The organism is Embleya sp. NBC_00896 (assembly GCF_045207785.1).
Taxonomy (GTDB): Bacteria; Actinomycetota; Actinomycetes; order Streptomycetales; family Streptomycetaceae; genus Embleya.
The window spans coordinates 4464178-4521848 of the sequence record NZ_CP108776.1; the positions used below are offsets into that span (position 1 = coordinate 4464178).

Annotated in this window: 46 protein-coding genes and 1 pseudogene (2 of these 47 only partly in view); 29 read left to right on the forward strand and 18 right to left on the reverse strand. The window is 70.8% G+C overall.

Annotation, left to right across the window (positions count from 1 at the left end; genetic code table 11):
• From mca to OG928_RS20410, 3 genes are all read left to right on the forward strand, one after another.
• Positions 1-779, forward strand: the 3' portion of a protein-coding gene (gene mca, locus OG928_RS20400; protein WP_406291096.1) for a mycothiol conjugate amidase Mca. The gene continues 76 nt to the left of window position 1, outside the view; only the last 779 of its 855 coding nucleotides appear in the window; its start codon lies off the left edge, out of view; its stop codon occupies positions 777-779.
• Positions 780-923: 144 nt separating this feature from the next.
• Positions 924-1157 (forward strand): hypothetical protein, encoded by a 234-nt coding sequence (locus tag OG928_RS20405; RefSeq protein ID WP_406285801.1) that lies wholly within the window; start codon positions 924-926, stop codon positions 1155-1157.
• Positions 1158-1194: 37 nt separating this feature from the next.
• Positions 1195-3258 (forward strand): thioredoxin domain-containing protein, encoded by a 2064-nt coding sequence (locus tag OG928_RS20410; protein ID WP_406285803.1) that lies wholly within the window; start codon positions 1195-1197, stop codon positions 3256-3258.
• Positions 3259-3265: 7 nt separating this feature from the next.
• Here OG928_RS20410 and OG928_RS20415 read toward each other — a convergent pair whose 3' ends face one another.
• From OG928_RS20415 to OG928_RS20425, 3 genes are all read right to left on the reverse strand, one after another.
• Positions 3266-3898, reverse strand: a complete 633-nt coding sequence (locus OG928_RS20415) for a TetR family transcriptional regulator (RefSeq protein WP_406285806.1) — start codon at positions 3896-3898, stop codon at positions 3266-3268.
• On the reverse strand, positions 3867-5480 hold the full coding sequence (locus OG928_RS20420; RefSeq protein ID WP_406285808.1) for an MFS transporter: 1614 nt from the start codon (positions 5478-5480) through the stop codon (positions 3867-3869). The genes OG928_RS20415 and OG928_RS20420 overlap by 32 nt, the downstream gene beginning before the upstream one ends.
• Positions 5481-5655: 175 nt before the next feature.
• The gene (locus OG928_RS20425; RefSeq protein ID WP_406285811.1) at positions 5656-6321 is read right to left on the reverse strand and encodes a hemolysin III family protein; all 666 of its coding nucleotides are present in this window, start codon (positions 6319-6321) and stop codon (positions 5656-5658) included.
• Between the two features lie 245 nt (positions 6322-6566).
• On the opposite strand from OG928_RS20425, the gene OG928_RS20430 reads away from it, so the two are divergent.
• The 4 genes from OG928_RS20430 to OG928_RS20445 all read left to right on the forward strand — a co-directional run bounded on the left by OG928_RS20430 (position 6567) and on the right by OG928_RS20445 (position 12114).
• Positions 6567-8369: a phosphoenolpyruvate carboxykinase (GTP) gene (locus OG928_RS20430; RefSeq protein ID WP_406285812.1), complete on the forward strand. Its 1803-nt coding sequence runs from the start codon at positions 6567-6569 to the stop codon at positions 8367-8369.
• Positions 8370-8604: 235 nt separating this feature from the next.
• Positions 8605-9366: an isoprenyl transferase gene (locus OG928_RS20435; protein ID WP_406285814.1), complete on the forward strand. Its 762-nt coding sequence runs from the start codon at positions 8605-8607 to the stop codon at positions 9364-9366.
• A 291-nt stretch (positions 9367-9657) separates the two neighbouring features.
• Positions 9658-10974 carry a PhoH family protein gene (locus OG928_RS20440; protein ID WP_406285816.1) on the forward strand — a complete coding sequence of 439 codons (1317 nt, stop codon included), beginning with the start codon at positions 9658-9660 and terminating at the stop codon, positions 10972-10974.
• Positions 10975-11391: 417 nt separating this feature from the next.
• Positions 11392-12114: a transglycosylase SLT domain-containing protein gene (locus tag OG928_RS20445; protein ID WP_406285818.1), complete on the forward strand. Its 723-nt coding sequence runs from the start codon at positions 11392-11394 to the stop codon at positions 12112-12114.
• Positions 12115-12256: 142 nt separating this feature from the next.
• Here OG928_RS20445 and OG928_RS20450 read toward each other — a convergent pair whose 3' ends face one another.
• Positions 12257-13417: a steroid 3-ketoacyl-CoA thiolase gene (locus tag OG928_RS20450; protein ID WP_406285820.1), complete on the reverse strand. Its 1161-nt coding sequence runs from the start codon at positions 13415-13417 to the stop codon at positions 12257-12259.
• A gap of 196 nt (positions 13418-13613) precedes the next feature.
• On the opposite strand from OG928_RS20450, the gene OG928_RS20455 reads away from it, so the two are divergent.
• Positions 13614-14924 (forward strand): TetR/AcrR family transcriptional regulator, encoded by a 1311-nt coding sequence (locus OG928_RS20455; protein ID WP_406285823.1) that lies wholly within the window; start codon positions 13614-13616, stop codon positions 14922-14924.
• Between the two features lie 174 nt (positions 14925-15098).
• On the opposite strand, the gene OG928_RS20460 is transcribed toward OG928_RS20455, so the two are convergent.
• The 3 genes from OG928_RS20460 to OG928_RS20470 all read right to left on the reverse strand — a co-directional run bounded on the left by OG928_RS20460 (position 15099) and on the right by OG928_RS20470 (position 17163).
• Entirely contained in the window at positions 15099-15620 is a 522-nt protein-coding gene (locus OG928_RS20460; protein WP_406285825.1) for a carboxymuconolactone decarboxylase family protein, read from the reverse strand.
• Between the two features lie 3 nt (positions 15621-15623).
• Entirely contained in the window at positions 15624-16175 is a 552-nt protein-coding gene (locus OG928_RS20465; protein WP_406285828.1) for a peroxiredoxin, read from the reverse strand.
• 541 nt (positions 16176-16716) lie between these two features.
• Positions 16717-17163 carry an ATP-binding protein gene (locus OG928_RS20470; RefSeq protein ID WP_406285831.1) on the reverse strand — a complete coding sequence of 149 codons (447 nt, stop codon included), beginning with the start codon at positions 17161-17163 and terminating at the stop codon, positions 16717-16719.
• A gap of 228 nt (positions 17164-17391) precedes the next feature.
• Between OG928_RS20470 and OG928_RS20475 the strand changes: the two genes are divergently transcribed.
• The 5 genes from OG928_RS20475 (at position 17392) to tgmC (ending at position 22488) form a co-directional block, all read left to right on the forward strand.
• Positions 17392-18234 carry a helix-turn-helix domain-containing protein gene (locus OG928_RS20475; RefSeq protein ID WP_406285833.1) on the forward strand — a complete coding sequence of 281 codons (843 nt, stop codon included), beginning with the start codon at positions 17392-17394 and terminating at the stop codon, positions 18232-18234.
• Positions 18204-18422, forward strand: coding sequence for a DUF397 domain-containing protein (locus OG928_RS20480; RefSeq protein WP_406285835.1), 219 nt, complete (start codon positions 18204-18206; stop codon positions 18420-18422). Before OG928_RS20475 ends, OG928_RS20480 begins: the two co-directional genes overlap by 31 nt.
• Positions 18423-18738: 316 nt before the next feature.
• Positions 18739-19932: a protein-L-isoaspartate O-methyltransferase family protein gene (locus OG928_RS20485; protein ID WP_406285839.1), complete on the forward strand. Its 1194-nt coding sequence runs from the start codon at positions 18739-18741 to the stop codon at positions 19930-19932.
• A gap of 91 nt (positions 19933-20023) precedes the next feature.
• Positions 20024-21166, forward strand: coding sequence for a protein-L-isoaspartate(D-aspartate) O-methyltransferase (locus tag OG928_RS20490; RefSeq protein WP_406285840.1), 1143 nt, complete (start codon positions 20024-20026; stop codon positions 21164-21166).
• A gap of 182 nt (positions 21167-21348) precedes the next feature.
• Positions 21349-22488 carry an ATP-grasp peptide maturase system methyltransferase gene (tgmC, locus tag OG928_RS20495; RefSeq protein ID WP_406285842.1) on the forward strand — a complete coding sequence of 380 codons (1140 nt, stop codon included), beginning with the start codon at positions 21349-21351 and terminating at the stop codon, positions 22486-22488.
• 30 nt (positions 22489-22518) lie between these two features.
• On the opposite strand, the pseudogene OG928_RS20500 reads toward tgmC, so the two are convergent.
• Positions 22519-22707, reverse strand: a pseudogene (locus tag OG928_RS20500) (ARMT1-like domain-containing protein); the annotation flags it as partial.
• Positions 22708-22945: 238 nt separating this feature from the next.
• On the reverse strand, positions 22946-24070 hold the full coding sequence (locus tag OG928_RS20505) for an FAD-dependent oxidoreductase (protein WP_406285845.1): 1125 nt from the start codon (positions 24068-24070) through the stop codon (positions 22946-22948).
• 27 nt (positions 24071-24097) lie between these two features.
• On the opposite strand from OG928_RS20505, the gene OG928_RS20510 reads away from it, so the two are divergent.
• Entirely contained in the window at positions 24098-24823 is a 726-nt protein-coding gene (locus OG928_RS20510) for a TetR/AcrR family transcriptional regulator (protein WP_406285847.1), read from the forward strand.
• 229 nt (positions 24824-25052) lie between these two features.
• Here OG928_RS20510 and OG928_RS20515 read toward each other — a convergent pair whose 3' ends face one another.
• The 3 genes from OG928_RS20515 to OG928_RS20525 are packed head-to-tail and all read right to left on the reverse strand — an operon-like array spanning position 25053 to position 29889.
• Positions 25053-26219 carry a damage-control phosphatase ARMT1 family protein gene (locus OG928_RS20515; protein ID WP_406285850.1) on the reverse strand — a complete coding sequence of 389 codons (1167 nt, stop codon included), beginning with the start codon at positions 26217-26219 and terminating at the stop codon, positions 25053-25055.
• Positions 26216-27112, reverse strand: a complete 897-nt coding sequence (locus OG928_RS20520) for an ABC transporter permease (protein WP_406285852.1) — start codon at positions 27110-27112, stop codon at positions 26216-26218. Before OG928_RS20520 ends, OG928_RS20515 begins: the two co-directional genes overlap by 4 nt.
• A complete protein-coding gene (locus OG928_RS20525; protein ID WP_406285854.1) occupies positions 27112-29889 on the reverse strand; it encodes an alpha/beta fold hydrolase in 2778 nt (925 codons plus the stop codon). The genes OG928_RS20520 and OG928_RS20525 overlap by 1 nt, the downstream gene beginning before the upstream one ends.
• Positions 29890-30028: 139 nt before the next feature.
• Between OG928_RS20525 and OG928_RS20530 the strand changes: the two genes are divergently transcribed.
• The 7 genes from OG928_RS20530 to OG928_RS20560 all read left to right on the forward strand — a co-directional run bounded on the left by OG928_RS20530 (position 30029) and on the right by OG928_RS20560 (position 36923).
• On the forward strand, positions 30029-30844 hold the full coding sequence (locus OG928_RS20530) for a (Fe-S)-binding protein (RefSeq protein ID WP_406285856.1): 816 nt from the start codon (positions 30029-30031) through the stop codon (positions 30842-30844).
• Positions 30841-32337, forward strand: a complete 1497-nt coding sequence (locus OG928_RS20535; protein WP_406285859.1) for a lactate utilization protein B — start codon at positions 30841-30843, stop codon at positions 32335-32337. Before OG928_RS20530 ends, OG928_RS20535 begins: the two co-directional genes overlap by 4 nt.
• Positions 32334-32990, forward strand: a complete 657-nt coding sequence (locus OG928_RS20540; protein WP_406285861.1) for a lactate utilization protein C — start codon at positions 32334-32336, stop codon at positions 32988-32990. Before OG928_RS20535 ends, OG928_RS20540 begins: the two co-directional genes overlap by 4 nt.
• Before the next feature lie 98 nt (positions 32991-33088).
• Positions 33089-34504, forward strand: a complete 1416-nt coding sequence (locus tag OG928_RS20545) for a class II fumarate hydratase (protein ID WP_406285863.1) — start codon at positions 33089-33091, stop codon at positions 34502-34504.
• Positions 34505-34591: 87 nt separating this feature from the next.
• Positions 34592-35278, forward strand: coding sequence for a DUF402 domain-containing protein (locus OG928_RS20550; RefSeq protein ID WP_406285865.1), 687 nt, complete (start codon positions 34592-34594; stop codon positions 35276-35278).
• Positions 35279-35444: 166 nt separating this feature from the next.
• The gene (locus OG928_RS20555) at positions 35445-35948 is read left to right on the forward strand and encodes a SigE family RNA polymerase sigma factor (protein WP_406285867.1); all 504 of its coding nucleotides are present in this window, start codon (positions 35445-35447) and stop codon (positions 35946-35948) included.
• 9 nt (positions 35949-35957) lie between these two features.
• Positions 35958-36923 carry a hypothetical protein gene (locus tag OG928_RS20560; RefSeq protein WP_406285869.1) on the forward strand — a complete coding sequence of 322 codons (966 nt, stop codon included), beginning with the start codon at positions 35958-35960 and terminating at the stop codon, positions 36921-36923.
• Positions 36924-36938: 15 nt separating this feature from the next.
• Here OG928_RS20560 and OG928_RS20565 read toward each other — a convergent pair whose 3' ends face one another.
• Positions 36939-37844, reverse strand: coding sequence for a hydrogen peroxide-inducible genes activator (locus OG928_RS20565; RefSeq protein ID WP_406285871.1), 906 nt, complete (start codon positions 37842-37844; stop codon positions 36939-36941).
• Between the two features lie 289 nt (positions 37845-38133).
• Between OG928_RS20565 and OG928_RS20570 the strand changes: the two genes are divergently transcribed.
• A complete protein-coding gene (locus OG928_RS20570; protein WP_406285873.1) occupies positions 38134-40125 on the forward strand; it encodes a ricin-type beta-trefoil lectin domain protein in 1992 nt (663 codons plus the stop codon).
• A gap of 154 nt (positions 40126-40279) precedes the next feature.
• Here OG928_RS20570 and OG928_RS20575 read toward each other — a convergent pair whose 3' ends face one another.
• Positions 40280-40933 (reverse strand): DUF1707 domain-containing protein, encoded by a 654-nt coding sequence (locus tag OG928_RS20575; RefSeq protein WP_406285875.1) that lies wholly within the window; start codon positions 40931-40933, stop codon positions 40280-40282.
• 9 nt (positions 40934-40942) lie between these two features.
• The gene (locus OG928_RS20580; protein WP_406285877.1) at positions 40943-42334 is read right to left on the reverse strand and encodes a PLP-dependent aminotransferase family protein; all 1392 of its coding nucleotides are present in this window, start codon (positions 42332-42334) and stop codon (positions 40943-40945) included.
• 135 nt (positions 42335-42469) lie between these two features.
• Here OG928_RS20580 and OG928_RS20585 point away from each other — a divergent pair, with 135 nt between their 5' ends.
• The 4 genes from OG928_RS20585 to OG928_RS20600 all read left to right on the forward strand — a co-directional run bounded on the left by OG928_RS20585 (position 42470) and on the right by OG928_RS20600 (position 47758).
• Positions 42470-43441: a DMT family transporter gene (locus OG928_RS20585; RefSeq protein WP_406285879.1), complete on the forward strand. Its 972-nt coding sequence runs from the start codon at positions 42470-42472 to the stop codon at positions 43439-43441.
• Between the two features lie 60 nt (positions 43442-43501).
• Positions 43502-45160: a fumarate hydratase gene (locus OG928_RS20590; protein WP_406285881.1), complete on the forward strand. Its 1659-nt coding sequence runs from the start codon at positions 43502-43504 to the stop codon at positions 45158-45160.
• A gap of 315 nt (positions 45161-45475) precedes the next feature.
• On the forward strand, positions 45476-46264 hold the full coding sequence (locus tag OG928_RS20595; protein ID WP_406285882.1) for an ABC transporter ATP-binding protein: 789 nt from the start codon (positions 45476-45478) through the stop codon (positions 46262-46264).
• 138 nt (positions 46265-46402) lie between these two features.
• A complete protein-coding gene (locus OG928_RS20600) occupies positions 46403-47758 on the forward strand; it encodes an FtsX-like permease family protein (protein WP_406285884.1) in 1356 nt (451 codons plus the stop codon).
• A 94-nt stretch (positions 47759-47852) separates the two neighbouring features.
• Here OG928_RS20600 and OG928_RS20605 read toward each other — a convergent pair whose 3' ends face one another.
• Positions 47853-51038 carry an AfsR/SARP family transcriptional regulator gene (locus tag OG928_RS20605; RefSeq protein WP_406285886.1) on the reverse strand — a complete coding sequence of 1062 codons (3186 nt, stop codon included), beginning with the start codon at positions 51036-51038 and terminating at the stop codon, positions 47853-47855.
• Between the two features lie 374 nt (positions 51039-51412).
• Here OG928_RS20605 and OG928_RS20610 point away from each other — a divergent pair, with 374 nt between their 5' ends.
• On the forward strand, positions 51413-51700 hold the full coding sequence (locus OG928_RS20610) for a WhiB family transcriptional regulator (RefSeq protein WP_406285888.1): 288 nt from the start codon (positions 51413-51415) through the stop codon (positions 51698-51700).
• A gap of 7 nt (positions 51701-51707) precedes the next feature.
• On the opposite strand, the gene OG928_RS20615 is transcribed toward OG928_RS20610, so the two are convergent.
• Entirely contained in the window at positions 51708-53762 is a 2055-nt protein-coding gene (locus OG928_RS20615; protein WP_406285890.1) for an MFS transporter, read from the reverse strand.
• A 224-nt stretch (positions 53763-53986) separates the two neighbouring features.
• A complete protein-coding gene (gene glpX, locus OG928_RS20620; protein WP_406285892.1) occupies positions 53987-55018 on the reverse strand; it encodes a class II fructose-bisphosphatase in 1032 nt (343 codons plus the stop codon).
• A 214-nt stretch (positions 55019-55232) separates the two neighbouring features.
• Between glpX and OG928_RS20625 the strand changes: the two genes are divergently transcribed.
• Positions 55233-55757, forward strand: a complete 525-nt coding sequence (locus OG928_RS20625; RefSeq protein ID WP_406285895.1) for a DUF4245 domain-containing protein — start codon at positions 55233-55235, stop codon at positions 55755-55757.
• Positions 55758-56057: 300 nt separating this feature from the next.
• On the forward strand, positions 56058-57671 hold the 5' portion of the coding sequence (locus tag OG928_RS20630; protein WP_406285897.1) for an immune inhibitor A domain-containing protein. Its footprint extends 1206 nt past the window's final position; 1614 of the gene's 2820 nt are visible here — the first part of the coding sequence; the start codon lies at positions 56058-56060; the stop codon falls past the right edge of the window.

The window sequence follows — 57671 nt, forward strand, 5'->3', positions numbered from 1 at the left end:
CGGACGTCCTCGTCGCGACCTGTACCGGCGGCGAACGCGGCTCGGTGCTCAACCCCGCTCTCCAGGGCGATCCGGAGATCGAGGCGAACATCCACGAGGTGCGCCGCAAGGAGATGGACGCGGCGCGCGAGATCCTCGGCGTCCGGCAGGCGTGGCTGGGCTGGGAGGACTCGGGACTGCCGGAGGGCGACCCGCTTCCGCCGCTGCCGGACGGGTGCTTCGCGGTGCTCGACGTCGAGAAGGCGGCCGAGCCGCTGGTGCGGCTGATCCGCGAGTTCCGCCCGCACGTGATCACCACGTACGACGAGAACGGCGGCTACCCGCACCCCGACCACATCCAGACGCACAAGATCACGATGGTGGCGTTCGACGCCGCGGGCGACCCGGACGCCTACCCGGACGCCGGCGAGCCGTGGCAGCCGCTGAAGCTGTACTACAACCAGGGCATCTCGCGCGCGCGGATCGTCGCGCTGCACGAGGGCATGCTCGCGCGCGACCTGGAATCGCCCTACGGCGAGTGGCTGGAGCGCTGGGGCGACCGCGACGAGCGCGACATCACCACGCGTATCCCGTGCGCCGACTGGTTCGAGACGCGCGATCGGGCGCTGATCGCGCACGCGACGCAGGTCGACCCGGAGGGCTTCTGGTTCCGCGTCCCGATCTCCGTGCAGCGCGAGGTGTGGCCGACCGAGGACTACGAGCTGGTCCGTTCGCTGGTCGACACCGACCTGCCCGAGGACGACCTGTTCGCCGGCGTCCGGGTGGGCGCGAGCCGCTAGGCCCTGTCCGGCGACAGGACCCAGCGCCGTGATCGACCCGATCGAGGGTCCGGAGAGTGACTCTCCGGGCCCTCGATGCATACGTGCCGCCGATCGGATGTCACTCTTGACCACAAGGGGTTCCGATCCAGGAGGTAGTTCGTCATGACACCGCTCGCGATCCAGCTCGCGGTCGAGGAAAGCAAGGTCTCGCCGGGCCTGCTCGGGTTCCTGGTGGTCGCCGGGCTCGCGATCGCCACGTGGTTCCTCCTGAAGTCGATGAACAAGCAGCTCAAGCGGGTCGACTTCGAGGAAGACCGGAAGTCGACCGGTGCCGAGTCCGCCCGGGACGCCGACCAGGCGAACCACAGGGAAGGCAACGGCGCGCCCGTCGCCTGAGCGGCCTCGTCGGAGTCCGTCCTGCGAGGATGGGCGCATGTCGAACCGTCTCGCCGGATCCACGTCGCCCTACCTGCTCCAGCACGTCGACAATCCCGTCGACTGGTGGCCGTGGGGTTCGGATGCCTTCGCGGAGGCCCGGCGCCGTGATGTCCCGATCCTGTTGAGCATCGGCTACAGCGCGTGCCACTGGTGTCACGTGATGGCCCACGAGTCCTTCGAGGACGAGGCCACCGCCGCGATCATCAACGAGGGCTTCGTCGCGATCAAGGTCGACCGCGAGGAGCGCCCCGACGTGGACGCGGTCTACATGGAGGCCACGGTCGCGATGAACAACGGCCAGGGCGGGTGGCCGATGACCGTGTTCGCGACGCCCGACGGCGAGCCGTTCCACTGCGGCACCTACTACCCGGCCGAGGCACGCCGCGGGATGCACTCGTTCCGCCAGCTCATGCACGCGGTCAAGGTCGCGTGGAAGGACCGCAACGACGAGGTGCGCCGCACCGGCACCCAGATCGCCGCCTCGCTCGCCGCTCCGCGCGAGCTGCACACCGACGGCGCCCCGCCGAACGCCGAGGACCTCGACCTCGCGCTGGCCCGGCTCGCGCGCGACTACGACGTCGCGAACGGCGGCTTCGGCCACGCGCCCAAGTTCCCGCCGTCGATGGTGCTCGAGTTCCTGCTCCGCCACCACGCCAGGACCGAGTCCGAGACGGCCCTGGAGATCGCGCAGAACACCTGCGAGGCGATGGCCCGCGGCGGCATCTACGACCAACTCGGCGGCGGCTTCGCGCGCTACTCGGTGGACGCCGGGTGGGTGGTGCCGCACTTCGAGAAGATGCTCTACGACAACGCCCAGCTGATCCGGGTGTACACGCACCTGTGGCGCTCGACCGGGAGCGAGTTCGCCCGTCGGATCGCGTTGGAGACGGCCGACTTCCTGGTCCGCGAACTGCGGACCCCCGAGGGCGCGTTCGCGTCGGCGCTCGACGCGGACAGCGCGGACGCCGAGGGGCACTCGGTGGAGGGCGCGTTCTACGCCTGGACGCCCGCCGAGCTGACCGAGGTGCTCGGCGCCGAGGACGGCGCGTGGGCGGCCGGGGTGTTCGCGGTGACCGAGGAAGGCACCTTCGAGCACGGGAAGTCGGTGCTGCGACTGCTCGACGACCCCGAGGACGTCGAGCGCTTCGAGACGGTCCGGGACCGGCTGCTGGCCGCGCGCGAGGAGCGGCCCCGCCCCGGGCGCGATGACAAGATCGTGGCCGCGTGGAACGGGCTCGCGATCGCCGCCCTGGCCGAGGCCGGCACCCTGTTCTCCCGCCCCGACCTGCTCGACGCCGCGCTCGCGGCGGCCGACCTGCTGCTGGCCGTGCATCTGGGCGGCGACGAGGACGACGAGCTGGGCGACCGGCTCGTGCGCACCTCGCGTGACGGCCGGCCGGGCCCCAACGCGGGGGTCCTGGAGGACTACGCGGACGTCGCCGAGGGCTTCCTCGCGCTGTACGCGGTGACCTCGGACGACGCTTGGCTGACCTTCGCCGGCGTGCTCCTGGACGTCGTACTCGGGCATTTCGTGGACGAGGACGGCGCGCTCTACGACACCGCCGACGACGCCGAGGAACTGTTCCGCCGGCCGCAGGACCCGACCGACGGGGTCACCCCGTCCGGCTGGACCGGCGCGGCCGGCGCGCTCCTCGGCTACGCGGCGCACCTGGGCTTGGTCGACCACCGCGAGGCGGCCGGGCGCGCGCTCGGCCTGGTGCGGGTGCTCGCGGCCCAGTCGCCGCGCAGCATCGGGTGGGGCCTGGCGGTCGCCGAGGCGTGGGCGGACGGGCCGCGCGAGATCGCGGTGGTCGGCTCGCGCGAGGACGACGCGACCTGGGCGCTCTACCTGACCGCGCTGATGTCCACCGCCCCCGGCGCGGTGGTCGCGATGGGCGACCCGACCGACGAGTCGCCGATGCCGCTGCTGCGCGACCGACCGCTGGTGGGCGGCCGGCCGGCGGCGTACGTGTGTCGGCACTTCACCTGCGACGCCCCGGTGACCGATCCGGAGGAGCTGGCCCGGCAGGTGCTCGCCAAGGCCGTGGCCAAGGCCTGAAGCCGGGTCAGGGGCTGTCCCGCAGCCCCTTCTCCAGGTAGCCCAGGGCCCGGTCGATCAACGCGACCGGGTCCTCGGCGCAGCCGCCCTCGGCCCATCTGGCCATCGACTCCGCCATCGCGCCGTTGATCGCGGAGGCGGCCACCCGCAGTTCGAAGTCGTTCACCGCGCGCCCGGACCGCTCGGCGAAGGCCGTGGCGATCAGCGTCCAGGACTGCATCTGCTGGTCGTACGATCGCCGCCGCAGCGCCGGCACGCTCAGCATCAGCGTCATCCGGGTGGCCAGCTCCTCGCGGTCCTCGCGCATGACCTCGCGCATGGCGTTCATGACACCCGTCCGCACGATTCGGACCAGACTCGTGCCCTCCGGCGCGGAACGCAGCGCCTCCACGAGCAGCGGGTCGTACTCGTCGGTGAGCACCACGTCCTCCTTGCTCGGGAAGTAGCGGAAGAAGGTGCTCGGCGAGATCTCGGCGGCCTCGGCGATCTGGTCCACGGTCGTGGCGTCGTAGCCGTGCTCGCGGAAGAGCCGGTACGCCTCGCGACGGATCGCCTGGCGGGTCTTGATCTTCTTCCGCTCGCGCAGCCCCACGGGGGAGGCGGCCGAGTCAGGAATGGAGGGCTGCTCCTGCGCGGTCATGCCCCGATTCTCCCGCTCCGTTCGTCGGGTCCGCCGGCACCTCCACCGGCACGGTGCGCCGCGGCAGGAAGATCGCCACCGCGACGGCGACCACGATCGCCGCGACGCCGCAGATCAGCAGGCTCACGTTCATCCCGTGCACGAACGCCTCCCGGGCCGAGTCGAGGAGCGCGTCGTCCCCGCTTCGCGTCGCCGCCTTGGCCGCGCCGCCGATCGAGTCGCGTGCCGCGTCGCGGACCTCGTCCGAGCGCCCGCTCGTGTCGATCCGGTCCAGGTAGGCGGACGCGAGCACGCTGCCCAGGATGGCGACCCCGAGCGCGCCCGCGACCTGCCGCAGGGTCTGTACCAGGGCGGAGCCCATCCCGGTGCGCTCCGGCGCCAGGTTGGCCATCACCGCGTCCATCGCCGGCACCAGCGAGAGGCCGAGCCCGAGCCCGCTCACGGTGAGCCAGGCGGCCGTCCACCCGTACCCGTCGTGCACCGAGCCGGTCGCGCCCATCAGCAGCCCGCCGCCGAGCACGAACAACCCGGTCGGGATGAGCACCTTGTAGCCGAACCGCGGCGCCAGCCTGCCGCTCGCCAGCGACGTCGCGAACAGCCCGCCCAGCAGCGGCAGCAGCCGCAGGCCGGTGCCGAACGCGTCGTGCCCGTCGACGCCCTGGAGCCGCTGCGGGACCAGGAACAGCACGCCGGCTATCGCGAAGGAGGGCACGAGGGCGGCGACCGTGCCCCAGAGGAAGTTGCCGTCCCGGAACAGCCCGAAGTCGATCATCGGCCGTCGCGACCGGACCTCGCGCAGCACCACGCCCGCGATCAGCAGCGCGGCCGCGCCGAACAGGGCCAGGACCCGAGGATCGCCCCAACCGCGCTCGGGCGCCTCGATCACCGCGAACACCAGCACGGTCAGCCCCGCGACCACCATCGTCGTCACCCCCACGTCGATCCCGGGCGCGTCGGCGGACCGCGAGCTCGGCAGCAGGAACCCGCACACGAGCAGCGCGAGACCGACCATCGGGATGTTGAGCAGGAACACCGAGCCCCACCAGAAGTGCTCGAGCAGCCAGCCCCCGAGGATCGGGCCCAGCGGGATGCCCAGGGCCGTGCTCGCGGCCCAGACCGAGATCGCCTTGCCGCGCTCCGCGGGCGGGAACAGCGACGGCAGGATCGACAGCGACAGCGGCATGATGAACGCCGCGCCGATCCCCATCAGCGCGCGGGCCGCGATCACCCCGTCGACCGAGTCGACCAGCGAGCCGACCACCGAGCCGACCCCGAATACCGCGAGCCCCACCAGCAGGAAGCGCCGCCGCCCGTAGCGGTCGCCGATCAGTCCGGCCGGGAGCATGCCGGCCGCGAACACCACGATGTACGAGTCGGCGATCCACTGGAGATCGCCCGTGGTCGCCCCGAGCTGATCGCTCATGGTCGGCATCGCCACGTTGATGATCGTGGTGTCGAGGCCGACCACGAGCAGCCCGACCACCAGCGCCGCCAGCGCCCACCATCGCCTCGGGTCGGGCGGCGCATCCGCCTCCGACGCCCGGTCCGTTCCCGCGCTCGCGCTCCCGCTCGCCCCAGTCATGACATCTCCAGTCGTTTGAGTGCTGCCACCTTATGACAGTAGCTCTCAAAATCTAGAGACGGTCAAGATATTCGGCAAAGGGCGCCCAAAGAACGGGGGAAAATCCGGAAAAGCCCGAAGGCCCGCGACTCCTCTCGGAGCCGCGGGCCTTCGGGTCGATGTGGGGGTGAACGGATCAGCCGAGCGCCACCAGGGCGACGGCCACGAAGTGGCTCGCGAACGCGAGCAGCGTGAAGGCGTGGAAGACCTCGTGGAAGCCGAACCACTGCGGCGACGGGTTCGGCCGCTTGATCCCGTAGACCACCGCGCCGAGGCTGTAGAGCACCCCGCCGACGATCACCAGGACCACCACCGCGACGCCGCCCTCGCGCATGAACTCGGGCAGGTAGAACACCGCGGCCCAGCCGAGCGCGACGTAGATCGGGGTGTAGAGCCAGCGCGGCGCGCCGATCCAGAAGACCCGGAAACCGATCCCGGCGAGTGCCCCGATCCACACCACCCACAGCAGGATCTGATCGCTTTTGCCCAACAAAAGGATGGTGAGCGGGGTGTATGTGCCCGCGATGATCAGGAAGATGTTGGCGTGATCGAGCCGGCGCAGGACCGCCTCGCCGCGGGGTCCCCAGTTGCCGCGGTGGTAGATCCCGGACGTGCCGAAGAGCATCGCCGCGGTGAGCGCGAACACGCCGCACGCGATGCGGGACTTGGTGTCCCCGGCCAGGGCGACGAGAACTATGCCCGCGGCCACGGCGAGGGGGAATGTCCCCGCGTGGATCCATCCGCGCAGCTTGGGTTTGATGGGCGTCAAGGGCGCCGTCAAGGCGTGCGCGTCCACACTCATGGGGCCGAGTGTACTTACGCGGACGTAGGTTACTGGTTGGTATGAAGTGAAACGCATCACGGGAGATCTTGTCCCGGAGGGGCGCGAAACCGCACGTCTTTGGGGTTTTCGGTCCGGTACGGGGCACAACTTCCAGGTGGGGACCTGTCCCGGGCGGTTCCGCGCCCGGCCGACCGGATAAAATCCCCGCAACCCTCAACCCCGACGCCGGGGACTCGCCGTCCCAGGCGCGAAATGGAGCGATCGTGGCCAACGAGGTCCCGACGAAACACAGGCAGCTGCTCGACTGGGTGAGCGAGATCGCCCAGCTCACCCAGCCCGACCGAATCGAATGGTGTGACGGTTCGGAAGAGGAGTACCAGCGCCTCGCCGACCTCCTCGTCGAGAAGGGCACCTTCAGGAAGCTCGACGAGAACAAGCGCCCCAACAGCTACTACGCGACCTCCGACCCTCGGGACGTCGCGCGAGTCGAGGACCGGACCTACATCTGCTCCGAGAAGGAGCAGGACGCGGGTCCGACCAACAACTGGATAGCCCCCGCGGAGATGCGCACCAAGCTCGGCGGCCTGTTCGCCGGCTCGATGCGCGGTCGCACGATGTACGTCGTGCCGTTCTGCATGGGTCCCGTCGGTTCGCCGCTGTCCGCCTACGGCGTGGAGATCACCGACTCCGCGTACGTGGCGGTCTCGATGCGCACGATGACGCGGATGGGCCAGGCGGTCCTGGACTTCCTCGGTACGGACGGCGAGTTCGTCAAGGCCGTGCACACCCTCGGGGCCCCGCTCGCCGAGGGCGAGGCGGACGTGCCGTGGCCGTGCAACACCGAGAAGTACATCACGCACTTCCCCGAGGACCGGGAGATCTGGTCCTACGGCTCGGGCTACGGCGGCAACGCCCTGCTCGGCAAGAAGTGCTACGCGCTCCGGATCGCGTCGGTCATGGCGCGCGACGAGGGCTGGATGGCCGAGCACATGCTGATCCTGAAGCTCACGCCTCCCTCGGGCGCCGAGCCGAAGTTCATCGCCGCCGCCTTCCCCTCCGCGTGTGGCAAGACCAACCTCGCGATGCTCCAGCCGACCATTCCGGGCTGGAAGGTCGAGACCGTCGGCGACGACATCGCGTGGATGCGGTTCGGCGAGGACGGCCGGCTGTACGCGATCAACCCCGAGGCGGGCTTCTTCGGGGTCGCGCCGGGCACCGGCGAGCACACCAACGCCAACGCGATGAAGACCATGTGGGGCAACTCGGTCTTCACCAACGTGGCGCTCACCGACGACAACGACGTCTGGTGGGAGGGCATGACCGAGGACAAGCCCGCGCACCTGATCGACTGGAAGGGCAACGACTGGACTCCCGAGTCCGACACCCCCGCTGCCCACCCGAACGCGCGCTTCACCGTCCCGGCCGCCCAGTGCCCGACGATCGCCCCCGAGTGGGAGGACCCGAAGGGCGTGCCGATCTCGGCCATCCTCTTCGGCGGCCGTCGGGCGAGTGCCGTGCCGCTGGTGACCGAGTCCTTCGACTGGCAGCACGGCGTGTTCCTCGGCGCGAACGTGGCGTCGGAGAAGACCGCGGCCGCCGAGGGCACGGTCGGCGAGCTGCGCCGTGACCCGTTCGCCATGCTGCCGTTCTGCGGCTACAACATGGGCGACTACATGGCGCACTGGCTGGACATCGGCCAGGCCACGTCGGCGGACAAGCTCCCGAAGATCTACTACGTGAACTGGTTCCGCAAGGACGCGGACGGCAAGTTCGTGTGGCCCGGCTTCGGCGAGAACAGCCGCGTGCTCAAGTGGATCGTCGAGCGCCTCGAAGGGCTCGCCGACGGCGTGGACTCCCCGATCGGCGTACTGCCGACGCGCGAGTCCCTGGACCTCAAGGGCCTGGACCTCACCGACGCGGAACTGGACCTGCTCCTGACCGTGGACCGCGAGATCTGGAAGCAGGAGGCCGCGTTGGTCCCCGAGCACCTGGAGAAGTTCGGCTCGCACACCCCGCAGGGACTGTGGGACGAGTACAACAAGCTGGTCGCGCGGCTCCAGGGCTGAGCTGACTCGGCGTCAAAATACCGGTACGCTCCGGGCCCGGCGGGATCTCTCCCGCCGGGCCCTCGGCGTTCCGGAATGCCGCCCTCGGGACGAGTGCGCGTCACTGCGACGCGCCGTCCGCGAGCCGACCTTCACCGCATCTTCACGCCCGCCCTCCGCCGCGTGATTCCGAGCCGGTGTCGGACGGGAGTAGGGTTTTCGGCGCGGGTGATCACGGACGGAGGAGCAGGTGGACATGGGCCTGCGGGACCTCGCATACGGCGCGTACGGAAAGCGCATCGAGGCATCGCTCGACCGTACGGTGATACCGCGTCACGTCGGCGTCATCCTGGACGGCAACCGCCGCTGGGCGAAGGCGTACGGCGCACAGGTGGCCGAGGGGCATCGCAAGGGCGCCGACAAGATCCACGAACTTCTCGGCTGGTGCGACGAGGTCGGCGTCGAGGTCGTGACGCTGTGGCTGCTGTCCACGGACAACCTCAATCGGCCGCCGGAGGAACTGGCCGATCTGATGGTGATCATCGAGAACGCGGTCCAGGACCTGGCCGCCGCGCGCCGGTGGCGGGTGCACCCGGTCGGCGCACTCGACCTGCTGCCCGAACACACGCGCGAGGTGCTCAAGCGCTCCGAGGCCGAGACCGCGGACCTGGACGGCGTCTTCGTCAACGTCGCCGTCGGATACGGCGGTCGGCACGAGATCGCCGACGCGGTCCGCTCGCTGCTCCAGGAGCACGCCAGCCGCGGCACCTCGATCGAGGAGCTCGCCGAGGTGCTGGACGTGGAGCACATCGCCGAGCACCTCTACACCCGCGGCCAGCCCGATCCCGATCTGGTCATTCGAACATCGGGTGAACAGCGGCTGTCCGGTTTCCTGCTGTGGCAGAGCGCGCATTCCGAGTTCTACTTCTGCGAAGCCTTCTGGCCGGACTTCCGAAAAGTCGACTTTCTCCGGGCGCTGCGCGACTACTCGGCCCGGCATCGCCGCTACGGAGCCTGACACGTCGTCATTGGGCTTACTCCTCTTGGGTGTTCCGGCAACATGTGATCATCCCGTTTGTGTCGGAGCCCCTGATCACGGGAATAACCCCGTCGGACCGGCGCACACACTGTGGGCCGGTGCGATATGTGGGTGACACCCCGTCACCTGCCCGGGAGGCCCTTCCGTGCACTTCAAGCTCCACAGTTCACGGCGACAGGAGGGCCGGGCACCCGGCCCTCGGGCCGGGGCCCGGACTCCGAGCGATCAGGGCGCACGGTGCGCGTGCCCTGAGAGGGGGCGAGGCACTCCGTGGCCACGATCCAACGCCGTGCTCCGCAGCACCGGACGTATGTCCTCGACACCAGCGTGCTCCTTGCCGATCCGTCGGCGCTCTTGAAGTTCGACGAGCACGAGGTGGTACTGCCCGTCATCGTGATCACCGAGTTGGAGGCCAAGCGCCACCACCCGGAGCTGGGCTACTTCGCCCGGCACGCGCTGCGGATGCTGGACGAGTTGCGCACGCAGTACGGGCGGCTGGACGCGCCCGTCCCGATCGGAGAATCCGGCGGGATACTGCGGGTGGAGCTCAATCACATCGACGCGACCGTCCTTCCGCCCGGATTCCGACTGGGTGACAACGATTCGCGCATCCTGGCGGTCGCCAGGCACCTCATGGCAGAGGGGCGTGATGTGACGCTGGTGTCCAAGGACGTCCCGATGCGGGTCAAGGCCTCCGCGATGGGGCTCAACGCGGAGGAGTACCGCGCCGAACTGGTGAACACGTCCGGGTGGACCGGAATGGCCGAGCTCCAGGTCGACTCGGCCGACATCGACGCCCTTTTCGAGCACGATCGCACCCACATCGAGCAGGCCGCCGGCCTTCCGTGCCACACGGGTCTGGTGCTGGTCTCCGAGCGCGGCAAGGCGCTCGGCCGGGTCACCCACGACAAGCAGGTCCGGCTCGTGCGCGGCGATCGCGACGTGTTCGGCCTGCACGGCCGAAGCGCCGAGCAGCGGATAGCGCTGGACCTGCTGCTCGACCCGGACATCGGCATCGTGTCGATGGGCGGCCGGGCGGGCACCGGCAAGTCGGCGCTGGCGATGTGCGCGGGCCTGGAGGCGGTCCTGGAGCGCAACCAGCACCGCAAGGTGATGGTCTTCCGGCCGCTGTACGCGGTGGGCGGTCAGGAACTCGGATACCTGCCCGGCACCGAGAACGAGAAGATGAGTCCGTGGGCGCAGGCGGTCTTCGACACGTTGTCGGCGGTCACCACGTCCGACGTCATCGAGGAGGTCGTCGGGCGGGGCATGTTGGAGGTCCTGCCGCTCACGCACATCCGCGGCCGGTCCCTGCACGACGCGTTCGTGATCGTGGACGAGGCGCAGTCGCTGGAGCGCAACGTCCTGCTGACCGTGCTGTCGCGCATCGGCAGCAATTCGCGGGTGGTGCTCACCCACGATGTCGCCCAACGGGACAACCTGAGGGTCGGCCGGCACGACGGGGTGGTCGCGGTGGTCGAGAAGCTCAAGGGGCATCCGTTGTTCGCGCACGTGACGCTCAGCCGGTCCGAGCGGTCGCCGATCGCGGCCCTGGTGACCGAGATGTTGGAGGACCTGCCGGGCTGACGGACCCGGTACGGCTTGCCTGGTGGGAGCCCGTTCGACCGGCCCCGTCGGCGACGTCTCGACCCGTTCGAGACGTCGGCGGCGGGGCTTGAACGTGTCCGCATATTCCGGGTGGAAACGGTCCGGGGCAAAAATGGAAAAGGCTTGGCCATTCCGGGAGTTGTGATGTTCGACACGCCCCGGGAAATTGCTTCCGAATGTTTGGCTGAGGCAGGCTGCTGAACTTGTAAGACCCCCGCGTACAGCTCGACCGGACAACTGAACACATGACCTGCTGTACGCCGCCCATCGCACGCGCCTTGTGAAGCAACTCGGCACGAGGGCCGAGGCGAATCCCGAAAGGGTCTCGCCGGATGACCGGGGGTTGGATTCGTACGCCGCCTTGCCCGCGGTGCGCGCCTGCCGGAAGGAACATGTGTGAGCCGGATCTCGGTTCGGGGGATAGCCGTGGCATCCGCCACCGCTGTCACGGCCGTAGGCGCCGTCGTCGGTCTCAGTGGTACGGGTGTTTCCGCGCCCGCCGGCGCCCAGACAGTAGACGAAGCGAGCACGACGAAGCTTCTCGAGGTTCCCGCGGCCCCACAGGCGCAGGAACTGAGCACGGGCATCATCCAGCAGGCCGACGCGCAGACCGCCGCTTACGACGAGGCTCAGCGCGTTCAGGCCGAGGAGGCCGAGCGGCAGAAGGCCGAGCGCGAGGCGGCCGAGAAGGCTGCCGCGGAGAAGGCCGCGGCGGAGAAGGCGGCGGCCGAGAAGGCCGCGGCGGACAAGGCCGAGGCCGACCGCAAGGCGGCCCAGGAGCGCGCGGCGCGTTCGGAGAACCGCGGTGCGGTCGAGAAGGTGTCGGCGTCCGCCGCCGACGCCAAGGCGATCGCACAGTCGATGATGAGCGCGGGGCAGTACACCTGCTTCAGCAACATCGTCGAGCGCGAGAGTGGTTGGCGCGTCAACGCCACGAACCCCTCCTCCGGCGCGTACGGTCTGGTGCAGGCGCTGCCCGGCACCAAGATGGCCACGGCCGGCGCCGACTGGAAGACGAACCCCGCGACGCAGATCAAGTGGGGCCTCAACTACATGAACCAGCGCTACGGCAGCCCGTGCGGCGCGTGGTCGTTCTGGCAGAGCCACCACTGGTACTGAGCCACCCGCGGACACCGAGTCCGCATCGGTGGTCGGTTCGCCGCGGGTCGGTCGATCCGCGCCACGAACACATCGAGCCCCGCCCGCCGTTCGGCGCGCGGGGCTCGATCGCGTCCGGGGGTGTCCGGACGGACCGCTCGGGTCAGATCCGCTCGATGATCGTGCCGGACGCGTTGGCGCTGCCCGCGCACATCGCCACCAGCGCGAACTGCTTGTCGGTGCGCTCCAGTTCGTGCAGCGCGGTGGTCAGCAGTCGGGCGCCGGTCGAGCCGACCGGGTGACCGAGCGCGATCGCGCCGCCGTTGACGTTGACCTTGTCCAGGTCGGCCTTCTGCACCTGGGCCCAGGAGAGCACGACCGACGCGAACGCCTCGTTGACCTCGAACAGGTCGATGTCGGACATCGACATCCCCGAGCGCGCGAACAGCCGCTCGGTCGCGTCGTTGGGGCCGTCCAGGTGGTAGTACGGGTCGGCGCCGACCATCGCCTGGGCGACGATCCGCGCCCGCGGGCGCAGGCCGAGCGCGCGGGCCTTGTCCTCGTCCATGATCAGCAGCGCCGCGGCGCCGTCGGAGATCTGCGACGAGTTGCCGGCGGTGTGGATACCGTCGGGCAGGACCGGCTTGAGCCTGGTCAGGCTCTCGATCGTGGTGTCGCGCAGGCCCTGGTCGCGGTCGACCAGGACGGTCTCGCCGGTGGGCTTGCCCTCGGCGTCGAGCACGGGGGCCTCGACCGGGACGACCTGCGTGGTGAAGCGGCCCTCGTCCCACGCGCGCTTGGCGTTGGCCTGCGAGCGCACGCCCAGTGCGTCCACGTCGGCGCGGGTGATGCCGCGGTTCCTCGCGATCCGCTCGGCGGCGGTGAACTGGTCGGGCAGGTCGACCGCCCAGTCGTCCGGCTTGGACTTCTGGCCGGGCTTGGCGGTGTGCCCGAGCGGATTGCGGCTCATCGACTCGATGCCGCATGCAACTCCCGCATCGATCGCGCCCGTCGCGATCAGGCCGGCGATCAGGTGCACCGACTGCTGGGCGGAGCCGCACTGGCAGTCGATCGTCGTGCCGCCGGTGCGGTGCGGCAGTCCGCCGTACAGCCACGCGGTCTTGACGATGTCGCCCGACTGCTCGCCGGCCTGGGTGACGCAGCCGCCGATCACCTGGTCGATCAGTTCGGGATCGATCCCGGCCCGCTCGACCACCGCGCGCTGGGCGGCCGACAGCAACTGCACGGGGTGCAGGCCGGCGAACCGACCGTTGCGCTTGCCGATGGGGGTGCGCACGGCTTCGACGATGACGGGGTTGCCCATGGGGTCGCTCCTAGCGAGTCCTGAGTGGCCGGTCCTCGGGGCCGGGCCACGGGTGGCGACGCATTGATCCAGCCTGCGCTCAGCCTGCCCCAGGTGTATGACTAAGTCAAGGATGTGGTGGGGCGGGTGAGGCGAGATGGGGACTATCGGAACGTGAGATTCCGCATGGGATTCCCACGCGTACTACGCTGGGCCCGTGTTGAGCGATCGAGCGGGTGCGGAGCGTCACATCAGGCCGCGGGCCGATCGACGCGCGGAGATCATCAGACATGCCTGCGCGTTGTTCGCCAAACGTGGCTACGGAGCCACGACGGTCCGGCAGATCGCCGAGTCCGCCGACATGCTCTCGGGCAGCCTGTACCACCACTTCCCGTCCAAGGAAGCGATGCTGCTCGAAGTCCTCGATACGTTCTTCGCCGAGATCATGGACCGGCAGCGGGCGACGGTCGAGCGCGGGAACGACCCGATCACGACCCTGCGCGGGCTGCTGCGGGACAGCCTCGACGTGATCGGCCGCAGCCCCGACGCGGCGATCGTCGTGGTCGGCGAATCGCGCCGGCTCTCCCGTAGCGAGGGCTTCGTGTGGCTGTCCGACCGCACCGCGGAGGCGTCCGGGTTATGGGGGCGCGTGCTGCGCAAGGGCATCGAGGACGGCAGCATGCGCCGCGACCTGCACCCCGTGCTGCTGTCGCTGATGCTGCAGTCGGCGGTGTGGGGGATGGCCCAGTGGTATCGGCCCAACGGCAGATACGACACGGACGCGGCGGCGGGCCGGCTGGTGGACGTGTTCGTGCGCGGCATCGTGATGCCCGGGCGATACGCGTCCCAGCGGATCTGCAACCTGCTCGGGCCCGCCCGCTACTCCACGCCGACGCTGCGCCGGGTCGGGCCGGCCGAGGACGCGAAGGTCGAGGCGGCGCGGCGGATGGCGCGCGTGCCGCGGCAGACCGACGCGCGTACGCGGATCCGGATCGCGTCGAACCTGCTGTTCGAGCAGGACGGCTACGCGGGCACCACGGTGCGGCGGATCGCGGATCTGGCCGGCGTGCCGGTCGGCAGTCTCGCGCACCACATCGGCTCGAAGGAGCAGTTGCTCGACGAACTGCTCGGCGACTTCCTCGGCGACCTGCGCACCGCGTTCGACAAGGACGCCGCCGAGCAGCCGGAGCCGGCCGACCGGCTCGCCGGCCTGATCGGGCGGACCGTCGAGGCGCACGCGCGGCACGGCGTCTCCACGGTGCTGGCCATAAACGAGGTGCGCGGCGACGAACTGCCGTGCGGCCGGCTGTCCGTACAGCGCGAGAAGGTCTCGGACACCTGGACCCGGGCGCTCGTCGCCGGCATTCGTTCGGGTGACTTCCATCCGGACCTGGATCCGGTCTTCACCCAGCGGGTGCTGCGCACGGCGATCTCCACGGGCAGCCGGATCTACCGCGGCATGGGCGTGCGGGACGCGGTCGGCCTGTACCGCGAGGTCGCGCTCGTGGGGATGGCCGCCGGGGGCTGAGGTCGGGGGCGGTCGGGTTCGGCCTGGCCCGGTGCGGTCGGTGCGGTCGGTCCGGCCCGGTCCCGGGACTGGGCTCGGCCGCACGCGTGAGAGCCCGCCCCCGGCGTGGGGACGGGCTGTCACGGGTCTCGCGGTGCTACGGGTGTCTCGGCGTGCCGGGACGTCGGGCCGTGCTCAGCCCTCGGTCTCCAGCGTCACGCCGACCGCGTGGATCACAGAGGCGATCTTGATCGCCTCCTGGATCGTCTCGCGGGGCACGCCCTCCTTGCGCAGGACCTGCTCGTGCGACTCCAGGCACCGGCCGCAGCCGTTGATCGCCGAGACGGCCAGCGACCACAGCTCGAAGTCGGCCTTCGGGGCGCCCGGGGCGGCCATCACGTTCATCCGCAGCCCGGCCCGGAGGTTGCCGTATTCCGGGTCGCCGATGAGGTGCATGGAGCGGTAGTAGATGTTGTTCATCGCCATGATGGCCGCGGCGGCCTTGGCGGCGGTGAACGACTCCTCGGACAGGTGGCCGCGAGCCTCCGGCTCGAGCTCCGCGAGGACCTTCGGGCTACGCGTGGCGATGGCGCACGCGAGCACCGTGCCCCAGAGCGTCTGCTCCGCGAGCTTCGAATTGCCCACGACCGAGCCCAGGTTGAGCTTGAGGTCCTTGGCGTATTCGGGAAGTGCGGCCTTCAGGACGTCGAGACCCATGGATCAGGCGTCCATCAGCTTGGCGGCGTCCAGGGTGTCGCCACCCTTCTGCCAGTTGCACGGGCACAGCTCGTCGGTCTGCAGCGCGTCGAGGACCCGCAGGACCTCGTCGGGGTTACGGCCCACCGAGCCGGCGGTGACCATGACGAACTGGATCTCGTTGTTCGGGTCGATGATGAAGACCGCGCGGTCCGCGACACCGTCGGCGTTGAGCACGCCGGCGGCCGAGGACAGCTCGCGCTTGAGGTCCGACAGCATCGGGAACGGCAGGTCGGTCAGGTCCGGGTGGTCCTTGCGCCAGGCCAGGTGCACGAACTCGGAGTCGACGGATACGCCGAGCAGCTGCGCGTCACGGTCGGCGAAGTCCTCGTTGAGGCGGCCGAACGCGGCGATCTCCGTCGGACACACGAAGGTGAAGTCCTTCGGCCAGAAGAAGACGACTTTCCAACCCTTGTCGCCCCACTTGGGCGTGATCTGCTCGAACGCCTTGTCCGCCTCCAGCGAGACAACGGCGGTGAGGTCGTAGTCGGGGAACTGGTTGCCAACGGTAAGCACAGGGGTCTCCTCCGCGAAGGGGCCGGAGCGGCAGGTTCACCACCCCGGTCGGACGTACGTTGATCACGATGTCACAGCCAAATTGATAGATGAAATAAGCAATGGCGTGACCATTGATCGTGATCACCTATCAGTGCGCAGGGGGAGGGAAATTCCCAGCTCAACCCACACGCTCACGCGTTCGACGACCGACCCGAGGGGCGGGGGAGAGCCTACGCGCGGTTCCGCGGAACACCGAATCGGCCCATTCGGCGGATTTGCCGACCAACCGTGGGGGTGGTCGGAGGTGGCTGCCCGGCGGCCCGTCGGGCACATGATCGAATGGCGAGATCGATAGCGGAGAGTGATCATGCCGTAGGTGGACGTGCCACCGAGGCAACGCCCCGGACGCACCTTCGCCCCGCCTCGGGCGCGGGATCCCCCGACGGCGGGGGTCGTCCTGGCGCCTGCCGTGCATGAACGCGCCCGGCGACTCTTCGAAGAACTCGACGATCCCCCCGGTCGAGCCCACGCCGACCGCCGCCGCCGCAAGTGCGCGGGCCTACACGCGCGCGATCGTCATGGCGAACCAGACGTCCTTGCCGGCGGCGTGCACGACGTGGCCGTTGGCTGCGGAGAGGGCATCCACGAGCATCAACCCGCGTCCGCCTTCGGCATCGGCGGCGGGTTCGGCGCAACGCACGGGCGCCGCCGCGCACTTGTCGCCGACGGCCACCAGCAGCCGATCGGCGGGCGGAAGTCGCCAAACCCGCACCCGGGTTGCCCCACCGGCATGCCGAAGTGCGTTGCTGTGCAACTCGGTCAGGCACAGGCGAAGGTCGAACGCCGTGTCGTCGTCCACCCCGACGAGCCCGATCACGTTGTCCACAAGCACCCGAAGCGTCTCGACATCGATCCGCACGGACAGACGAGCAATCAACTCGGCTTCGGGGCCGGGCTCGGCATCTTCGCCGAGAAGGGCGGGCGGGTGGTCGAGTGGTGAGGCCATACGTCACTCCAAGCGGGAGGAGGTACAGCCGACTGTGCGCAGAGTGCGATATGCCCCACGGTGCGTAAGTGGCTGCTGGTTGTGACGATAGATGGCGCGCACTGGTGCGCGCCACTGGATCGCCCAAAGACGTCCGCAGGGTTTGCGGGTGATCGCGAAGCGCGCACCGAGGGGCGTGTCGTGGGAGAGGATGCTGGCGCAGACTTAGGACCCGAAGGGGGTGACGCCATGGCTGTCCAGCCGAGCCATGCGCGACGGCGGCTCGGTGTCGAGTTGCGACGGCTGCGCACCGAGGCGGCCTTGACGGTGGATCAGGTCGTGCGGCGCCTCGAATGGAGCCGGACCAAGCTGATTCGCATCGAGTCGGCGAAGGTCTCGTTGACCCGCCACGACCTGCTGAGGCTGTGTCACCTCTACGACGCCGACAAGGATGAAGTTCGGCGCGTCGAGGGCTGGTTGGAGGAGACGAACAGCTTCCGGTGGTGGCAGGCATATAGCCACGTCATGACCGCCACGCTCGAAGAGTTCATCGCTCTCGAATCCCAGGCGGCCAGGATCCACACAGCGAACAGTGGCGTCTTCCCGGGCCTCTTGCAGGCGCCGGAGTATGCCCGTTCGGTGTTTGACGCCGGCCCGCATGTACCGGATCCGGATGCCGCCGACGCGCTCGTTGAACTTCGCGTCCGGCGACAGCGGATCCTGGATGAGGAAGACGTCGAGATAGTGGCCACGATCGGCGCGGGGTTGCTGTACGCCGAAGTCGGCGGTCCCGACGTATTGCGCGAGCAACTACGGCATCTGACCGCTGTCATGGATCGGCCGAATGTCGAGGTGCGGGTGATCCCGTTCAGCGCACAACGGGCGGTTCTCACCGGCGGCATCGTCTTGTTCGACTTCCCCGAGGATGTCGACCCCAGTGTGGTGTACACCGAGTACGAAGCCGGTATGGATGCAAAGGACTCGGTGCTCGACGTTCGTCGATTCAGGCGCCTCCTGAATCATTTGCGGAGCAGCGCACTGTCGCCGGAAGACACCAGAAAATGCATTGCTACGAGGTTGGAAGATCTGTGAACGCTCAACAGCCATCGGCAACTTGGCGCAAGTCCTCCCACTCCGGGGGATCCGCCAGTAGCGACTGTGTGGAGGTCGCGCCATTGGCCCTCGTGGCCGCGGGAGTTCGTGACACAAAGAGCCGCGAGCGTGGCCACATCACGATCGCCGTCGCGTCCTGGGGAGCCTTCCTGGAAGCCACCAAGTAGCCCGAAGCGCCCATGGGCACGTCCCTGCCGATTGGTGGAAGGTACTCGCGTTTTCGGCCCGCGCACCGATGCGCGCCCCTCTTTCGAGTACAGGTGCGCGCACTCTCTTGCGATCTTGATGAGCGACGCTGAAAACTCGCTTTATGTAGTCATTCGATGACTGGAGGTGGCGTCGTGGGTGCCGATCCGCAGAAGGGCAACAAGGACAACGACAGCAACAGTGGCAACAAGCATGGAGGCAAGGGACCGGGAGAGCACGGAAACCCGAGTGACGGTCAGAACCCGGCGCCGGCGCAACCGAAGCCCTGAGGAAGAGATGACCCGGCACGAGATCACCCCGGAGGCCGGCCCGGACGGACTGGCTTCCGGGCTCATCGCAAGTGGTGTGCTGACCGGCGATTGGGTGCCGGCTCTCAAGGCCGCGCCCCGACACCTCTTCGTACCCGACGTGATCTGGCCGGGGAGTGGAAACGGTGTGCGGCACAGTGGTCGCCTCATTCGCCAAGACGATCCCGACGCGTGGTGGGCGATCGTCCACAGCGACGTACCGATTACGACGCAATGGGACGACGGGGCCTACGACGGCCCTGGAACGGGCGTGCTGCCGTCATCGTCGACCAGCATGCCCACCATGGTGTTCACGATGCTGACCGCGCTGGGTGTCGAGGACGGCGATCGAGTCCTGGAACTCGGCACGGGAACCGGGTGGAACGCGGCGCTCCTGACCGCCCGCGTCGGCACCGAGAACGTCGTCACCATCGAAGTCGACCCGGATGTCGCCCACACCGCACGCGAGCGGCTGGCGTCGGCAGGCTTCGAGCCCGTGTGTGTCGTGCGCGACGGCCGCGCCGGCTACGCGGACTACGCGCCCTTCGATCGTGTGATCGCCACCGCATCCGTCGGCCACGTGCCGCCGGCCTGGATCACCCAGACCCGACCGGGCGGAGTCATCGTGACGCCGTGGGGCCCGTTCTACGGCGGAGAAGGAATCGTCCGACTCGTCGTCGGGCGGGACGGTTGCGCGTCGGGCCACTTCGTGTCGTCCTCGGCATTCATGCGGGTGCGCCAGGAACGCAAAGTCGAGCCTCCGCGCTCGAAGTACCCGACCGAACCGTGGCCAGCCGGCGCCGAGCGCGGTTCGACGACGCTGTCCCCCGACGATGTCGGCGACTGGATCGCGATGTTCGTGATCGGCGTGCAGGTCCCCGGCGTGTTCCTGGACATCACCGACGGCGGAACCAGCGGCGACGAGCCCTACCGCTTCTGGCTGTTCGACACGGACATCACCAGCTGGGCGACCGCGGACTACGTCCCCGGTGCCGACACCTTCGAAATCGCCCAGTCCGGCCCGCGCCACCTATGGACCGAACTCGAAACCGCCTGGCGCTGGTGGGACAACCAAGACCGCCCGGACTTCGACCGCTTCGGCCTCACCGTCCACCCGGACGGAACCGAGCAGGTATGGCTGGACGACCCATCCCACCCGGTGCCGACGAATCCGTGCGCGTAACCGGAGACGTCTCGTGACGTGGGCCGAATCCGCGAAGGTTGCCCATGATCGCGACCATGGCCGATCTTCTGGAGAAAGGCGAAGAGGCGACGTGGACTCGGTAGCCGCAGAGCTCAATGCCCGCATGGTCGAGCATCTGACCATGCACCTGCGCGGTCTCCCCGACGATCTGAGCGCGGCCATCCGAGCAGTCCCGAGGCACTTCTTCGTTCGCCGCGGGTACTTCGAACCGGTGCCGGGGTCGTCGCCTACGGCATACCGCGCCGTGCAGGCGGGCTCCGGTTCTGCCTGGCTTGAGACGATCTACTCGGACCAGCCGCTCGTGACGCAGGTCGCGGGCACATTGTTCGCTGACCAGATGCGGGGGGAAGTCCTGCGCGCGCCCAGTTCGTCCAGCTCGGAGCCGGGGTTGGTCGCCTTCGTCCTCAAGGCCGCCGCTCTCAAGCCCGGGATGCGCGTGTTCGAGGCGGGCACCGGCACCGGTTGGAACGCAGGCATCCTGTGTGCCCTGGTCGGAGAGGACAACGTGGTGACCATGGAGGCGGACCCCACGATTGCCGAAGATGCCAGAATCAACCTCGCCATGAACGGGCGCCATCCGGAAGTCGTCGTCGGCGACGGCCGCGCGGGCTACGCCGAGGAAGCCCCGTACGACGCCCTGATCGCGACGTTCGGCGTTTCGCGGATCTCCCCAGAGTGGCTGGAGCAGGTGCGGCCAGGGGGCGTGATCATCGCCGGCATCCGTGGACGGCTGGAAGCACATGGCTTGGCGAGGCTGGTCGTGGGGGACGACGGAACCGCCGAAGGCGCGTTCCTGTCGACGGGGAACTACATGCAGGCTCGGCAGGAGTTGGCCCCTGAGATGGTCCGGTTGCCGGACCCCGTCACCGGGAAGCGACGCACCACCCGGGTGCCTGCCGACCTCCTGAACGACCCGGCAGCCCGCCTGATCGCGGACAACGCCATCCCGACCTTCCAGCAGTTCCCCGGGATGCAACTCGATGCATCCCAGCCTCCGGCCGACTGGTTCGTGGACGCCGACACCGGCTCGTTCGCCATCGTGGAGACCAAGGACGGTCGCACGACCGTGAACCAGGGAGGCCCCGATTCGGACGCCTGGGCGCGGGTGGAGTCGGGTCTCCTGGCATGGCAGGCCGCCGGCTCGCCCCCGGTCGAGCAGCTCCGCATCGTGGCCACCGGCGAAGGCCAGTCGATCGGTGCTCCGTCCGCCTGAACGGGGGTGTCCGGCACGCAGCGGAGCGCTAGGGATTCACCTGGATCAGGGCGTGGGTGCCGGTGGTGCGCCAGGGGCGGCCCGTGAATGCAATCCCAACGGCCAGTGGCTTGGTACCCCGAAGGCATCACCGCGTGCATTACGACTGCCCTGGCCGACCAGCTCCAGCTCGGAGGCCCGGAATGACCGCTGAAGCCGCTGCCCTACGTCGTGCGCTCGCCGAACGGATCGCCGAGAAGGTTTCGCTTGCCGATCCCGCGTGGCGTGTGGCCGTCGAGGCCATTCCGCGCGAATGCTTCCTGGGCGCCGCCGTGTTCCGGCCGAACGGCAGCTCTTGGGAGCCTGTTCGGCGTGTGGAGTCGGGTGAGGAGGCGTGGATGCGCCTCGCGTACTCGGACGAGACGTGGGTGACTCAGGTGGAGGGCATCCGCGCGGCCGACGCCGCCGTGTCGTTGGTCGGCAACCCCACGTCGTCCTCCACGCTGCCGTCCCTCGTCGTGCGGATGCTTGAGGTGGCCGGGATTCGTGACGGCGACAAGGTGCTTGAAATCGGGACCGGCACGGGCTACTCCACGGCGATTCTGTGTCACCGGCTCGGAGAGGAGAACGTCACCTCGATCGAGTACGACGCCGGTATCGCCCGGCAGGCCGCCGAGAATCTCGGCGCGGCCGGTTACGCGCCGAACCTCGTCGTGGGCGACGGACTCCTGGGCCACAAGGAAGGCGCCGAGTACGACGCGGTGATCGCCACGTGCGCCGTGCGGCATATCCCGGTCCCGTGGCTGTGGCAGGTACGCGATGGTGGCAGCATCACGACCGCTGTCGGCGGATGGTTGCCCGCTTCCGGCTTGGTCCGGCTCGCCCTTGCCGATGACGACATCGCCTCGGGACGCTTCACCGGCGACAGGATTTCGTACATGCTCGCGCGACCTCATGAACGCCCACCTCACCCCGTTTTCCATCGGTACGAGGGCGAGACGCGGAGAAGTCGGCTCGATCCGCACCTGACCGACGACTGGACTGGAGGCTTTGTTGCTCAACTGGCCGCTCCTTCAGCTGAGTTGATGACGGCGGGCGACAACGTGATCCTTCGTGACATTGCCACCGGATCCCAGGCATGGACCGAGGCGACCAAAGACGGCTGGATCGTTCACCAGCATGGGCCGCTGCGGTTGTGGGATCAGGTGGAGGGCGCTCTCATGGCGTGGCGGGAAGCCGGTTCGCCGGATCAGTCCGCCTTCGGCATCACGGTGGCCGCAGACCTGACACAGACCGTCTGGGCCGAGAATCCCGAAGGACCGTCGTGGCGGCTTCCGGCCTGACCGAAGTCAGATGGGCTGGGAACTCACTTGGTGAGCGGCTCGGTCTGCGAAGGGAGATGTGGGCGGCCAGAGGTGGTCGCCGACCAGGCGGCGGTAGTTGAGGTCGCCCTTCAGGATGGTCACCGTTGCCTCCGCGAGGTCCTCGCGCAGGTCGTCGGGCATGGCGTCGTACGGCAGGGGAGCGCAGAAGAAGTCGTGGGCGCGCACGGTGCGTTGCCCCATGGTCACCGCCCACGGAGGTCACGATGACCGCTGGACGACCCGTCCCACGGCTGGGTCACCATGGGCCGATGGAATCTGACCCACCTACCGTGACCGCGCATTTGTGGCGTGCCGATGCCGTCGTCCTGTTCGACTGGCTGATGAGCACCGATCTCAACGCGGTGCCGGTTGCGCATCCCGCACAGAAGCAGGCATTGGCGAGTGGGCAACCGACACCGACATCACGGAATCACTCTCAGTCTGCGGGTGCCGGTTCGGCGGGCCGGGCCGTGAAGAAGCGGACGATGTCTTCCGCCGCGGTCGGGGACAGCATCATCGCCTGGACTCGTGCGGACATTTCGGCGATCGGGTGAATTCTGGCGAACATCACCTCCTCGTACGTCCGGATCGCCGAGTCCGGGTCGGCGGGGTTGGCGGCGAGTCGGCCGGCGAGTTCGGCGGCGTCGAGCATGGCCTGGTTGGCGCCCTCGCCGACCGGCGGCATGAGGTGCGCGGCGTCGCCGATGAGGGTGACGCCCGGCCGGCCGGACCAGCGCGTACCGATGGGCATCGCTTCGATCAGGCGCGGCACCGGCGCGCTGTCGCCGGCCTCGATGAGTGCGGTGAGGCGTGGGTCCCAGCCACCGAACATGTCCAGCAGAGCGCGCTTACTACGGTATGTGTCGATGGGGCGATCGTCCGCGCGCAGCGAGATCCCGACACGTAGGCTGCCGTCGCCGAGGCGTTGCGCCGCCAGGATCTGGTTCACGCCGACGCACCACAGGTTCCCGGGACCGACCAGCTCGGCGAGATCGGGATGGCGCCGGTCGACGTCTTCGATGTTCAGCTCTACGAGAGTTGCCACATAGGACAGTTGGACGTCGGCCAGCAGCGACCGGACGACTGAGCGCGCGCCGTCCGCGCCGATGAGGATGTCGCAGCCGGTTCGGTGGCCGCCATGGAACGTCAGTTCCCAGCCCCCGTCCGGTCGCGGGGTCGCCGCGACAAGCCGGTGCCGCCAGACGACCGTGTCGCCGGGGAGGGAGTCGAGCAGAAGATCACGCAGTGCGCTCCGGTCAATCTCGGGACGTCCGGAGAATGAGCCAGGTTGCGGCTCATGGTGTATCAGGGTCCGTCCGGTCGGGTCGAGGATGCGATGTTCCTCGCCCTCGGGCCGCGCCTCCGACCGGAACCGGCCGGCGAGACCCGCCTCGGCCAGGGCCTGTTGCCCGGACTCCGGGTGCAGGTCGAGCGCGCCGCCCTGCTGCCGCGCGGATCGGCTTGCCTCGCCCTCGTACACCACCGCATCGATGCCGTGCCGATGCAGGATCCGGGCCAGCGTCAGCCCGCCAAGGCCGCCACCAGCGATCGCAATTCGCATGCTCATTCCTTACCGTACACTGTCTCTATGGATACACCGTACGGTAGCGAAATGTTGCCCGTTTGGGAACGGCCCGAACCTCAGCCGCGGGCGGCGCCGGTGCCGTTGAGCCGCGAGAAGATCGCCGCCACGGCGATCCGGCTTGCCGACGCGCACGGCCTCGACGGCCTGTCGGTTCGCAAGATCGCCAAAGAACTCGGCGTCGGTCCGATGCGGCTCTACGACTATGTGATCAACAGATCCGAACTGCTCGATCTGATGGTCGACGTCGTCTATGCCCGGATCGCCGAGGTCGGCCGGCACTCCGCGTGGCGCGCCACGGTACTGGCCATCGCCCACGCGACCCGCGATGCCGCCCTCGATCACGAGTGGTTTTCCGACCTGCTCGGCGGAAGGCCACACTTGGGACCTCACGCGCTCGCCGTGGGCGAAGCGACCGCGGCGGCGCTGAGCCAGGCCCCCGGCGTGCGCGGCATCGACGATCTCCAGCGGGCTTTGGGCGCCCTCAACGCCGTCATCATCGGAGCGGTCCGCAGAGAGGTCACCGAGCGACGCACCGCCCGTTCCACCGGCACCGATGAAGCCGCTTTTCAGGCCGGCCTCGGCCCCTACCTCACACGCATGTTGAACACCGGCAGGTACCCCACCGTCGCCCGGCTCGTCATCGAGGGCGCCCACCTCAATGCCGAGGAAACCTTCAACCACAACCTGGCCACCGTCTTGGACGGCATCACCAGCCGACCCCGCACGTGACCGACTGCTCTGCGGCCGGCGGCCGGCCGGAAGCCGATGCGCCTTTGATCAGACATCCGGATCTGCCGCGATCCGAGTGCGGCCGGACTCCACCGACAACTCGGCGTGAGTAGCGGAAGCGTGCTGCCGGGTCGGCGCGCCAAGCATCCTGACCCGTGTACATCCGGCGTACCTGGCTCTGCGTCGGAACCCGTACGCCGACACCCCGTGAACGTTCACGGGCAGCGCACTACGGATTCACCTGGATCAGGGCGTGGGTGCCGGTGGTGCGCCATGGCTTGGTGGCGGCTTCCAGGGCTGTCACGGTCGGGGCGGTGAGGCCGACGATTACGTCCGACTTGAGGGTGCGGAGGGCGGCGGCCGGGCCGGGGAAGTGGGCCACTCGGGTGGCGAAGGGGGTTGTGGGCGGCCACAGCTGGTCGCCCACCAGGCGGCGGTAGTTGAGGTCGCCCTTGAAGATGGTGACGGTTGCCTTCGACAGGTCCCGGCGTAGGTCGGCGGGCATCGCGCTGTAGGGCAGGGGCGCGCAGTGGAAGGCGTGGGCGCGGATCGCGAGGCGGTCGGTGGTCAGCGCCGACCACACGCGGGTGCCGATGCCGGCCGCGTGTCCCGGTGCGTCGCGGAGTCGGTGCAGGGCGGCGAGGGCGTCCTGCATGGTGGCGTCGGAGACGAAGTATGGGTACGGCTTGAGGTGCAGCACGACCTTGGCGGCCCGCCGGGTGTGCAGCAGGTGGTCCAGGAGGACCAGGTCGGGGATCAGTTCGCGCCCGGCGTTGTCCGCGATCAGGTGTACCTCGGCCGCCCCATCGGGTGGGAGCAGGGACCACAGGCGGGCGCTGTCGTCCGCGACCAGGTGCGAGTCCGCGCTGTCGGCGCCCGTGGCAGACATCCGGAAGCCCAGGTCGGCGCGGTTGCCCCAGAGCGCGGCTTGCAGGAGGGCATCGGCCCGGGCATCGTCGGCGGGTCGCTCGACGAGCCCGTCGAGCGCGGCCAGTTCCTCGTCGACCGTCGCACCCCGCAACTCGGCCCGTTTGAACGGTGCGAAGGGGTCGACCCCCTGCCACGGTCCGGCGTCGAAGTAGCCCGTCGCCGCGAGCAGTCGGCGGTAGAAGTAGCTCTCCGCCCACAGGAACGGCACGTCGAACCACGAGCGACCGAAGTGGGCGGCGCCCCATGCCCGCCACTCCGCACCATCGTGCGCCTCCCGCCCGAGCGGCGAGATCACCCCATCGGTGATCTCGCCGAGCAACGCGTCCAGGGCCCGCTGTCGGTCAAGGGGCCACGGGAACGCGCCCCGGACCCGCTCGATCAACGTCGGATGGCGCTCCGCGAGTACCGAACGCGCGAACGAGCCCGGCTCGTTGCCCACGATCACCGGTGCGTCGGCCGACGTCACGACACGATGTCCTTTCGCCCGAAGTGGCGGAAGGCCAAGGCCAGGAAGATCACCGCGTACGCCACCGACACCGCGGAGCCCTTGATCATGCCGTCCCACTGCGGGTCGGGCTGGAGCACGTCCACCCACGCGAACTGCCAGTGGGTGGGCAGGTAGTCGCGCCACGAGCCGAGCGCCGTGACCGCGTCCACGATGTTGGAGACCACCACCAGGCCGACTGCGCCGCCGACCGCGCCCAACGGGGCGTCGGTCACCGTGGACAGCCAGAACGCGATGCCCATGACCACCAGTTGGGCGACCACCCCGTACACCACCACGACCGACATCCGGGCGAGCGCCTCGCCCGTGGGCAGCGACGCCCCCACCGGCAGGTCCAACGGCCCCCACCCGAACGCGATCACGCCCGCGATCAGCGCCATCACAGGCAGCAGCACGAGCGCCAGCACGCTGTAGCCGAGCGCGACCACGAGCTTGACCCGCAGCAGTCGCGCCCGCGGCACCGGCGCGGCCAGCAGATACCGCAGCGAGGACCAACTCGCCTCGCTGGCAACGGTGTCGCCGCAGAACAGCGCGACCGCGACGACCAGCAAAAAGCCGGTCGAGACGAACAGGGTGAACGCGGTGAAGTTGAGCGCGCTCTGGGTCGCGACGTCCACCAGCGTGGGCACCGCGTCGGGCGAGGGATCGCCGCCGATCTTGAACGCGGCGACCAGGATCCACGGCAGCGCGAGCAGCAGTCCGATCATGAACAGGGTGCGCCGGCGCCGGAACTGACGGACCGTCTCGACCCAGACGGGCAGCGTGTGCCGGGGTCGGTAGCCGTGCGCGTGCGCCGCCCCCGGGACCGGGTGCGCGCCCTCGTCGATCGGCAGGTCGGGGAGCGTGCGGGTCATCAGGACTCCCCAATGAGCGTCAGGAACGCGTCTTCCAGGCGGCGGCGCGTGGTCACCCGGTCCACCGCGACGCCCGCGCCGACGAGTTCGGCCACCAGGACGGACGCCTGCGCGCCGGCGAGGTGCACGAGCACGCCGCCCTCCTCGGGTTCGACGGAGGCGACGCCCGCCAGGTTCTTCAGGGTCGCGATCGCCAGGTCGGGCACCGGGGTGCCGATCACGAGCGTGTTGCCGTTGCCGACGATCTCCGCGACCGGTCCGGCCGCGATGAGCCGGCCGCGGTGCATCACCACGACGTGCGTACAGGTCTGTTCGACCTCGGCGAGCAGGTGGCTGGAGACCACGACGGTGCGGCCGGTCGCCGCGTAGCCGATCAGCACGTCGCGCATCGCCCGGATCTGCGGCGGGTCGAGCCCGTTGGTCGGTTCGTCGAGCACGAGCAGATCCGGCAGGCCGAGCATCGCCTGCGCGATCGCGAGCCGTTGCCGCATGCCCTGTGAATAGGTGCGGACGTTGCGGTCGAGCGCCTCGCCGAGCCCGGCGATCTCCAGCGCCTCGTCGAAGTGCGCGTCCGCGTGCGGGCGGCCGGTGGCGCGCCAGTACAGCGACAGGTTCTCGCGCCCCGACAGGTGCGGCAGGAAGCCCGGCCCCTCGACGAAGGAGCCGAGCCGGGACAACACCGGCGCCCCCGGGCCGACCGTCCGGCCGAAGATCCGGATCCCGCCCTCGTCGGGATGGATCAGGCCCATCAGCATCCGCAGCGTCGTGGTCTTGCCCGCGCCGTTGGGACCGAGCAGACCGAGCACCTGGCCCGCCTCGACCTCGAACGACAGGTCGTCGACGGCGAGCTTGCCGCCCTTGTAACGCTTGGTCAGATTGCGGATCTGCAAGGGGACCTCGGCGAGCGCCGGATCCGGTGCGGTGGCCGCGGCGCGACGCCGGCCGGTCAGCAGCAGGGCCGCGGCGATCAGCACCGCCAGCAGGGGCAGCCCCCACGTCCACCACGGGTAGCTCGACGCGGCCACGTGCAACTGTGGCACCGACGGCACGGTCAGCGGCCCGGCGAGCGCGACCCGGTAGCCGGCCGGCGCGTTCGGCGAGGCGAACCCGAGGTCGGTCGAGGTCAGCACGAGGCGCAACCGGTGGCCCGCGTCCAGCTCGTGGTCGATCGCGGGCAGGTGGATTTCGATGTCGCGTCCGGCCGCCGCGCCACTGACCCGTACCGGGGCCGCGAGCTGGTGCGGCAGCACCGTGGCGCCGTCCGGCGCGACGTCGTACAGCTTCGCGAACAACACGATGTCGTCGGCGCCCGAGACCCGCACGCGCGCGGTCGTGGAGCCGGTGATCCAGGTGCTCCGGTCGAACCTGTCGCTCTGGAAGAACGCGCTCTGGCCGGGCAGGTCGAACGCGATCCCGCCCAGGTCGCCCGCGCCCGCCGCGAGCGCGCCCAGGCCCCCGGGACCGGCCAGCAGACCCAGGCCTGGCAGCCCGGACACCGACGTCGGCGCGCCGCCGGGCGGGTTCGCCACGGTCTGTTCGGGGCCGGTGAGCGGGACCTCGCGCCGGCGTGAGCCGGTCAGGCCCGGGTACGACCGGGCCTCGGCGACCCGCAGCACCTGCTCGCGCGTCGCGCTGTCCACCCCGCCGGAGCGGGTCACCCGGAACGGGCCCGCGGCGGTGGGGGCACCGGCCTTCGGCGGGGCCTGGGCCGGCGCGAGCCAGCGGTCGAACCACGCGGTGACCCGGTCGCGCACCATCGCGGTCTGCGGCTTGCCGCCGTCGTGCCCGCCGGACGTCCACAGCACCTCGACCGGCGCGCCGTTGCGGGCGATCGCGGCGGCGTTGCGGTCGGCCTGGTCGAGCGGGAACAGCGAGTCGTTCTGGCCCTGGACGAGCAGGGTGGGCACCGCGATCCGGTCGGCCACCGACGCCGGGCTTCCCCGCCGGAGCAACTCGATCGCCTGCGGCGTGGACCGCCCCGTCGTCGCCACCTCGCGGTAGACGGCGCACACCCGCTCGGCGAACCGCCCGCACCCGGTGCTCGCGTCCACCGGCGTGAGCGTGCCCAGCGGACTCGTCCCGGACGAGAAGAACAGGCCGGCCCACGTCTTCTTGAAGACGCCCTCGGCCGGTCCGCCGCCCGCAGCGTTCGGCAGCAGCGAATCGGCGAGGTCGTGCCAGGCGAGCTGCGGCGCGATCGCGTCCACGCGCGGATCGTAGGCCGCGGCGAGCAGCGAGAGCGCCCCGCCGTACGACGCGCCCGCGACCCCCACGCGCGGGTCGCCCGGCCCGTCCAGGCGCACCTCGGGTCGGCTCGCGAGCCAGTCGATGAGCGCCCGCGCGTCGGCGACCTCGTAGTCCGGCTGGTCCAGCATTATCTGCCCCTGCGAACCGCCGAAGCCGCGCGCCGAGTAGGTCAGCACGACGTAGCCCGAACGGGCCAACGCCTCCGCGTCCCGCTGCAACTCGGCCTTGCTGCCCCCGAACCCGTGCGCGAGCAACACCGCGGGCGCGCGCTCGTGCGCGCCCGGCGGCGTGAACAGCGTGGTGTCGATGCCGATCCGGGCCGGATCGCCCGGTCCGGCGGCGACCTCGACCCGTTGTTCGCTGCTGCGTACGGGTGACGGCGCGTCGTCTCCGGCGAGTGCGCCGACGCCGAGCACCGCGACGATCACCACCAGGAGGGCGAGGACGCCGGCCACCACGCGGGATCGACGGGTCGTCAACCGCGAACGCACAGCGGTGAAGGGGCGGCCGAGTGCCGTCCGGAGGCTCATGCGCCGACCCTACGTGGTGCGACCCGGGCCTCCCCCCGCCAGGCCCCGGCGGGTCCTCGTCACACGACCGGACGCGCCCGACGCATTTGGCCGGGCGGCCTCCGAAGGACCTCCGTACAGTCGATCGCGGAGGTCAATTGTGCGCCTTGCCCTGTTCGTCACGTGCGTCAACGACACGCTCTTTCCGGAGACCGGCAAGTCCGTGGTCCGTGTGCTGCGGCGCCTCGGGCACGAGGTGGAGTTCCCGTACGGCCAGGTGTGCTGCGGGCAGATGCACTTCGACGCGGGCCACCGGCGCGACACGGTTCCGCTCGTGCGCTCCTTCGTGGAGACCTTCGAGCCGTACGACGCGGTGATCACCCCGTCCGGATCGTGCACCGCGATGGTGCGCGAGCACCACGCGACGGTGGCCCGCCAGGCGGGCGGCGCGCTCGTGGACGGCGTCGCGCGCACGTCCCCGAAGGTGTACGAACTGAGCGAGTTCCTGGTCGATGTGCTCGGGGTGACCGACGTCGGCGCCTCCTTCCCGCACAGCGTCGCCTACCACCCCTCGTGCCACTCGCTGCGGCGGCTGCGCGTGGGCGACCGGCCGATCCGACTGCTGCGGGCCGTGCGCGGACTGGCCCTGATGGACCTTCCGCACGCGGACGAGTGCTGCGGGTTCGGCGGTACGTTCGCGGTCGGCAACGCCGAGACGTCGGTGGCGATGGGCGACGACAAGGTGGCCGCGGCGCTCGAGGCCGGCGCGCAGGTGCTGTGCGCGGTGGACAACTCGTGCCTGACCCACGTCGGCGGCCTGATCTCGCGTCATCGGGCCGGCATCCGGGTCCTGCACCTGGCGGACATCCTCGCTAGCACCGGCGCGCTGCCGGACGTACCGCCGTTCGGTCCGGCCCTCGCGGCGGAGCCGGCATCGGCGTCCGAGCCGGTTCCGGGACCGGAGGCGACGCGATGACCCCGCCCGTGCGCAGGGAACCCACGTTCGTCGGGTGGCCGCCGTTCCCCGAGGCCGCGCACGAGGAACTGGCGAACGGCACCCGGCGGGCCACCGTGCGCAGGGCCGTCCACACCGCGCGGGCGGCGCGCGAGGCGGCGGTCGAGGAGCTCGCCGACTGGGAGGCGCTGCGCCGGGCGGGCGAGGCGATCAAGGACGACGTGCTGGCACGGCTGCCCGACCACCTCGAACGCCTGGAGGCGTCGGTGCGGGCCGCCGGCGGCACCGTGCACTGGGCCCGCGACGCGGCCGAGGCGAACGCGATCGTGGTCGGGATCGCGCGCGCCGAGGGTGTCGACGAGGTGGTCAAGGTCAAGTCGACGACCACCGAGGAGATCGGGCTGAACAACGCGCTCGCGGACGCGGGCATCCACGCCTGGGAGACCGATCTCGCGCAGTTCGTCGTGCAACTGGGCGACGACCTGCCCTCGCACCTCGTGGCCCCCGCGATCCACCGCGACCGCGCGGAGATCCGGGAGATCTTCCTCCGCGAGATGGGCCGGGTCGGCCGCGCCGCGCCGCGGGACCTGGGCGACGAACCGGCCGCGCTGGTCGCCGCAGCGCGCCTGCACCTGCGGGAGAAGTTCCTGCGGGCGCGGGTCGCGGTCTCCGGCGGCAACTTCGCGATCGCCGACACCGGCACGGTGTGCGTGGTCGAGTCCGAGGGCAACGGGCGGATGTGCCTGACCCTGCCCGAGACGCTGATCACCGTCCTGGGCGTGGAGAAGCTGCTCCCCACGTGGGGCGATCTGGAGGTCTTCCTCCAGTTGTTGCCGCGCAGCTCGATCGGGGAGCGGATGAACCCGTGCACGTCGATGTGGACGGGGGTCACGCCCGGCGACGGCCCGCGGGAGTTCCACCTGATCCTGCTCGACAACGGCCGCTCCGACGTGCTGTCCGACCCGGTGGGCCGGCAGGCGCTGCGCTGCATCCGGTGTTCGGCCTGCCTGAACGTGTGCCCGGTGTACGAGCGCACCGGCGGGCACGCGTACGGCTCGGTGTACCCGGGCCCGATCGGCGCGATCCTCACCCCGCAGCTGCGCGGGATCGCGGGGCATTCGGTGGACGCGCAGACCGCGTCGCTGCCGTTCGCGTCGTCGCTGTGCGGCGCGTGCTTCGACGCGTGTCCGGTGCGGATCGACATCCCCGAGGTGCTCGTGCACCTTCGCGCACAGGCCGTGGACGGCGGGCACGGACCGCGCGACCGGGCCGAGGAGGCCGGCATGAAGGCCCTTCGGTGGACCTTCGAGAAGCCGTGGCGGATCGGCCTCGGGCAGCACGTGGCCGGGCTCGGCGCGCGGCTCGCGAAGGACGGGGTGGTCGGGCGGATCCCGCTGCCCGGGCGGCTCACCGGTCCGCTCGGCGCGTGGTTCGTCGACCGGGACGCGCCCGCGCCGCCACCGGAGTCCTTCCGGACCTGGTTCAAGCGCACCGACGGCGGACTGGAGGAATGACGGTGGAGCAGCCGCTGCGATACGAGGCCGACCGAGAGGCCCGCACGGCGATCCTGGACCGGTTGCGCACGGCCCTGGACGACCGCCCCAAGCCGCCGCCGGTCCGGCGGTCCTACCGGCGCACCCGCCCGACGGGCCTGGACGTGGTCGGGCGGTTCGCCGAGCGCGTCGCCGACCACGGGGCCACCGTGCTGCGCGTGAACGACCCCCGCGACCTGCTGCCGGCCGCGAGCGAGCTGCTGCGCGGGGCCGGCGTCAGCCGACTCGCGGTGCCCGGCGGGAGTCGGCCGGCGTGGCTCGCCCGGCTCGGCATCGAACTGGTCGTGGACGTGCCCCCGCTGACCCGCGACGAGATCGAGGAGATCGGGGCGGTGGCCACCGAATGCGCGCTGGCGATCGCCGAGACCGGCACGATCGTCCTGGACACCGGCCCGGGCCAGGGCCGCCGGGTGCTCACCCTGCTGCCGGACCACCACCTGTGCGTGGTGCGCGCGGACCGGATCGTGGCCTCCGTCCCGGAAGCGATCGCCCGCCTGGACCCCCGCCGTCCGCAGACCTGGATCTCCGGTCCGTCGGCGACCCGGGCCATCGAACCGGAGCGCGTGGCGGGCGTACACGGGCCGCGCACGCTACACGTCCTGATCATCGGGTAGGACCCGGGTGGCCGCCGGGCCCGGTCCGGGGCCCACCAGGAACAGGCCGGGCCGGAGGGCCGTTGAGGCGTGGGAAAGCTTTCTAGGAGGCCACAGCAATGTCCGAGGCAGCGAAGTCCGAGCCGGCGACCGGCGAATTCCGGATCGAGCACGACTCCATGGGCGAGGTACGCGTGCCCGCCGGCGCGAAGTGGCGGGCGCAGACCCAGCGCGCCGTGGAGAACTTCCCGATCTCGGGACAGCGGCTCGAACCGGCGCACGTCGAGGCGCTCGCCCGGATCAAGGGCGCGGCGGCCCGGGTCAACGCCGAACTGGGCGTGCTGGACAAGGACATAGCGGAGGCGATCGAGCAGGTCGCGGCCGAGATCGTGACCGGCCGGTACGCCGACCAGTTCCCGGTGGACGTGTTCCAGACCGGCTCGGGCACCTCCTCGAACATGAACATGAACGAGGTCGTGGCCACGCTCGCCACCGAGCGGCTCGGCCGGGACGTGCACCCCAACGACCATGTCAACGCCTCCCAGTCGTCCAACGACGTCTTTCCCTCCTCGATCCACATCGCCGCGGCCGTCGCCGTCACGCACCAGCTGATCCCCTCGCTCGACCACCTCGCGTCGAGCCTGGAGTCGAAGGCGGGCGAGTTCGCCGACGTAGTCAAGTCCGGGCGCACGCACCTGATGGACGCGACGCCGGTGACCCTCGGTCAGGAGTTCGGCGGCTACGCGGCGCAAGTGCGCTACGGCGTCGAGCGGTTGCAGGCGACCCTGCCGCGCGTGGTCGAACTGCCGCTGGGCGGCACGGCCGTGGGCACCGGCATCAACACGCCGCCGGGCTTCTCGGCCCGGGTGATCGCGGAGGTGGCGGCCGAGACCGGTCTGCCGTTCACCGAGGCGCGCGACCACTTCGAGGCGCAGGGCGCGCGGGACGGCCTGGTCGAGCTGTCCGGCCAGCTGCGCACGATCGCGGTCGGGCTCAACAAGATCGTCAACGATCTGCGGTGGATGGGTTCGGGGCCGCGCACGGGCCTCGCCGAGATCCGCCTGCCGGACCTCCAGCCGGGCAGCTCGATCATGCCCGGCAAGGTCAATCCGGTGGTTCCGGAGGCGGTCGGCCAGGTCGTCGCGCAGGTCATCGGCAACGACGCCGCGGTGGCCTTCGGCGGCGCGGCGGGCAACTTCGAGCTCAACGTGATGCTGCCGGTGATCGCCCGCAACCTGCTCGAATCGATCCGGCTGCTCGCCAACGTGACGCGCGTGCTGGCCGACCGCACGATCGCCGGCATCGAGGCCGACGTCGAGCGGATGCGCGAGTACGCCGAGTCCTCCCCGTCGGTGGTCACCCCGCTGAACCGTTTCCTGGGCTACGAGGAGGCCGCGAAGATCGCCAAGCAGTCGCTCGCGGAGCGCAAGACCATCCGGCAGGTCGTGCTGGAGCGCGGGCACGTGGAGGCGGGCCGGCTGACCGAGGCCGAACTCGACGCCGCGCTCGACGTACTCGGGATGACCCGCCCGTAGCGCGCGGCGCGCAATGTTCCACCCGTCATGACCCACCCGTAACATGACACACGGTCAGGTGTTACGGGCAATGGGTAAACCAAGTTCATGTCCAACATCCTGCGTATGCACGAGCACTTCGAAGATCCTCGGTCCGCGCCCGGCACCTGGTCTCCCGGAGACCAGGTGCTCTGGCGCTATCTGCGCGGCGATCAGGTCCTGGACTGCCGTCCGGTGACCGTCGTGCGCGACGACCCCGACCAGCTCGCGGTATGGCTCGCCGGGGGCACCTCCCGGGTCAAGCCGATGCTCCCCGACGGATCGGATATCCGAACCGCGCCCATCGAGCGCAGATTCCGGCTCGGCCGCGTCCCCTCCGTCGTCGAGTGGCACGGTACGGGCGTACTGATGCTGGCCCGCCCCGGTGAACCCTGGTCGGTCTGGCTGTTCTGGCAGCTCGACTGGCGGTTCTCCGGCTGGTACGTCAACCTCGAACGCCCGCGCACCCGGTGGTCCGGCGGGGTGGACACCGAGGACCACGTCCTGGACGTGTGGGTCACCCCGGACCGCCGCTGGGAGTACAAGGACGAGGACGAACTCGCCGCGTCCCGCGAGGCCGACCGGCTCACCGACGAGCAGGTCGAGGCGATCGAGGAGGAGGGCCGGCAGGCGGTCGAGGCGGTCGAGGCGTGGGGCGCGCCCTTCGACCAGGGCTGGGAGCACTGGCGTCCCGACCCGGCCTGGCCACTGCCGCAACTGCCCGACGACTGGGCGGACAACGCACGGATCGCCTAGCCGTATTCACCCGTGACCCGCGAACGCTTCCGTCACGGCGCCGCCGTCCAGCACACCTCGGGCCCGACTTCGGTCGGGCCCGAGGTGTGTCCGGGACGGTTCGCGTCCGCGTGCAACCCTTTCGCCCGTCGGCCGCTCTGAGTGGGGTGACAACGAGGGAGCGGGGATGCCGACAACCGGACAACGGGATTTCGAGGAGTACGCGAGAGCGCGCCAGCACCAGCTCTATCGGACCGCGTACCTGCTCTGCGGTGACGCCGACCGGGCACAGGATCTCGCCCAGACCACGCTCGCCAAGCTGTTCCAGCACTGGAAGCGGGCGAGCCGGGCGGAAAACCTGGACGCGTACGCGAAGACCGTGCTCAGCCGCACGTTCCTGAGCGAGCAGCGCAGCCGCCGCCGGCAGCACCAGGCGTACGAACTCGCGGACGGGACGGCGGCGTTCGCTCACCGAACCGATCTGCGCCTGACCCTGCTCGCCGCGCTCGCGACGCTGCCGCCCAAACCGCGCGTGATGGTCATCCTGCGCTACTGGGAGGACCTGAGCGTGGAGAGCGTCGCCGCGCTCCTGCGGTGCAGCACGGGCAACGTCAAGAGCCAGTGCGCCCGCTCGATGGCCAAGCTCCGGGTCGAACTCGGAGACCTCCACCTGTACGCCACCGAAAGCTGAGGGATCGTCATGCTCCGGGAAGACAGCCAGGACCAGGACTTCAGGATGGTCATGGGCCGAGCGACGGACGAGTTGCCGCCATTGCCGGACCTGGTCCCGGGCGCGGTGCGCCAGGGACGGCGGCGGCGGATCCGCTCGCGCGCGATCATGGGCGCCGTGGCGGTCGGTTCGGTCGCCGCGATCGCCGCGCCCACCCTGCTGCTGGGGCCGTGGGCCGGTGACGACGACACGGCCCGGGCGGGTAGTTCGTCGACGGGCGAGCTGCCGCTCGTCCCGGCGAACTGGCCGACGAACCAGCCGCTCGCCGCGCCGACGAAGGCATACCCGACCGTGCACGTCACCGAGAGCGGCAAGGCCAAGGACGGCAGTCGACAGCCGAAGCCCACCCAAGCGCAGGTCGAACTCGAGTACGCGTTCAAGCAGAAGGTCGCCGACGTCCTCGCCAAGCTGCTGCCGGCCGACGCGGGCGAGATCAAGGTTCCCGACGACGACCCGATGAGTTACCTGCTGGTGTCGGGCGACAAGACGTTTCCCATCACCTTCCGCGCCGACGTCGGCCCCTTCGCCCCGCCGATCGGTGCCCCGCCGAGCCCGAAGGGGGGCTCGTCCGCCCCGGCCAACGACAAGACCCCGCCCGTCCCGGGAAACGTGACGTGCGCCGAGGTCGAGGTGAACGTGGGGCGAACCACGGGGTTTCGGTGCGCCGACGGTCGGTTCCCGGACGGCGGTCCGATCTCGGTCGGCACCGAGTGGTACTCGCCGGCCGACAAGGACCCCACGCCCGAGAACGCCGACATGGCCGTCCCGACGGCCAAGTTCGAGTACCACGGTGTCCAGGTGATGCTCGCGATGTTCCCGGACGCGAAGACCAAGGCGGTGCCCGCGGTCAACCCCGATCAACTCGTCAAGGTGGTCACCGACCCGACCTTCCTCCAGGTCGTCGACTTCTGGAAGGTCAACCGGATCGGCTACTGACGTCCCGACCGGCCGTCACTCCACCACGCGCACCGGCAGTCCGCCGACCGCCCGGCGCAGCGCGACCGCCAGGTCGGCGAACTCCTCGCCCCGCCCCGTGCTGGACCGCATCAGCAACCCGATGCGCCGGTACGGGGCGGGGGCGGTGAACCGGGACACCGCCAGCTGTGAGCCCGGCCGGGTCTCCACGTCGATCGCGGTCTGCGGCAGCAGCGTGACCCCGAGCCCGCCCGCGACCAGCTGGACCAGGGTCGGCAGGCTCGCCGCCCGGGTCGCGCCCGCCTCGCCGGCGCCGACCTCGCGGCACACGTCGAGCGCCTGGTCGCGCAGGCAGTGCCCCTCGTCCAGGAGCAGCACGTCCAGACCGCGCAGCGCCGATCGCGGCACGTCCGCGCGCCCCGCCAACGGGTGCCCCTCGGGCACGATCAGCGTGAAGTCCTCCTCGTAGAGCGGGATCTCCTCGACCCCCGTGACGCCCGCCGGCAGCGCGAGCAGCAGCAGGTCGAGCCGGCCGCTGGTGAGGCCGTCGAGCAGCGAACCGGTCTGCTCCTCGTGCACGTACAGCCGGAGTTCCGGATACTCCTCGCGCACCAGCCGCAGCAGCGCCGGCAGCACGTACGGCGCGACCGTGGGGATCACTCCCAGGTGCAGCGGCCCGGTGAACGGTCGGCGCGCGGACTCCGCCTCGTCGACCAGGTCGGCGAGCGCGTCGAGCACCCTGCGCGTGTGCCGCGCGACCCGCTCGCCGGCCGGGGTGAGCAGCACCCGGCGGGTGGTCCGTTCCACCAGTTGGGTGCCGAGCGCCTCCTCCAGCGCCGCGACCGCCCCCGACAGTGCGGGCTGGCTCGTCCCCACGGCCGCGGCGGCATCCCGGAAGTGCAGGTAGTCGGCCACCGCGGAAAACGCTCTGAGCTGCGACAACGTGGGCGTGCGAGTACTGATGGAAACCACCTGTCGAATGCGTTCGGGCTGCCGGTGTCCCGGTTCGACCACGATAAGGCACCGTGATCGACGAGCCGGGCGATCGATCGGGGCGGTCGTCCGCGCCGCCGCGCGGCCCGACGAGCGCGTGGAACGGTCCGGTAAGCCCGCCCGTCAAATCCCTTCATTTCCCGTCTACCCACCGGTAGCTTTCTCTCGCTCCACAGTGCCCGAAGTCCCCTTTGGGCGGCTCGTGCGTGTCCCTTCCATGCCACGAAGGCGAGGGTGCATGTCCAAGTTCGAGCGCGTGCGGAACAAGGTCCTACCGGTGGCGCTGATGGCCACACTGATGGGCCTCACCGGCGGTCTGACCGCGACTCAATCGGCCGGCGCGGCCGCGGCCGGTCCCACGGCCACCGCGTTGTCCCCGCAGTTGGAGGCGATCCGCCAAGCCGAGGCCCAGGCGCTGTACGGCAGCACCGGGGTCAAGCCGTTGGCCGAGCGCAAGACGTCGCTGATCTCGCTCGGCGACAGCGAGATCTCCGGCGAGGGCGTCGGCGTGTACGAGCCCGGCACGGACGGCCCGAACAACTGGTGCCACCGGGCGCCGGACGCGGCGATCCACAAGACCGGCATCCCGGCCGACGTGACGTACAACGTGGCGTGCTCGGGGGCGTCCACGGTCAACATCAGGATCGGCGGCAGCAAGCAGTACGCCGACGAGCTGGTGCAGTCGGACAACCTGGCGATCAAGGCGCGCAACACGCGCGTGCGGCTGATCCTCCTGGTCGCCGGCGCCAACGACGACATCCAGTTCGGCCCGACCATGACCGACTGCGTCACCAGGCGGGTGTTCTTCCAGGGCGAGTGCTACGGCACCTATCAGGCCGGTTGGCAGGCACGCGCGGACGCGATGCGGCCCAAGGTCGAGCAGACGATCCGCGACCTGAAGACCACCATGACCGACGCGGGCTACCAAAGCGGCGACTACAAGCTCGTGCTGATGGGCTACCCGTCGCCGATCGCCCCGGAGGTCGAGGACAACCCCGACTTCCCGGGTTGGTACGGGGGCGGTTGCCTCGGCTACCTGCGCGACGCGGCGTGGGGGCGGAACGCGGCGGTGCCGATCTTCGAGCGGGCCGAGCGGCAGGCCGCGGCCGACACCGGCGTGACCTACCTCGACAACTCGCGGCTGTTCCACGGCCACGAGGTCTGCATGGACAACACGTGGGCGCGCGGGTTGTGGTTCGCCAACCTGGACCTGTTCGACGAGAACACGACCCGGCAGAGCTTCCACCCGAACGCGCGCGGCCATCTGGCCTTCGCGTCCTGCCTGACCCAGCTCTACACCTCGGGCTGGAACCAGGCCGGTTGCGCGGACCCGGCGGGCACGGGTTCGCCGGTGCTCTACCAGGGCGTGCTCAGCGGCGAGTTCAAGCAACTGCGCAACGAGGGCACGGGGTTGTGCGCCGACACCTACGGCTTCTCGGCGCGCAACTACACCCCGGTGGACCTGTGGGCCTGTCACGGCGGGCGCAACCAGGGCTTCTGGTACGACAGCGCGAACCAGTCGCTGCACACCGAGCTGAGCCACGACCGATGTGTGGATCCGCTGGGCGGCGGCCGGAGTTCGGGCACCCCATTGGTGTTGTGGGACTGCAACGGCAGCGCGAACCAGCGCTTCGCCATGGTCGCGGGCACGCTGCGACCGACCGACGCGCCGGCGCTGTGCGTCGTGCCGGCGACGGCGGACGCGACGCTCGGCGCGAAACTCGTGCTCGCCGGGTGCGACGGCTCGGCGGCGCAGCGTTGGGTGCAGGAGCCCGGGCAGTCCGTACGGTTCGCCGAGCTCAAGTCGGCGGGCAGCGCCAAGTGCCTCGACATCGACGGCGGCGCGATGACCTCCGGACGCAACGTCCTGGCCTGGGACTGCTCCGGCAACAGCAATCAGAAGTGGTGGCGCAACCCCGCCACGGGCCAGGTGCACAGTCTCAAGGACCCGGCGTTCTGCCTCGACAACCGCGGGGCCACGGCGGCGGGTGCGGGGCTGGGCATCTGGCGCTGTGACGACGCGCACGGCGCGTACGCGAACAACCTGCGCTTCGACGCCGGCGCGGACGGACAGCTGATCAGCCGGGTCTCCGGCCTGGTCGCGACCGCCCCCACCGGCGGCAACGGCGCGATCACCCAGCAGCCGGCAAGCCCGTCGGCGGCCCAGAAGTGGACGGCGGGCGTCTCGGTGCCGCTGCCGTACTCGGTGATCCCGTACGACGCGTATTGATCGCACGGCACGATCGACGTCGACCGTCCGGCGTTGTCGACGTCCCCCGTCCGGAGCTTCGGGCGGGGGACGTCCCCGGTGGTGCCCTCCCGTGCCCGCTCGGTTCGGTGACGCCCGCGGTACGCAGTCCGCGATCGACGGCACGGCGGCCCGGTCAGTCCAGGTGCTTGCGGAACGGGTCGCCTTCGAGCCCGCGCTTGCGTTGATCCTTGCGGCGCTTGACGCGCACCGTCACGCCGCCCATGATCGCGACGCCCTTGACCACGATGGTCGGCGCGTTCGGGTCGTCCGTGTACTGCTCGTGCACCTCGAAGCCGCCCATGATGCCGAGCCCGTGGTCGCGCACGGTGACGCCCTCGGGGATCTTGATGTCGACGCCGCCCCACATCGTGAAGACGTTGATCACCATCTCGGGCTCCTCGAAGACCGCCTCGGTGAGGTCGACGACGATGCCGCCCATGATCGCGACGGCGTTCAGCCTGCCGCCCGCGCGCCAGCGGCCCTTGCGCGTCGAACTGCTCCAGAACGCGAACATGTTCGACTTCGCGGGGCGGGGCGGCACGGCGCCGGTCGCCGCCGGCCTGTACGTGGTCGCGGTGGGCACCGGGAGGTCCCGGACCAGCGGTTCGAGCTCGCTGACCGTCTTCGCCGCGAGTGCCGCGTCCACCCGCTCGGCGTGCTCGTCGGAGGTCAGCCGCCCCTCCGCGAGCGCGTCCCGCAGGATGTTCACGTAGCGGTCGCGGTCGGCGTCGGAGGCCCGCAGCTCGGGCGTGGGCGGCTGGGATCGACGCTCTGGGCTGTTGTCCACGGGGTAAATCTAGCCGTGGCGGCCGGCGGCCGGGAGTACGGACTCCGCGAGCAGTCGGACCGCCGCGCGCAGGCGGTCGGGGGACAGCGTCGCGTAGCCGATGATCACGGCGGGCGGTCCGGGCGCGATCACGCGCATGGCCGCCATCGGCTCGACCCGTACGCCGTGGGCGCGGGCCCGTCGTACGGTCGCCTCCTCGTCGGAGCCGGCCGGCAGCTCGACGTACAGGTGCAGGCCCGCCGCGACGCCGTGCACGCGGGCGGCCGGCAGGTGTTCCGCGATGGCTTCGGCCACCGCGTCGCGACGCTTGCGGTAGTGCGCGCGCATCACCCGCAGATGGCGTTCGTACGCCCCGGTCTCCAGCATCCGGACGAGGGTCAGCTGGGCGAGGGTGGCCGAACCCAGGTCGGCGTTGGTCTTGAGGTCGCGAATCTGCTCGATCAGCGCGGCCGGCAGCGCCGCCCAGCCGAGCCGCATGCCGGGAGCGAGCGCCTTGCTGGTCGAGCCGAGGTGCACCACGCGGTCGGGCGCGAGTCCCTGGAGGCAGCCGACCGGGTCGCGGTCGTAGCGGAACTCGGCGTCGTAGTCGTCCTCGACGATCAGCGCGTCGTGCGCGCGGGCCCACTCGACCAGGGCCGCGCGGCGGCGCGGCGACAGGACCACGCCGGTGGGGTATTGGTGGGCCGGGGTGACCAGGACCGCGCGGGCGGGGGTGCGGGCCAGTGCCTCGACGTCGATGCCCTCGGCGTCGGTGGGCACGTACGCGACGTCGAGACCGTGGGTGGTGAAGATGCTGCGTTGGCGGTCGCTGGAGGGGTCCTCCACCGCGAGCACGTCCCGGCCGAACCGGCGCAGCGCCTGGGACACCAGGGACAGGCCCTGGGCCACCCCGTTGACGACCACGATGTGCTCGGGGCGGGCCTGTGCGGCGCGGACCCGGCCGAGGTAGTCGGCCAGTGCGGCGCGCAGCTCGGCGGCGCCGGCCGGGCCCGGGTAGCCGAACGCGCTGTGCGGCGCGGTGTTCAGCACGTGCCGGGTCGCGGCCAGCCACGCGGCGCGCGGGAACTCGGACAGGTCGGGGACGCCGGGCACCAGGTCGTGGGTGATCGGCGGCCCGTCGGCGGATCCGGGGGCGGCGGCGGGCTGCGGGGCCGCGCACGCGGACGTGACCTGCGTACCGGAGCCGTGCCGCGAGGTCAGGTAGCCCTCGGCGATCAGCTGCTCGTACGCGTCGACGACCATCCCGCGGGACACCCCCAGGTTCTCCGCGAGCGCGCGCGTGGACGGCAGTCGGAACCCCGGGGGCAGCCGGCCCGAGCGGATCGCGTCGCGCAGGCCCGAGCGCACCTGGCCGCCGAGCCGACCGGCCGACCGGTCGAGGTGGACGAGGAGCTCGCGCACTCGGATACCCGCCCTTGCCGCCCGTATGACCGGGCTCGCTGCTCGTGTGCGTGGAAGCGACCCGGAAGTGGTCCGGTTTCCCGGCCGTGAAGTGGCTCTGCCCGGGGCTCCACCGGCTTCCTAACGTTACGTCACATGACCCTCTCCTCGATGTCCCCCCGCTCGATCGGCCTGGTCTGCGCGGCCTCCGCGCAGGCGCTGATCGGTGCCGCCGCGGGGGTCTCGGCCGTGCTGACGGACTATCCGGTCACCGGCGGACAGATGCTGCGCTACGCGCTGGCCGCGATCGTGCTGTTCGGGGTGCTGCGGCTGCGGCGGATCCCGCTGCTGCGGCCGACCCGGCGCGAGCTGGTGCGGCTCGTGCTGCTCGCGCTGTGCGGGCAGACCCTGTTCAACCTGTTCCTGTTCGCGGCGCTGGAGCGCGCGGATCCGGCGACGGTGGGCAGCATCCTGGGGGCCACGCCGCTGCTGCTCGTGCTGGTCGCGCCGTTCCTGGGCGGGCGGCGCCCCCGCGCGCCGGTCGTGCTCTCGGCGCTGGTGGTGGTCGCGGGGGCGGCGATCGTGCAGGGGTTCGGCGGCGCGACGGCGCTCGGGTTGCTGTTCGCGTGCGGTGTCGCGGTGTGTGAGATGGGTTTCACCTTGATCGCGGTGCCGCTGCTGCCCCGGCTGGGCGCGTGGCGGATCGCCGCCTACGCGACGGCGCTGGCGATTCCGCAGATGATGGTGGTCGGGCTGGTCACCGACGGCGCCGAGTTCGTCCGGACGCCGTCGGGGACCGAGTTCGCGGCGCTGATCTACCTCGCGCTGCCGCTGACCGCCGGCGCGTTCCTGCTGTGGTACTCGGCGCTGGCCCGGATCGAGCCGGAGCGGGCCGGCCTGTTCATGGGCCTGGTACCGGTCACGGCCGCGATGTCCGGGCTCGTCCTGGGCACAGGCGCCCCGAGCCTGGGCCAGTTCGGCGGCGCCCTGGTGGTCGGCGTCGGCGTGGTGCTGGGGATGCGGGCCGAGACCGGCGTCGACGCGGGGGTCGAGCCGATCGCGCCGACCCCGCTCCCGGCCGGGACGCGCACCGGGTCGGCGGCGACGGAATCGACCTCGAAGCCATAGCCGGTCCGGCGCCGTCCTACTCTTGACGACGGCCCCGTCACCGCCTTAGTGAGGATCGCGATGTCCGCCCCTGACAATTCCTTCAGCGCCTACACGGATCTGCTGCCGCTGGGGGAGGACAGCACGCCGTACCGGCTGCTGACCGCCGACGGCGTGTCCACGTTCGAGGCGGGTGGGCGTCGGTTCCTCAACGTCGAGCCCGAGGCCATGCGGTTGCTCGCCCGTACGGCGATGCGCGACATCTCGCACCTGCTGCGGCCGGGCCACCTCGCCCAGGTCGCGAGGATCCTGGACGACCCCGAGGCCTCGGCCAACGACCGCTTCGTGGCCCTGGACCTGCTCAAGAACGCCAACATCGCGGCCGGCGGCGTGCTGCCGATGTGCCAGGACACCGGCACGGCGATCGTGATGGGCAAGCGCGGCCAGCACGTGCTGACCGACGGCCGGGACGAGGAGCACCTGTCCCGAGGCATCGCGAACGCGTACACCGAGCTGAACCTGCGCTACTCGCAGATGGCCCCGCTCACCATGTGGGACGAGAAGAACACCGGCAACAACCTGCCCGCCCAGATCGAGCTGTACGCGACCCCCGGCGAGGCGTACAAGTTCCTGTTCATGGCCAAGGGCGGCGGCAGCGCCAACAAGTCGTACCTGTACCAGGAGACCAAGGCCGTCCTGAACCCGCAGAGCATGCTGCGCTTCCTGGACGAGAAGATCCGCTCGCTCGGCACCGCGGCCTGCCCGCCGTACCACCTGGCGATCGTGGTCGGCGGCACCAGCGCCGAGCACGCGCTCAAGACCGCGAAATACGCCTCGACCCGCTACCTGGACACGCTGCCGGGTCAGGGCTCGCCGCTGGGCCACGGGTTCCGCGACGTCGAGTTCGAGGCCGAGGTGCTGGGGCTGACCCAGCAAATGGGCATCGGCGCGCAGTTCGGCGGCAAGTACTTCTGCCACGACGTGCGGGTGATCCGGCTGCCGCGACACGGCGCGTCCTGCCCGGTGGCGATCGCGGTGTCCTGCTCGGCCGACCGGCAGGCGCTGGCCAAGATCACCGCCGAGGGCGTGTTCCTGGAGGAGCTTGAGACCGACCCGGCCAAGTACCTCCCGGACACCACGCACGACGAGCTCGACGACACCGTCGTGCAGATCGACCTCAACCGGCCGATGAGCGAGATCCGCACGGAGCTGTCGAAGTACCCGGTCAAGACCCGGCTCTCGCTGTCCGGCCCGGTCGTCGTCGCGCGCGACATCGCGCACGCGAAGATCAAGGAGCTGCTGGACTCCGGGCAGCCGATGCCGCAGTACCTGCGCGACCACGCGGTCTACTACGCGGGCCCGGCCAAGACCCCGGAGGGCTACGCGTCGGGTTCGTTCGGCCCGACCACGGCCGGTCGGATGGACTCGTACGTCGAGCAGTTCCAGGCCGCGGGCGGCTCGTTCGTGATGCTCGCCAAGGGCAACCGCAGCAAGCAGGTCACCGACGCCTGCAAGGCGCACGGCGGCTTCTACCTCGGCTCGATCGGCGGCCCGGCGGCACGCCTGGCGCAGGACTGCATCAAGAAGGTCGAGGTCCTGGAATACCCGGAACTCGGCATGGAGGCGGTCTGGAAGATCGAGGTCGAGGACTTCCCGGCCTTCATCGTGGTCGACGACAAGGGCCAGGACTTCTTCGCCGATGTCACCACGCCGACCCTGCAGATCAACAAGCGTGCGTGAGGACGGTGGCCCGGGGACTCTGGGGCAGTAGGGTCTCCGGGGCCGGGGCCGGGATTCGAACAGGGCTCAGACGTCCGCGAGTTCGGCGTTGATGCGGTTGGTGAGCAGGGTCGGGACGCGGCCGGCCGTGGCGAGGTCCTCGGCTGGGATGTCGGCGTACACCCGGCCCGGGACCGCGCTGGAGAGGTGATCCGGCCGAGTCGCGATCCGGTCGGGAGGGGTCGTGGCGGTCGCCGGCGGGGCTGACGGTGGGGCTCGCGCGACGGTCAGTGCATGGTGCGTGCGTTGCCGGCGGGCCCGACCACAGTGACGGACATGACGACGACAGCAGCCTTCGCCCCCGACGCCGGCCCCTCCGACGCCACGCGGCGCGTGGCCCTCCGGCTCGACGATGTTCGCAAGACGTACGGCACCGAGGACAACCGCGTCACCGCGCTCGACGGGGTGTCGCTGGCACTTCCCGCCGGTACGTTCACCGCGGTCATGGGCCCCTCGGGCTCCGGCAAGAGCACGCTGCTCCAGTGCGCGGCGGGCCTGGACCGGCCGGACGCCGGCACCGTCCACGTGGACGGTGAGCAGCTCACCCACGGCGGCGAGGCCGCGCTGACCAAGTTTCGCCGCGAGCGGATCGGCTTCGTCTTCCAGCAGTTCAACCTGCTGCCGACGCTGACGGTGCTGGAGAACACGGTGCTGCCGCTGCGGCTGGCCGGCAAGCGCGTCGACCGGGCCGCGGCGGTCGCGGTGCTGACCCGGATCGGGCTCGGCGAGCGGCTCGGCCACCTGCCCGCGCAGCTCTCCGGCGGCCAGCAGCAGCGGGTCGCGATCGCCCGGGCCCTGGTGACCCGGCCCAAGGTGGTGTTCGCGGACGAGCCGACCGGCGCCCTCGACACCCGCAGCGCGCGGGACGTGCTGGGGCTGCTCCAGGAGGCGGTCACCACGCACGGCCGGACGCTCGTCATGGTCACCCACGACCCGGTCGCCGCCGCGTACGCGGACTCGGTGCTGTTCCTGGCCGACGGCCGGATCGTCGGCCGGCTGCCGCAGCCCACCGCCGAGGCGGTGGCCGCGCGGATGACGCACCTGACGGACCGCGCGGCGCTCTGACGCCCCCCGGCCCGACCCGCTGTACGCCGCTTCCCCCGCTCGACCCCACCCTCGACCCCACCCTCGGCCCCACCCTCGGCTCCGCGCTCGCCCCCTCTCGGCCCGTCCCACCGGCCCGTTCCCGAAAGGCTTTTGACGATGTTTCAGCTTGCCTGGCGGTCCCTGCGCCAACGCACCGGCGCGTTCGTCGCGAGTTTCCTCGCGATGTTCCTCGGCGCGGCGATCCTGATGTCCTTCGCGTCGATGCTCGACACGGCGGCCGGCGCGAACGTCGACTCCGCGAGCAAGGAGACGCTGTCCAACATGGGCACCATCGTCGGCGGGTGGGGCCTGCTGCTCGTGGTGTTCGCGGTCACCTCGACCCTGACGATGGCGGTCCGGCAACGGGCCGCGGAGACGGCGCTGCTCAAGAGCGTCGGCGCCACCCCGGCGCAGATCGGCCGGATGATCGTCGGCGAGACGCTGATGCTCGCGGTCGTCGCCACGCTGGCCGCCGCGCCGGTCGGGGCGCTGGGCGGGAGTGCGCTCCTGGGTCTGCTCAAGGACACCGACCAGGTGGCGGGCGGGGTGGACTTCGCCTTCGCCGGCACGGCGATCGGGATGGGCTTCGGGATCACGATCGTGGCGTCCGTGCTCGCCGCGCTGCTGACGACCCGGCGGGCGACCCGGGTGCGGGTCGCGGCGGCGGCGAACGAGGCCGAGGTCGAGACCGGGCGGATGGGCCGGGCCAGGACGATCGGCGGCTGGGTCACGCTGACGGTGGCCGGTTCGCTCGCGGTCACCACCGCCACGGTGATGCACGGCAAGGGCAGTGACGCGATGCAGTCCGCGGGCTCGGCCTCGGTCTTCGCGTCGATCGCCCTCGCGCTCTTCTCGCCCTGGCTGATCCGCCGGGTCACCGCGCTGATCGCCGGACCGCTGGAGCGCCGCGGCGTGGTCGGCCACCTGGCCGTGAGCAACCTGCGCCGGCGCACCAACCGGCTGGCGAGCGCGCTGATGCCGATCATCCTGTTCGTCGGGATCGGCACCGGGACGTTCTACCTCGTGGACATCGACAACGCCGCGGTCGCGGCCGAGGGCATCGCCAAGACCAACGAACAGCGCAACATCGAGACGCTCAACTTCGTGGTCGTCGGCATGGTCGTGCTGTTCGCGTGCATCCTGCTGATCAACACGCTGGTCGCGACGGTGACCCACCGGCGCCGCGAGTTCGCCCAGGCCCGGCTCGCCGGCGCCACCTCGCGCCAGGTGCTCGGTGTGGTCGCGGTCGAGAGCGCGGTACTCACCGTCTCCGGCGTCGTGTTCGGCAGCCTGGCCGGCCTCGCGACGATCCTGCCCTTCAACTACGCCCGCACCGACACCGCACTGCCGGACGTCGCGCCGTGGATCTGGCTGGGCTTCGCGGCGGTGGCCGCGGCGGTGACGCTGGTCGCCGCGCTCGGCACCGCACGGCGGAACGTGCGGGGCCAGGCGATCGAGGCGATCGCCGCCTGACCGACGGCCGCGTGTGCGGCGGTGGTGGGGTCGGATGGGTGGGGTCGGATGTGCCGGGGCGGTCGCGAACGCGGCCGCCCCGGTTCGGCGTTCGTCAGGCCGTGCGGGCTTCCCGCACGGCCTCGTCGCGCGTCAGCGCGGCGCCTCGCCCGTACGCGGCGGCGTACTCCGGCTCGGCCAGCAGTGCCCGGATCGTCGCCTCGGTCGCGGCCGTGTCGGGGTCGGCCCGGTTGCCGCCGTGTACCGCTGCCGCGGCACCGAGCAGCAGGGCGGCCCGCCGGCCGTCGCCCGCGAGCGCGGCCGCCTCGGCGAGCCCGAGTACGGCGGCAGCCGCGGCCGCGTAGGACGGCGGCCGCAACGCGGTCTCCAGCCCGGCCAGTTGCCGCTCGCGCGCGGTGGCGAGGTCGCCCTCCGCGGCCGCGATCCGACCCAGCCCGACGTGCGCGAGGGCCTGCGTCTCCGTGGACCACACCGCGCTCTCGGCGCCGTACAACGCCTGGCGGTACAGCCGCGTCGCCGCCCCCGGATCGCCGGTCAGCCGGGCCACGTCGCCGAGACCGCGCAGGCTCTCCCGGACCTTCTCGGGCGCACCGGTGCGGCGCGCGAGCTCCTCGGCCCGGATGAACCCGGCCCGGGCCGACTCCGGCAAACCGGCGCGCAGGTCGAGGTCGGCGCGCAGGTTCAGGAAGTCGACCAGATCCTCGATCGAGCCCAGCTCGGCGGCGATGCGGATCGCCTCGTCGACCAACTCGCCCGCGCCCGCGGGGTCGCCGCGCCACTCGGCCACCTGCGCGAGCGGGTCGAGCACGTTCGCCAGCCCCCACCGATCACCCAGCAGCCGGAAGGCGTCGGCCGCGGCGGTGAGCGGCCCGGCCGCGGCCTCGGTCTCGCCGGAGAACAGCGTGGTGTACCCGGCGCCGAGCAGCCCGACGGCGCGGGCCCACGGGTCGTCGCCGACCTGCGCCGCGTGCGCCTCCAGGTCGGCCCGGTCGATGCCGCCGACGAGCGCCCACTGCACCATGAGCGCGGGGTGGCGCAGCGGACGGCGGATCCCCGACATGATCACCGCGGACTCGTCCAACGCGGCTTCGAGCTCGGGGGCGTTCGCCGGCTCGGGGGCGGCCGCCGCGTTCACCACGCACAGCACGTACTCCTCGTCCAGCCCGGCCGGCGGCTCGGCCCGCACGGCGGCGAACAGTTCGGCGGAGCGGGCCGAGCACGCGCCGCGCCGGCCGCCCAGCCACCACGACCAGGTGAGCGCGGCGTGCAGGCGCAGCGCCAGGTCGGTGTCCGCGTGGATGGCCCAGCGCAACGCGGCGTCGGTGTTGGCGTGTTCGGCGGTCAGCCGGGCGAGCAGGGCGAGCTGATCGGGACCGCGCAGGCCCGGGTCGGCCTCGGCGGCCAGCGCCAGGAAGTACTCCGCGTGCGCGCGCCGCAGCCGGTCCTCCTCGCCGGCCTCGGCCAGCCGGGCGACGCCGAACGCGCGGATCGTCTCCAGCATCCGGAATCGGCCGCCGTCGTCGTCCGCGAGCGTGACGAGCGACTTCTCGGCGAGGCCGGCGAGCAGGTCGTCGGCCTCGTCCTCGGACACGCCGCACACCGCGGCGGCCGCGGCGAGGGTCGCGCCGCCGCCGAACACGGTGAGCCGGCGGGCCAGCGCGCGCTCGTCGGGGTCGAGCAGGTCCCAGCTCCACTCGACGACCGCGTGCAGGGTCCGGTGCCGGGGGGCCGCCGTGCGGCTGCCGCGCGAGAGCAGTCGGAACCGGTCGTCCAGGCGTGCGGCGACCTCGGCCACCGGCAGCGTGCGCAGCCGGGCCGCGGCCAGTTCGATCGCCAGCGGCAGTCCGTCGAGCGCGGCACAGATCCGGGCCACGTCGGGCGCGCTCTCGTGGGTGACCGCGAAGCCGGGGCGCACCGCCGCGGCCCGCTCGGCGAACAGCCGGACCGCCGGCGCCGCGCGCAACGCCTCGACGTCGGCGTCGGCGGCGGGCAGCGCGAGCTGCGCCACCGGGCACAGCGCCTCGCCGGTGATGCCCAGCGGTTCGCGGCTGGTGGCCAGCACGCGGACACCCGGACACATGTCGAGCACGCGGTGGGCGAGCGCCGCGGCGGCGTCCACGACGTGCTCGCAGTTGTCCAGGATCAGCAGCAGCCGGCGATCGGCGAGCACCGAGACGACCCGCTCGGTGGGATCGGCGTCGGCGGATCGCGCGCCCACGCCGGCGGCGCCCTCGCGGATGCCGACCGCGGTCGCGACCACGTGCGGCAGCGCCGCGTCGTCGGCGGCCCGGGCGAGGTCGACGAAGCACACCTCGTCGTCGGTCCGCGCGGCGGCCTCGATCGAGAGCCGGGTCTTGCCGGTGCCGCCGGGGCCGGTGAGGGTGACGAGTCGGGCGGTCGCGGCCAACGCGGTGAGCCGGGCGAGTTCGTCCTCGCGGCCGACGAAGCTGGTCAGCCGGCCGGGCGGCGGGGTGAACGTGAGGGTGGGCAGCGGCGGGGTGTCCGCCGGCGCGCGGGGGGCGGGTACGGCCGGGGTGAGCTCGGGGTCGCCGCGCAGCACGGCGACGTGCACGGCGGCCAGCTCGGGGGAGGGGTCGGCGCCGAGCTCGTCGGCGAGCACCCGACGGACGTCCGCGTACACCTCGAGCGCCTCGGCTTGTCGGCCGGTCCCGTACAGCGCGCGCATCAGCAGGCCGCGCGGGCGTTCGCGCAGCGGATGCGCGGCGACCAGGACGCGCAGTTCCGGGATGACACCGCGCAGCGCGCCGATCGCGATCTCGGCCTCGACGTGGTCCTCGGTCGCGGCCACCCGCAGTTCCTCCAGGCGGGCCGCCCGGGCGTCGGCGTGCGGCACGTCGGCCAGTGCCGGCCCGCGCCACAACCCGACCGCCTCACCGAGCAGCGCGGCGGCACCGGCGTGCTCACCCGCCGCGAGCGCCTGCCGCCCGGTCCGCACCAGCCGCTCGAACCGGTGCGCGTCCACCGCCTCCGGATCGACCGCGACCCGGTAGCCGGTCGGATGGAACTCGACGAGCTCGTCGCCCCCGCCGAACTGCCGCAATCCCCGCCGCAACCGGGACACATGCGACTGCAACGCGTTGCCGGCCCCACCGGGCGGGTCCTCCCCGTACAACCCGTCGATCAGCCGCTCGGTGGGCACGATGTTCCCGGCGTCCAACAACAACAACGCCAACAACGCCCGCGCCCCGGGCCCCCCGACGGTCACCGGACTCCCGTCGGACAACCGCACTTCAACCGGTCCCAGGATGCCGAAGATCATTGCCCGATTATCCCCGCCCCGCCCGGGACCTGACGTCTCGTCATGACGATTCACCGGGCGCGAACCACGAGTCGGCGCCACAGAAGCACGTGTCGCTGCGGCCGCTGGACGTGAGCGCGGCCACGCTGCGCAAGGCGGCACAGGCGGCGAGCGAGTTGGGCGACCAGTTGCGCCCGGCGACGACGGATCCGACCGGAACGGCCCTGGCCGCCGCGCGCGAGTTGGGGGCTGGGAGACGTCCGCCGCGTTGCGGCGGCCGGTGGATGTCCTTGACGTTTCGTTGTGGTTACTTGTTGTCGTGTTGTCGTGATCGTGCGCATGCGTGGGTTCGGCTCGGGTAGGCGAGGGACACCAGCCGACGTGAGGAGAGCAGCGTGACGGAACGGATCGACATGATGCGCGGGGCCCGCACCACGATGTGGACGCCCCCGGTGGACGGTGCGTGTACGGCCGAGGATCGGCGATTGTTCCTCGGCTACCCCGGTGAACCCGCCGTCGCCCGGCTCGCCCGCGAGGAGGACGCCAAGCGAGTCTGCGTGCGTTGTTCCGTCCTGCTCGAATGCCGTGCGAGCGCGTTGGCCGAGACCAACCCGGTCGGCGTTCGCGGCGGTCTGACCCCCAACGAGCGCGGCGCCGTTCGTCGGCGCCGCGCCTATCACTGACCTGCCGTCAGCTCACGTGTTTGTCGGCCTCGCCGACGATGTGGTCGTGCGGGGTGTCGGTGGTCAGTCCGGCCAGCTTGCGCAGCAGCGCGGTCAGTTCCTCGGACTGCTCGGGTGACCAGTCGGCCATCACCTCGGTGAGGAGTTGCCGGCGGGCCTCGACGAGCGCCTCCAGCGCCTCGTGGCCCTTGTCCGTCAGCACCATCGTGCCCTCGCCGAGGCGTTCGATGTGCCCGGAGAAGGTGAGTTCGTCGGCGTACCGACGGACCCGGTCCTGGGGTTCGTGGATTCGGACCGCGAGGTCGGGGATCGAGATCGGGCTCAGTTGGTCGAGTCGGACCAGCCCGTACGCGCACGGCACCGACAGATCCAGGCCCGCGCGCTCGATCATCCGTTCGTAGCGCGACCAGCCGTTCTCGCGGTGCACCATCTGCGCCATCGCGCGCTCGATCTCGTCCACCGAACTGCGCGCGGTCGGCGCCATCAGCGGGCCGGGCTCGCTCTCGCGGGTGGCCTGCCGCAGCGGGACCTCCTCGAGCAGGAACGACAGCGCGAACGCGAGCAGCACGAGGCACGACGCGACGAGGAACACCGTCTGGAGCGATTCGGCGTAGGCGTGGATGAAGCCGGTCTTGGACGCCGGCGGGAGCTTGTTCAGCTCGGCCGGGTTGATCGCGGACGAGTTGCCGGACGTGGTCCCCGGCGGTAGCCCCTCGCCGCGCTCGGCGGCCTCCTTCAGGTGCACCGTGAGCCGGTTGTTGAAGATCGTGCCGAAGATCGCCGCGCCGAACGAGCCGCCGATGGACCGGAAGAAGGTCGCCCCCGCGGTGGCCACGCCGAGGTCGGCGTAGGGCACGGAGTTCTGTACGGCGAGCACGATGACCTGGATGACCAGACCCAGGCCGATGCCGAAGACGAGCATGTACAGCGAGGACGCGGCGGTCGTGGTGAACTCGTCCATCCGCGACATCAGGAACATGCCGACCGCCATCACGGCGGTGCCGATGATCGGGTAGATCCTGTACTTGCCGGTCCGGGTGATCAGTTGACCGCTGATGATCGAGGTGGCCAGCAGGCCGCCCATCATCGGCAGCAGCCGCAGTCCCGACTCGGTCGGCGTGGCCCCGTTGACCACCTGCATGAACAGGGGCAGGAAGCTCAGCCCGCCCATCATCACGAAGCCGACGATGAAGCCGATCCCCGCGGTCACCGAGAAGATCCGGTTGCGGAACAGGTGCAGCGGCAGGACCGGCTCCCGGGCCTGCTGCTCGACCGTGATGAAGGCGGCGATCAGGACGACGGCGGCGAGCCCGAGCCCGATGATCTGCGCGGAGCCCCACGGGTAGGTGGTGCCACCGAACGTGCTGAGCAGGACCAGGCAGGTGGTGCCGGCGGCCAGGAGGGTGATGCCGAGGTAGTCGATGCTCGGCCGGGTGTGCATCTCCTTGGTGTGCAGTGCGGCGGCGATCACCACGAGCGCGATCGCACCGATCGGCAGGTTGATGTAGAACACCCAGCGCCAGGTGAGGTGGTCCACGAAGAACCCGCCGAGCAGCGGTCCGGCCACCGAGGTAACGCCGAAGACCGCGCCGAACAGGCCCTGGTAGCGCCCGCGTTCGCGGGGCGGGACGACGTCGCCGATGATCGCCTGGGACAGCACCATCAGTCCGCCGCCGCCGAGCCCCTGGATCGCGCGGAAGGCGATCAATTGGTACATGTTCTGCGCGATGCCGCACAGCACCGAGCCGATCAGGAAGATGACGATCGACGCCTGGTAGAGCTTCTTGCGCCCGAACAGGTCGCCGAGCTTGCCCCACAGCGGCGTGCTCACCGTCGACGCGAGCAGGTACGCCGTGACCACCCACGAGAGGTGGTTGAGCCCGCCGAGGTCGCCGACGATGGTCGGCAGCGCGGTCGAGACGATGGTCTGATCGAGCGCGGCGACCAGCATCCCGAGCATCAGCCCGGTCAGGATCAGGCCCAGCCGCGGCACCGGTTCGATCTTCGCGGCCGCACCGCTGCCTTCGGCGGTCCTGGCGTTTCTGCCGCGCGGCGCGCTCATCCCGGCCTCCTCGATCGATGATCAGGAGACCTATCCCCGTAAAGGGGTACAAAATCCGCGCCTATTCGTGGGTAAAGACGAGGGCTCGCGGCGACTCACCCGACGCCCCCCACGCAAAGAGTCGGCCCGGGGTGCGGGGTCGGGATTGCTCCCGACCCGTGCTCCCCGGGCCGACTCGTCGGCCCGACCGCGGAAGCCGAAACGGCGACCGCGACGGGACCTACCTAGCTCGCGTGGTCGAAGTCGATGGCGCTGTAGGCGCGCAGCTTCGCGAGGCGGTGCTGGCTGTCGATCTGGCGGATCGTGCCGCTCTTGGAGCGCATCACCAGGGACGACGTGAGCGCCGTGCTGGAGCGGTAGCGCACTCCGCGCAGCAGTTCGCCGTCGGTGATGCCGGTGGCGACGAAGAAGACGTTGTCGCCGCGGACCAGGTCGTCGGTCAGCAGCACGCGCGACAGGTCGTGGCCCGCGTCGATGGCCTTGGCCCGCTCGGCGTCGTCCTTGGGCCACAGCCGGCCCTGGATGACGCCGCCCATGCACTTGATCGCGGCCGCGGCGATGATGCCCTCGGGCGTACCGCCGATGCCCAGCAGCAGGTCGACGCCGGTGCCGTCCTTGGCCGCCATGATCGCGCCGGCCACGTCGCCGTCGGTGATGAACTTGATCCGGGCGCCCGCCTCGCGGATCTCCTTGACCATCGAGTCGTGCCGCGGTCGGTCCAGGATGCAGACCGTCACGTCCTCGACGGCGCTGTGCTTGGCCTTGGCCACGCGGCGGATGTTCTCCGCGATCGGCGCGGTCAGGTCGACCACGTCGGCGGCCTCGGGACCGGTGACCAGCTTCTCCATGTAGAACACGGCGGAGGGGTCGTACATGCTGCCGCGCTCGGACACGGCCATCACCGCGACCGCGTTGTTCATCCCCTTGGCGGTCAGCGTGGTGCCGTCCACCGGGTCGACCGCGACGTCGCACTCGGGCCCGGAGCCGTCGCCGACCCGCTCGCCGTTGAACAGCATCGGGGCGTCGTCCTTCTCGCCCTCGCCGATCACCACCACGCCGTTCATCGACACGGTGTGGATCAGACCGCGCATGGCCTTGACCGCCGCGCCGTCGGCGCCGTTCTTGTCGCCGCGACCGACCCAGCGACCGGCGGCCATGGCGGCGGCCTCGGTGACGCGGACGAGTTCGAGTGCGAGGTTGCGGTCCGGGGCTTCCGGAGCGACTTCGAGCTGCGGGGGTACAGATTGGTCCGTCATCTGGCGGGCCTTCCTGTAGGGGAACCGGTCCGTAACCACGAGGGGTGCCCTGATCCCCCGGGGCCGTGAGCCATCGGTGCGGGTGGCACGGCGATCGCGCGGCCCCGAGTCCGGACTGGTTCCAACGGGATTGCCCCGATGTTATCGGTGAGCGGTGTTATCGGTGCAGGTAGGCCGTGCAAATGGAATCCGTCGGCAGTGCGACCATGTTCGGGTGGCGAGGAAGACTGGTCGGCAGACCGTTCGGGACATGATTATTTCCCTGGGAGCGTGTGGCCTCGTGGTCGGCGCGCTGTTCCTGGTGGCTCCGCACAGCGAAGGGGACCCGGTCAAGCGCGTCCCCTACGACCTGACCTTCCGTCAGGCGTCCCGTGTCTCGCCGTATCCCCTCGTGGCGCCGCAGGGCCTGAGCGACCGCTGGCGCGCCACCTCGGTGGACTTCAGCGGGTTCAACCCGAACGACACCCAGTGGCACATCGGCTTCATCAACCCGAACGACAAGTACGCCGCGGTCGAGCAGAGCAACGGCTTCACCGACGAGCTCGTGCGCGACAAGGGCAAGCGCGGCAAGCCGATCGGCAACGTCGACGTGGCCGGCGAGCAGTGGAAGCAGTACGACGGGCCCAAGTACCGCTCCCTCGTCCGAGTCCGTGACGGCATCACCACCATGGTCACCGGCAACGCGACTTTCGAGGATTTGACCGTTCTCGCCGCATCGCTGCGACCGGTCACGGGTTGAGCCGAAAGCCGGCAGATCCGGCCGACGTACCGGGGCGACTCGGACAGTCGACTGCACAGCATGTACAGGGGCTTGTAAAGGTTTCGTAAAGACCATGAGCCATCCCCTGCCCCACCCATCGCTCCCGCCTCTAGTGTCCGGACGCCCGGTCGAACGTGTGTCGGCATCGTCGCAACCCGGCGGTTGACGCCGCATGTGCGTCGGGCTTTTCCGAGCCGGCCCGACGTCGTGTGCGCTGACAAGAGTCACGCGGCGTCGCTTTGCGTCCGGGGGAGACCCCCGGTCGGAAAGGGGAGCACGTTGAGTCGAGCGATACCCGAGCGGGGCGGAACGCCCCCGAGAGGCGCCGGGCGCGTCAAGCGCCGCGTGGCGCTGCTGTCCGTTTCCGCGCTTGCCATCACGGGACTTGCCGCCACGACCGCGCCTGCTTCGTCGTCGGCCGCGCCTACGCGCGTCGACAACACGAAGGCGGTGTGGAACCCGGGGCCCGAGGACCACTACGTCAACAGCGTCGACGCGGCCATCGACACCAGTGGTGTGCCGTCGGACTCCAAGCAGGCCGCGGCGCTGCGGACGCAGCAGGAGCGGATCGCCGCGACCGAGCGTAAGAACGCCGACGGCAACCCCCGCGCGTCGGCGCAGCTCAAGGAACTCGAAGCCGAGGCCGGTCGCACCGGCAAGAGCCCTCTGGAGCTCAAGGCCGAGCGCAGCGGCAAGCCCGTCGACGCCAAGCAGACCGCGAAGCTGCTGACGATCCTGGTCGAGTTCAACGACCAGGCCAACGACGACTTCTCCGGGTTCAAGCGCCCCACCAGCACGGGCGACCCGACCTGTGTGACCGAGCCGCCCGGCACGATCAAGAACGGGCCGCTGCACAACAAGATCCCGAACCCGGCGCTCAACCCGAACGACAACAACTCGCAGTGGGTGTCGGACTTCGACAAGTCGCACTTCGACAAGATGCTCTACTCCAAGGAGGGCATCACCGAGCGCATGCGCACCGACCTCACGGGGCCGGACGGCAAGCCGGGCGTCAGCCTCGCCGGGCTGACCATGCGCAACATGTACGAGGAGATGTCCGGCGGCAAGTACTCGGTCTCCGGGCAGGCCACGGACTGGATCAAGGTCCCGCACTCCGAGGCGTGGTACGCCGCCGGCGCCTGCGGCAACGTGCCGCAGGACAACAGCGGCAGCCCGCAGAACCCGCGCGGCGCGCAGCAGCTCGCGACCGACGCGGTCGACACGCTCGCCAAGACCCAGCCGAACTTCCCGTGGGCCGACTACGACAAGGAAGACATCGGCGACGCCGACCACGACGGCAACACGCAGGAGCCCGACGGCGTGGTGGACCACCTGGTCCTGGTGCACGCGGGCAAGGACAAGTCGGCCGGTGGCGGTGCCGAGGGCACCTACGCGATCTGGGCGCACGCGAGCACCGTGGTCTTCGGCCACGACGTGCCCGGTGCGAACATCAAGATCTCGAACTACATCGTGCAGCCCGAGGACTCCGGTGTGGGCGTGTTCGCCCACGAGTTCGGCCACGACCTGGGCCTCCCGGACCTGTACGACAACTTCAGCGGCGGCCAGACCGACCTGAACTTCTGGGACCTGATGTCGTCCGGCTCGCACTCGGGCCCGCTGTTCCAGTCGATGCCCGGGCACATGGGCATCTGGGACAAGTACGCGCTCGGGTGGCTGACCCCCGACGTGGTCAAGGTCGGTGACCGGCCCAAGGTCGCCACCCTCGGCCAGGCCGCCAAGACACCCAAGGGCACGTCCCGGGGCGTCCGGGTGAACCTCCCGAACAAGGAGGTCTCGGTCGGTACGCCGCACAGCGGCCAGGGCATGTGGTTCTCCGGTCAGGACCAGGCGTGGGCCGATGTCCGGATCGAACGCTCCGTCGCGGTACCCGCC

What these genes read in the sequence shown, in the direction of transcription:
- OG928_RS20405 (WP_406285801.1), top strand. Translation starts at nt 924, where the DNA reads ATGACACCGCTCGCGATCCAGCTCGCGGTCGAGGAAAGCAAGGTCTCG.
- OG928_RS20410 (WP_406285803.1), top strand. Translation starts at nt 1,195, where the DNA reads ATGTCGAACCGTCTCGCCGGATCCACGTCGCCCTACCTGCTCCAGCAC.
- OG928_RS20415 (WP_406285806.1), bottom strand. Translation starts at nt 3,898, where the DNA reads ATGACCGCGCAGGAGCAGCCCTCCATTCCTGACTCGGCCGCCTCCCCC.
- OG928_RS20420 (WP_406285808.1), bottom strand. Translation starts at nt 5,480, where the DNA reads ATGACTGGGGCGAGCGGGAGCGCGAGCGCGGGAACGGACCGGGCGTCG.
- OG928_RS20425 (WP_406285811.1), bottom strand. Translation starts at nt 6,321, where the DNA reads ATGAGTGTGGACGCGCACGCCTTGACGGCGCCCTTGACGCCCATCAAA.
- OG928_RS20435 (WP_406285814.1), top strand. Translation starts at nt 8,605, where the DNA reads ATGGGCCTGCGGGACCTCGCATACGGCGCGTACGGAAAGCGCATCGAG.
- OG928_RS20450 (WP_406285820.1), bottom strand. Translation starts at nt 13,417, where the DNA reads ATGGGCAACCCCGTCATCGTCGAAGCCGTGCGCACCCCCATCGGCAAG.
- OG928_RS20460 (WP_406285825.1), bottom strand. Translation starts at nt 15,620, where the DNA reads ATGGGTCTCGACGTCCTGAAGGCCGCACTTCCCGAATACGCCAAGGAC.
- OG928_RS20470 (WP_406285831.1), bottom strand. Translation starts at nt 17,163, where the DNA reads ATGGCCTCACCACTCGACCACCCGCCCGCCCTTCTCGGCGAAGATGCC.
- OG928_RS20475 (WP_406285833.1), top strand. Translation starts at nt 17,392, where the DNA reads ATGGCTGTCCAGCCGAGCCATGCGCGACGGCGGCTCGGTGTCGAGTTG.
- OG928_RS20480 (WP_406285835.1), top strand. Translation starts at nt 18,204, where the DNA reads ATGCATTGCTACGAGGTTGGAAGATCTGTGAACGCTCAACAGCCATCG.
- OG928_RS20485 (WP_406285839.1), top strand. Translation starts at nt 18,739, where the DNA reads ATGACCCGGCACGAGATCACCCCGGAGGCCGGCCCGGACGGACTGGCT.
- tgmC (WP_406285842.1), top strand. Translation starts at nt 21,349, where the DNA reads ATGACCGCTGAAGCCGCTGCCCTACGTCGTGCGCTCGCCGAACGGATC.
- OG928_RS20505 (WP_406285845.1), bottom strand. Translation starts at nt 24,070, where the DNA reads ATGCGAATTGCGATCGCTGGTGGCGGCCTTGGCGGGCTGACGCTGGCC.
- OG928_RS20510 (WP_406285847.1), top strand. Translation starts at nt 24,098, where the DNA reads ATGGATACACCGTACGGTAGCGAAATGTTGCCCGTTTGGGAACGGCCC.
- OG928_RS20520 (WP_406285852.1), bottom strand. Translation starts at nt 27,112, where the DNA reads ATGACCCGCACGCTCCCCGACCTGCCGATCGACGAGGGCGCGCACCCG.
- OG928_RS20525 (WP_406285854.1), bottom strand. Translation starts at nt 29,889, where the DNA reads ATGAGCCTCCGGACGGCACTCGGCCGCCCCTTCACCGCTGTGCGTTCG.
- OG928_RS20535 (WP_406285859.1), top strand. Translation starts at nt 30,841, where the DNA reads ATGACCCCGCCCGTGCGCAGGGAACCCACGTTCGTCGGGTGGCCGCCG.
- OG928_RS20540 (WP_406285861.1), top strand. Translation starts at nt 32,334, where the DNA reads ATGACGGTGGAGCAGCCGCTGCGATACGAGGCCGACCGAGAGGCCCGC.
- OG928_RS20545 (WP_406285863.1), top strand. Translation starts at nt 33,089, where the DNA reads ATGTCCGAGGCAGCGAAGTCCGAGCCGGCGACCGGCGAATTCCGGATC.
- OG928_RS20550 (WP_406285865.1), top strand. Translation starts at nt 34,592, where the DNA reads ATGTCCAACATCCTGCGTATGCACGAGCACTTCGAAGATCCTCGGTCC.
- OG928_RS20555 (WP_406285867.1), top strand. Translation starts at nt 35,445, where the DNA reads ATGCCGACAACCGGACAACGGGATTTCGAGGAGTACGCGAGAGCGCGC.
- OG928_RS20560 (WP_406285869.1), top strand. Translation starts at nt 35,958, where the DNA reads ATGCTCCGGGAAGACAGCCAGGACCAGGACTTCAGGATGGTCATGGGC.
- OG928_RS20570 (WP_406285873.1), top strand. Translation starts at nt 38,134, where the DNA reads ATGTCCAAGTTCGAGCGCGTGCGGAACAAGGTCCTACCGGTGGCGCTG.
- OG928_RS20585 (WP_406285879.1), top strand. Translation starts at nt 42,470, where the DNA reads ATGACCCTCTCCTCGATGTCCCCCCGCTCGATCGGCCTGGTCTGCGCG.
- OG928_RS20590 (WP_406285881.1), top strand. Translation starts at nt 43,502, where the DNA reads ATGTCCGCCCCTGACAATTCCTTCAGCGCCTACACGGATCTGCTGCCG.
- OG928_RS20595 (WP_406285882.1), top strand. Translation starts at nt 45,476, where the DNA reads ATGACGACGACAGCAGCCTTCGCCCCCGACGCCGGCCCCTCCGACGCC.
- OG928_RS20600 (WP_406285884.1), top strand. Translation starts at nt 46,403, where the DNA reads ATGTTTCAGCTTGCCTGGCGGTCCCTGCGCCAACGCACCGGCGCGTTC.
- OG928_RS20605 (WP_406285886.1), bottom strand. Translation starts at nt 51,038, where the DNA reads ATGATCTTCGGCATCCTGGGACCGGTTGAAGTGCGGTTGTCCGACGGG.
- OG928_RS20615 (WP_406285890.1), bottom strand. Translation starts at nt 53,762, where the DNA reads ATGAGCGCGCCGCGCGGCAGAAACGCCAGGACCGCCGAAGGCAGCGGT.
- glpX (WP_406285892.1), bottom strand. Translation starts at nt 55,018, where the DNA reads ATGACGGACCAATCTGTACCCCCGCAGCTCGAAGTCGCTCCGGAAGCC.